Source organism: Fusibacter sp. A1 (genome assembly GCF_004125825.1).
Taxonomy (GTDB): Bacteria; Bacillota; Clostridia; order Peptostreptococcales; family Acidaminobacteraceae; genus QQWI01.
This window is the reverse complement of the sequence record NZ_QQWI01000002.1, coordinates 230,686-288,356: the sequence shown is the minus strand read 5'-3', so window position 1 is coordinate 288,356 and position 57,671 is coordinate 230,686. Positions and strand designations below refer to the sequence as shown.

At 42.3% G+C, this 57,671-nt stretch carries 51 protein-coding genes and 1 riboswitch (2 of these 52 only partly in view); of the genes, 7 read left to right on the top strand and 44 right to left on the bottom strand.

Going from position 1 to position 57,671, the window contains the following annotated elements; all coding sequences use genetic code 11:
• From DWB64_RS03350 to DWB64_RS03340, 3 genes are all read right to left on the bottom strand, one after another.
• Positions 1-312 carry the beginning of a glycosyltransferase gene (locus DWB64_RS03350; RefSeq protein ID WP_129486774.1) on the bottom strand. It extends 852 nt beyond the left edge of the window, so the window shows 312 of its 1,164 coding nt (coding positions 1-312); it begins with the start codon at positions 310-312; its stop codon lies off the left edge, out of view.
• Between the two features lie 188 nt (positions 313-500).
• Complete coding sequence (locus DWB64_RS03345; protein ID WP_129486773.1) at positions 501-3,047, bottom strand: ATP-binding protein; 2,547 nt, start codon at positions 3,045-3,047, stop codon at positions 501-503.
• Positions 3,037-4,215, bottom strand: a complete 1,179-nt coding sequence (locus DWB64_RS03340) for a metallophosphoesterase (protein WP_129486772.1) — start codon at positions 4,213-4,215, stop codon at positions 3,037-3,039. The genes DWB64_RS03345 and DWB64_RS03340 overlap by 11 nt, the downstream gene beginning before the upstream one ends.
• Before the next feature lie 148 nt (positions 4,216-4,363).
• Here DWB64_RS03340 and DWB64_RS03335 point away from each other — a divergent pair, with 148 nt between their 5' ends.
• A complete protein-coding gene (locus DWB64_RS03335; protein ID WP_129486771.1) occupies positions 4,364-6,133 on the top strand; it encodes a hypothetical protein in 1,770 nt (589 codons plus the stop codon).
• Between the two features lie 84 nt (positions 6,134-6,217).
• Here DWB64_RS03335 and DWB64_RS03330 read toward each other — a convergent pair whose 3' ends face one another.
• The 3 genes from DWB64_RS03330 to DWB64_RS03320 are packed head-to-tail and all read right to left on the bottom strand — an operon-like array spanning position 6,218 to position 13,150.
• Entirely contained in the window at positions 6,218-7,246 is a 1,029-nt protein-coding gene (locus DWB64_RS03330) for a flavodoxin family protein (protein WP_243118940.1), read from the bottom strand.
• Positions 7,224-8,279 carry a lactate dehydrogenase gene (locus DWB64_RS03325; RefSeq protein WP_129486770.1) on the bottom strand — a complete coding sequence of 352 codons (1,056 nt, stop codon included), beginning with the start codon at positions 8,277-8,279 and terminating at the stop codon, positions 7,224-7,226. The genes DWB64_RS03330 and DWB64_RS03325 overlap by 23 nt, the downstream gene beginning before the upstream one ends.
• Complete coding sequence (locus DWB64_RS03320) at positions 8,276-13,150, bottom strand: cytidyltransferase (protein ID WP_129486769.1); 4,875 nt, start codon at positions 13,148-13,150, stop codon at positions 8,276-8,278. Before DWB64_RS03320 ends, DWB64_RS03325 begins: the two co-directional genes overlap by 4 nt.
• 101 nt (positions 13,151-13,251) lie before the next feature.
• Here DWB64_RS03320 and DWB64_RS03315 point away from each other — a divergent pair, with 101 nt between their 5' ends.
• Positions 13,252-13,857, top strand: a complete 606-nt coding sequence (locus DWB64_RS03315; RefSeq protein ID WP_129486768.1) for a hypothetical protein — start codon at positions 13,252-13,254, stop codon at positions 13,855-13,857.
• 16 nt (positions 13,858-13,873) lie between these two features.
• Here the strand turns inward: DWB64_RS03315 and DWB64_RS03310 are convergent, their stop codons facing one another.
• From DWB64_RS03310 to DWB64_RS03280, 7 genes are all read right to left on the bottom strand, one after another.
• Positions 13,874-14,758 (bottom strand): diacylglycerol kinase family protein, encoded by an 885-nt coding sequence (locus DWB64_RS03310; protein WP_129486767.1) that lies wholly within the window; start codon positions 14,756-14,758, stop codon positions 13,874-13,876.
• Between the two features lie 168 nt (positions 14,759-14,926).
• Positions 14,927-16,507: a DUF342 domain-containing protein gene (locus DWB64_RS03305; protein WP_129486766.1), complete on the bottom strand. Its 1,581-nt coding sequence runs from the start codon at positions 16,505-16,507 to the stop codon at positions 14,927-14,929.
• A 178-nt stretch (positions 16,508-16,685) separates the two neighbouring features.
• Positions 16,686-17,354, bottom strand: a complete 669-nt coding sequence (gene deoC, locus DWB64_RS03300; RefSeq protein ID WP_129486765.1) for a deoxyribose-phosphate aldolase — start codon at positions 17,352-17,354, stop codon at positions 16,686-16,688.
• A 12-nt stretch (positions 17,355-17,366) separates the two neighbouring features.
• Positions 17,367-17,939, bottom strand: coding sequence for a phosphate propanoyltransferase (gene pduL, locus DWB64_RS03295; RefSeq protein WP_129486764.1), 573 nt, complete (start codon positions 17,937-17,939; stop codon positions 17,367-17,369).
• Positions 17,940-18,092: 153 nt separating this feature from the next.
• Positions 18,093-18,629: a hypoxanthine phosphoribosyltransferase gene (gene hpt, locus DWB64_RS03290; RefSeq protein WP_129486763.1), complete on the bottom strand. Its 537-nt coding sequence runs from the start codon at positions 18,627-18,629 to the stop codon at positions 18,093-18,095.
• Positions 18,595-18,933 (bottom strand): YkvA family protein, encoded by a 339-nt coding sequence (locus DWB64_RS03285; protein ID WP_129486762.1) that lies wholly within the window; start codon positions 18,931-18,933, stop codon positions 18,595-18,597. The genes hpt and DWB64_RS03285 overlap by 35 nt, the downstream gene beginning before the upstream one ends.
• Positions 18,934-18,944: 11 nt before the next feature.
• Positions 18,945-19,346 carry a hypothetical protein gene (locus DWB64_RS03280; RefSeq protein WP_129486761.1) on the bottom strand — a complete coding sequence of 134 codons (402 nt, stop codon included), beginning with the start codon at positions 19,344-19,346 and terminating at the stop codon, positions 18,945-18,947.
• A 146-nt stretch (positions 19,347-19,492) separates the two neighbouring features.
• Positions 19,493-19,638: riboswitch (Lysine riboswitch) on the top strand.
• A 75-nt stretch (positions 19,639-19,713) separates the two neighbouring features.
• On the opposite strand from DWB64_RS03280, the gene DWB64_RS03275 reads away from it, so the two are divergent.
• Positions 19,714-20,925 (top strand): aspartate kinase, encoded by a 1,212-nt coding sequence (locus tag DWB64_RS03275; RefSeq protein ID WP_129486760.1) that lies wholly within the window; start codon positions 19,714-19,716, stop codon positions 20,923-20,925.
• A 49-nt stretch (positions 20,926-20,974) separates the two neighbouring features.
• Here the strand turns inward: DWB64_RS03275 and DWB64_RS03270 are convergent, their stop codons facing one another.
• Both DWB64_RS03270 and DWB64_RS03265 read right to left on the bottom strand, forming a co-directional pair.
• A complete protein-coding gene (locus DWB64_RS03270) occupies positions 20,975-22,315 on the bottom strand; it encodes a glucose-6-phosphate isomerase (RefSeq protein ID WP_129486759.1) in 1,341 nt (446 codons plus the stop codon).
• Positions 22,316-22,419: 104 nt separating this feature from the next.
• Positions 22,420-24,399 carry a diguanylate cyclase domain-containing protein gene (locus DWB64_RS03265; protein ID WP_129486758.1) on the bottom strand — a complete coding sequence of 660 codons (1,980 nt, stop codon included), beginning with the start codon at positions 24,397-24,399 and terminating at the stop codon, positions 22,420-22,422.
• Positions 24,400-24,591: 192 nt separating this feature from the next.
• Between DWB64_RS03265 and DWB64_RS03260 the strand changes: the two genes are divergently transcribed.
• Positions 24,592-25,875 carry an HD domain-containing phosphohydrolase gene (locus DWB64_RS03260; RefSeq protein WP_129486757.1) on the top strand — a complete coding sequence of 428 codons (1,284 nt, stop codon included), beginning with the start codon at positions 24,592-24,594 and terminating at the stop codon, positions 25,873-25,875.
• Between the two features lie 21 nt (positions 25,876-25,896).
• Here DWB64_RS03260 and DWB64_RS03255 read toward each other — a convergent pair whose 3' ends face one another.
• Complete coding sequence (locus tag DWB64_RS03255; protein WP_129486756.1) at positions 25,897-26,976, bottom strand: Xaa-Pro peptidase family protein; 1,080 nt, start codon at positions 26,974-26,976, stop codon at positions 25,897-25,899.
• 124 nt (positions 26,977-27,100) lie between these two features.
• On the opposite strand from DWB64_RS03255, the gene DWB64_RS03250 reads away from it, so the two are divergent.
• Complete coding sequence (locus tag DWB64_RS03250) at positions 27,101-28,210, top strand: HD-GYP domain-containing protein (protein ID WP_129486755.1); 1,110 nt, start codon at positions 27,101-27,103, stop codon at positions 28,208-28,210.
• A gap of 93 nt (positions 28,211-28,303) precedes the next feature.
• Here the strand turns inward: DWB64_RS03250 and DWB64_RS03245 are convergent, their stop codons facing one another.
• The 8 genes from DWB64_RS03245 to DWB64_RS03210 form a co-directional block, all read right to left on the bottom strand.
• Positions 28,304-29,230, bottom strand: a complete 927-nt coding sequence (locus tag DWB64_RS03245; RefSeq protein WP_129486754.1) for a nucleoside hydrolase — start codon at positions 29,228-29,230, stop codon at positions 28,304-28,306.
• A 71-nt stretch (positions 29,231-29,301) separates the two neighbouring features.
• A complete protein-coding gene (locus DWB64_RS03240) occupies positions 29,302-30,255 on the bottom strand; it encodes a calcium/sodium antiporter (RefSeq protein WP_129486753.1) in 954 nt (317 codons plus the stop codon).
• Positions 30,256-30,339: 84 nt separating this feature from the next.
• The gene (locus DWB64_RS03235; protein ID WP_164980209.1) at positions 30,340-31,107 is read right to left on the bottom strand and encodes an HAD family hydrolase; all 768 of its coding nucleotides are present in this window, start codon (positions 31,105-31,107) and stop codon (positions 30,340-30,342) included.
• 1 nt (position 31,108) lies between these two features.
• Positions 31,109-33,541 (bottom strand): phosphoribosyltransferase, encoded by a 2,433-nt coding sequence (locus tag DWB64_RS03230; protein ID WP_129486751.1) that lies wholly within the window; start codon positions 33,539-33,541, stop codon positions 31,109-31,111.
• Positions 33,531-34,730 (bottom strand): HpcH/HpaI aldolase/citrate lyase family protein, encoded by a 1,200-nt coding sequence (locus DWB64_RS03225; protein WP_129486750.1) that lies wholly within the window; start codon positions 34,728-34,730, stop codon positions 33,531-33,533. Before DWB64_RS03225 ends, DWB64_RS03230 begins: the two co-directional genes overlap by 11 nt.
• Before the next feature lie 78 nt (positions 34,731-34,808).
• Positions 34,809-35,411: a TerD family protein gene (locus DWB64_RS03220; RefSeq protein WP_129486749.1), complete on the bottom strand. Its 603-nt coding sequence runs from the start codon at positions 35,409-35,411 to the stop codon at positions 34,809-34,811.
• A gap of 21 nt (positions 35,412-35,432) precedes the next feature.
• Positions 35,433-36,008 (bottom strand): TerD family protein, encoded by a 576-nt coding sequence (locus DWB64_RS03215; RefSeq protein WP_129486748.1) that lies wholly within the window; start codon positions 36,006-36,008, stop codon positions 35,433-35,435.
• Positions 36,009-36,028: 20 nt separating this feature from the next.
• Positions 36,029-36,607 (bottom strand): TerD family protein, encoded by a 579-nt coding sequence (locus DWB64_RS03210; protein ID WP_129486747.1) that lies wholly within the window; start codon positions 36,605-36,607, stop codon positions 36,029-36,031.
• Between the two features lie 340 nt (positions 36,608-36,947).
• On the opposite strand from DWB64_RS03210, the gene DWB64_RS03205 reads away from it, so the two are divergent.
• Complete coding sequence (locus DWB64_RS03205; RefSeq protein WP_129486746.1) at positions 36,948-39,425, top strand: YceG family protein; 2,478 nt, start codon at positions 36,948-36,950, stop codon at positions 39,423-39,425.
• 15 nt (positions 39,426-39,440) lie between these two features.
• A complete protein-coding gene (locus DWB64_RS03200; protein WP_129486745.1) occupies positions 39,441-40,520 on the top strand; it encodes a toxic anion resistance protein in 1,080 nt (359 codons plus the stop codon).
• A 44-nt stretch (positions 40,521-40,564) separates the two neighbouring features.
• Here DWB64_RS03200 and DWB64_RS03195 read toward each other — a convergent pair whose 3' ends face one another.
• The 20 genes from DWB64_RS03195 to DWB64_RS03105 all read right to left on the bottom strand — a co-directional run.
• Complete coding sequence (locus DWB64_RS03195; protein ID WP_129486744.1) at positions 40,565-41,422, bottom strand: hypothetical protein; 858 nt, start codon at positions 41,420-41,422, stop codon at positions 40,565-40,567.
• 239 nt (positions 41,423-41,661) lie between these two features.
• Positions 41,662-41,949, bottom strand: a complete 288-nt coding sequence (locus DWB64_RS03190) for a hypothetical protein (RefSeq protein ID WP_129486743.1) — start codon at positions 41,947-41,949, stop codon at positions 41,662-41,664.
• A 241-nt stretch (positions 41,950-42,190) separates the two neighbouring features.
• Positions 42,191-42,502, bottom strand: coding sequence for a transporter substrate-binding domain-containing protein (locus DWB64_RS03185; protein WP_129486742.1), 312 nt, complete (start codon positions 42,500-42,502; stop codon positions 42,191-42,193).
• A 144-nt stretch (positions 42,503-42,646) separates the two neighbouring features.
• The gene (locus DWB64_RS03180; RefSeq protein WP_129486741.1) at positions 42,647-43,981 is read right to left on the bottom strand and encodes an HD-GYP domain-containing protein; all 1,335 of its coding nucleotides are present in this window, start codon (positions 43,979-43,981) and stop codon (positions 42,647-42,649) included.
• A 189-nt stretch (positions 43,982-44,170) separates the two neighbouring features.
• Positions 44,171-44,464, bottom strand: coding sequence for a hypothetical protein (locus tag DWB64_RS03175; protein WP_129486740.1), 294 nt, complete (start codon positions 44,462-44,464; stop codon positions 44,171-44,173).
• 8 nt (positions 44,465-44,472) lie between these two features.
• Positions 44,473-45,342: a hemerythrin domain-containing protein gene (locus DWB64_RS03170; RefSeq protein ID WP_129486739.1), complete on the bottom strand. Its 870-nt coding sequence runs from the start codon at positions 45,340-45,342 to the stop codon at positions 44,473-44,475.
• A 361-nt stretch (positions 45,343-45,703) separates the two neighbouring features.
• Positions 45,704-46,321: a hypothetical protein gene (locus tag DWB64_RS03165; RefSeq protein ID WP_129486738.1), complete on the bottom strand. Its 618-nt coding sequence runs from the start codon at positions 46,319-46,321 to the stop codon at positions 45,704-45,706.
• A gap of 40 nt (positions 46,322-46,361) precedes the next feature.
• A complete protein-coding gene (locus tag DWB64_RS03160) occupies positions 46,362-47,354 on the bottom strand; it encodes a S66 peptidase family protein (RefSeq protein WP_129486737.1) in 993 nt (330 codons plus the stop codon).
• A gap of 64 nt (positions 47,355-47,418) precedes the next feature.
• Positions 47,419-48,363, bottom strand: a complete 945-nt coding sequence (locus tag DWB64_RS03155) for a GNAT family N-acetyltransferase (protein WP_129486736.1) — start codon at positions 48,361-48,363, stop codon at positions 47,419-47,421.
• A gap of 11 nt (positions 48,364-48,374) precedes the next feature.
• Entirely contained in the window at positions 48,375-48,905 is a 531-nt protein-coding gene (locus DWB64_RS03150) for an NUDIX domain-containing protein (RefSeq protein WP_129486735.1), read from the bottom strand.
• A 48-nt stretch (positions 48,906-48,953) separates the two neighbouring features.
• A complete protein-coding gene (locus DWB64_RS03145; RefSeq protein WP_129486734.1) occupies positions 48,954-49,238 on the bottom strand; it encodes a YciI family protein in 285 nt (94 codons plus the stop codon).
• Positions 49,239-49,286: 48 nt separating this feature from the next.
• Positions 49,287-50,096, bottom strand: coding sequence for an NAD(P)-dependent oxidoreductase (locus tag DWB64_RS03140; protein WP_129486733.1), 810 nt, complete (start codon positions 50,094-50,096; stop codon positions 49,287-49,289).
• A 49-nt stretch (positions 50,097-50,145) separates the two neighbouring features.
• A complete protein-coding gene (locus DWB64_RS03135; RefSeq protein WP_129486732.1) occupies positions 50,146-50,601 on the bottom strand; it encodes a hypothetical protein in 456 nt (151 codons plus the stop codon).
• A gap of 209 nt (positions 50,602-50,810) precedes the next feature.
• On the bottom strand, positions 50,811-52,034 hold the full coding sequence (locus tag DWB64_RS03130) for an aminopeptidase (RefSeq protein WP_129486731.1): 1,224 nt from the start codon (positions 52,032-52,034) through the stop codon (positions 50,811-50,813).
• A 280-nt stretch (positions 52,035-52,314) separates the two neighbouring features.
• A complete protein-coding gene (locus DWB64_RS03125) occupies positions 52,315-53,052 on the bottom strand; it encodes a LytTR family DNA-binding domain-containing protein (RefSeq protein WP_129486730.1) in 738 nt (245 codons plus the stop codon).
• An 8-nt stretch (positions 53,053-53,060) separates the two neighbouring features.
• Positions 53,061-54,386, bottom strand: coding sequence for a GHKL domain-containing protein (locus tag DWB64_RS03120; protein ID WP_129486729.1), 1,326 nt, complete (start codon positions 54,384-54,386; stop codon positions 53,061-53,063).
• A 39-nt stretch (positions 54,387-54,425) separates the two neighbouring features.
• Complete coding sequence (locus DWB64_RS19185) at positions 54,426-54,578, bottom strand: hypothetical protein (protein ID WP_164980208.1); 153 nt, start codon at positions 54,576-54,578, stop codon at positions 54,426-54,428.
• Positions 54,559-55,164: an accessory gene regulator B family protein gene (locus DWB64_RS03115; protein ID WP_129486728.1), complete on the bottom strand. Its 606-nt coding sequence runs from the start codon at positions 55,162-55,164 to the stop codon at positions 54,559-54,561. The genes DWB64_RS19185 and DWB64_RS03115 overlap by 20 nt, the downstream gene beginning before the upstream one ends.
• Before the next feature lie 225 nt (positions 55,165-55,389).
• Positions 55,390-57,132, bottom strand: a complete 1,743-nt coding sequence (locus tag DWB64_RS03110; RefSeq protein WP_129486727.1) for a methyl-accepting chemotaxis protein — start codon at positions 57,130-57,132, stop codon at positions 55,390-55,392.
• A 132-nt stretch (positions 57,133-57,264) separates the two neighbouring features.
• Positions 57,265-57,671 carry the 3' portion of a hypothetical protein gene (locus tag DWB64_RS03105; protein ID WP_129486726.1) on the bottom strand. The gene runs 151 nt beyond the window's last position, so 407 of the gene's 558 nt are visible here — the last part of the coding sequence; the start codon falls outside the window, past its right edge; its stop codon occupies positions 57,265-57,267.

Sequence of the window (57,671 nt, the reverse complement as noted above, 5' to 3'; positions counted from 1 at the left end):
TAGGTCGGGAACCGTATTTCTAATCACTTTCTTTAGTCGCAGTTCGGTCGCAATAAAAACGTTTCTTGCTATGATCCTATTAAAGTGTTTCTTATCGGCGGTTTTATAAATAACTCCATAAGTTTTGGGCAGTTTTGTAGCAAGTATCTTATAGCCATCTGCCACAATCATGTTCATGCCCCTGCTGGTAGTCTTGAACATATCTACGATATGTACGCTCATGCCCTTCTCTTCAAATTCCTTTTTCAGATTGTTCGCGGCTTGATTATGCCCAGCACCAGTTGAAGCAGTCACAATTAATACGTTCTTCACAGTTACACCTCATCTACTCAATACTCCATCGTATGCACAAATCACACATGCTTCTAATCCATCCTTTTAAAACCTTGCAGTTTCACTTTAGCATGTGAAGCTTAAGATGAGATTAGAATTCACTAAGAGTTTATGTTAATTACTTAAATATTGTACCATGAGATCTTTAAAATTCCAAAATCAAACGGCTACAGAGCAATCAAATCTAGCCTTTCATTTGAGAAGCAATGCTCTATCTGCCGAATCTGACTGGTCAGATAAATCACTTGCCGTGACTTGGCTATGCTTTTTAGCACCGTGAATGATTCTGTCAATCTGACCTGGTCGAAATGAACGAATGCATCATCAAGAACAAGTGGCATCTCTGAACCCGGATCGCATAATTCCAGCAGTGCAAGCTTAAGCGTCAGGACGACTTGGCCTATCGTCCCCGTGGAGAGACTGGTGATGTCGATCACATCGTACACTCCGTCTTTTACAGCATGCAAAACACCGTCGAGTGAGATGTTCAACCCCGTCACACTATTGTCGGTGATATGCCTTAACAGCTCGTTGGCTTTCTTGATAAAGGGAGGCTGATTCAGCTGGTTCAACTCCTTTTCCACAGTCCTTACAACTTCATGCAAGACCAGATGTTCATCATACTGTCGTTTTTTAACCTGTAGCTCTTGGCGCAACCCGTTGATTTCCTCATCGATATCCTCTGCAAGTTCAAGCGGAATCCCCGAGAGTCTTTCATTCAATCTGACGTGCTCTTCTCTCAATGTCATCATCTCTTCATTCAGCGCAAGTACGTCCTCTTCAATATCATTCAACTCCCTAAAATCGTCCAGTCGGTCCTGTGCCTTGATATGGTGCTTGGACAGCTCGAAAGCCTTGTCCTTTTCAAGAAGGTCCCTTCTTGTTTCAAAGGCGACCATACGCAGATGATCGATTTGCGATGGCACCACCGATCCATAAATGGATTGTAACTGGACCAGATGTGCCTCTCTTTTAGACTTGATCCGGCCCATTTCGATTTGCAGGTGTTTTAGCGTCTCCTCATTTGAATTGACCTGATGGGTGTGAATGTCCCTATCTTTCAGCTTAGAGGCGAACTGGTGGTACTCCCTCTCAAATTGGTCAGGCTCGGTGCAGCCAAGATAGCTGAAAAAACCAGGAATTTGATTTTTAAGCGGTTTAAATACCAATAGGTCTTCTTCTACGACACGCTTTGTGTTCTGATAGCTTTCAATCATGCCAATGACTGCTTCAATCTTTGAACTATCGTACATATCAAATCGGCCCCCTGAATCGACAAGGGTTTCAAAGTAGATGATGGAACTCAGTTCAGCTTGCAGTTTAGACAAGCTTCGGTCCAAGACCTCCAATTGGGTTTTCCCTTCTTTATGGCTTCTTCTAGTGTTCTCGAATAGCGATAGGATTTGCCAAGTTGCCAGGGCACCTCCCGCACCGCATAGAAGCATGCCGACCAGTCTGAAAAGGTCCTCGTTTCGGTTAAGAAGTACGAGTCCAAGACTCAGGAATAAAAGAAACCCTATCCATCCTTTAAGATCATGTTTTTTCACAGAGTGGATTTCACCCTGTAGCTCTTCTTTTTGCAGCGTCTGCGACCGATACCTCTCGAAGGCGGTCTTCAGTCGGGTAGCTGGTACGATTAGAATCTGAGTCGACGTGACCAGTTTACCAAGTTCCAGTCCAAGGTATTCCACATCCTTCACTTTTCTTTTATGGAGCATATAGTCCCTGGCAAGGCGTCCGAGGTCACCTGAATCCTTAAAATAGCCGCCCCATGACTCAAAAGCATGATCTGACGGGCTAAAGACAGGTTTTGACTCCCTCAAGCTGTCGAGAGTGCTTTGAGTCTCTTCAATTCTTAAAACGCATTGCTCGAGCTTTTCGTCAAGACTCTGTAGTTGACTCAACCAGAATCCACTTACCCTTGCTTCGTGATTTTGCGCTTGCGAGTATGCCCTCAACTTCTCCAGCTCATCTTTCAAAAGAAGGATCGGTCTTTTTAAGGCCGCTTCACGCCTTTCCTGTTCAAGCTCCGAAAGCTTCTTACCATTCAACCTAAGCCCATAAGCAACCTTGTCGAATGCATCGAGATCGCTTGCCAAGCTTATCGTTTGCTCGCTCAAGGATTTTCTTTTTATATACAATGCCTTTAATTCATTTTCCATCGCCGCAATCACTGATTTTGAGTGTCTGTGATTTGTGAAAAGTACTTTGGCCCCCTCAGTCAAGTCTTCCTTCAGGTTAGTGAATGATTTTAATCCATCAGGGAGCAAGGAATAGAGAAGAAGCTCCTTCCATCCGTCAGACGACTTGAGTTCATCTACCTGCTTGATATCCCGGTGGTCGATAATCCAGTATTGACCGTGTCTCAGCCTTGAATCGATACCCATTACTGGAATCGCCGAGTTTCTAAGTTGCTGTACACCTTGGTCGGTTGTCAGCTTTGCCACCGGCTTACCACTCAGCTGACGACTGACACTAAAGGCAATCTCGCCTGTGCACTGGGCATTTATTCGAATCGCACTGCCATTCCACGGCATCTGAGGGTGACTGCCGTTTGCCGGTTTAAAACCGTCCATAAGAGACTTGATCGCCTTAACAATCGTAGATTTTCCTGATTCATTGTTTCCATGGATGACCGTCAGATTCGTTGTGAATATGAGTGTCTTGTCCACGTGGCATCCGAAGTGGTCCAGATGTAGCTTTTCAAGTTTCATCACCGTCTCCTTTTTTCCAAAGCTCGTACAAGGAGGCCAATAAGGATTCCTTTGAGTCCGTGAGTTTTTCTATCATGGATTCCTTTGACGAAAGAAAATTGACGTTCAACCGGTCGTGTGCGATCTCTTCTATGACCCTTTCATAGCTCTTCTCGCAAAGCTCTGTAAACTCAGTAGGCAACTCAAAAGCTTGTAGGTTCTTTCGCTGCCTATGATTGAACTTGCACAAGACAGGATAACCGAAATACTGCTCTAAGGATTGCATGATTAGAGCCTCATAGGCAGATTCCCATATAAATCCGATATCCCCTTCAAAAATCACATGATACATGACGTCTGACAAAAGTTGCTGTTCCTCTATGGCATAGACCCTTAGCATATACTCTTCAAAAGAGGACGCCTTTACAGGCACAATGATCTCATAAAGCGCTACAGCTCCCAAGGGCACCTGCTCGATACCTACTCCGCCGGGGCCTATGTCGATGACAAGACCGCCCTTTAGACCGGTGTCTTGTAGCCTTGAAGGCGTCAGGCAACCTGAATAGGCGCATGCATCACTCACCTGCATCGACTCATGGATATGCCCGAGAGCCGTGTAGTCGTAGTTCAGACTTTCAATTTGCCTGATGCTCATCGGATAGTATGGGGCTTTCCCTTCTGGCAGCTTGCCGCTGACCACACCGTGAACTACACCTAGGTTGATACAGTTCTCGACCGCAAGTCCCATTTTACCGATAATAGGTTCATAAGGCTGTCTTACTTCATATCCTACACCATGAGCGCAGATTTGAACTCCCTTATGGGTGAATAGGCTTGATTCTGGATTAGCACTGTCAAATAGAACAAACTTATCATAGTCACCCAGCCCGCGAAAATGGTTCCGACCAATCCAATAATCATGGTTTCCGCTTGCATAGACGACGAATTTCGAGTCAGAGAGAATTTGCTCGAACATCTTGTTGATAAGAAAAATCCACCGATGCGCATTTTTCTCGTTGTCGAACAAATCGCCAGGAATGATCAGACCGTCGATTTCATGCTCACGCATGAACATAGGTATCTTATTGATGATTTCTGTAGCATTGGTCCTTATCCGAGTTTTATAAGTCGAAGGAAAACCGGTAAGGCTGGCACCTAAGTGCATATCGGAGATTTGTAATACTTTCATTATTCTATCAATAATCCTTTCAAAGTGTTTGTAACGTTTCACAGTTTTGTTATAATGGAATCAGCACTTGTACCGACACATTACAGAACGTACGTTCTGGTCATATTATACACTTTAAACCCGTACCTGTCGAACACATGGAGGCATTATGAAGCAAATAGATAAGTACAATCTTTTAGAACTGTTTCACAAAGACGATCAGCAGTCCGTATATATGGCGATCAACCGTGAAAAAGAAAGCGAAATCGCGCTTGTCAATGAAATCAAACGCAATCAGCTCATGCCTGACTTTATTTTTGAGGAACTGGTACGCAACCTGACAAATGTCTCATTTTACGAATTGGGTTCCGAGCTTGTTCTTGCGACCATTTACAATGAGGGTACCCCTCTCAAAACGTATCTGGACAATTATCAGCCTAACAACCAAACCCGCTTTAACATGATGTACGAGCTGCTGCTTAAATGTTCCGATTATGATTCTCTACCAGGTAATTATAAATCCATTCTTATCGACCCGCAACAGATGGTCTATAAAAACGATCACATCCTACTAAACGAGGTCATCCTACTTAAAGATCTCGAAAACGCATCGAACTATCATGACAAGTTAAGGAATCTCTTCTATCTTCTATTGGACGAGTTGGACTCACCAAAAGCGCATGCGATACTTGATTATGTGGATAGTGACGAGTTTACAGAAACAGCACTTATAAAAGACATTTTTAAAAAATACCGTAACCTTTACAATGACGCCGCTCAGGTACAAGAAAAGGACGAGCATCTCACAGCCTTCGTTCCTGTCGGCGTTGACCTTGATTCCGATGAAGAGGAATTAGAATCCTTCGAGGAGCCACTTGACTCTTTCGAAGAGGATCTTGATTCCTTTGAAGAACCTTTTGAATCCTACGAAGAGGATCAGGAAGCGTACGCAGGACAAGATGAGCCTGACGCTGATGATGAGGATGTCACAAGCACTGTCCTTCCTATCCCACCTACAGAGCTGGATGACTTTCTTGACGATGATTCGGCAGATTTCGATCGTGATGAGATCCGAGCTGAACCCGACTATTTTACAGAACATCGAAAAGCGCTTGCTGAACGTAGCTTGACCGAAGAAAAAAAAGAGAAGCGTAAGACACCTTGGTTGTTGCTTCTTCTGATTCCACTGATCTTCCTGATTTTCTGGTTCATCTTTTACACACCAGAGAAAGATCCAGGTATCGCGGTGGACTTCGAGGTCGTTCCATTCACGAACGGATGGATGTTCAACAACAAAACCTCGACTGCTGAAGACACCACGATCAAACGTTACTTATGGTCTGTCACCAAAGACGGCGTCATCATCGAAACTTTTGAAACCGAGCAAGCCATCTTCCAACCGACTGAAAACGGAGAGTACACCATCACCCTTGTCATTATCGATTCGAACGACCATATGAGTGAAAGCTTCAGTAAGACACTCATGTACGACGGGTTCAAAGAGTCAGATGCTGGAGAGGTTGAAGGCGGTGATGGCACTTCAGAAGAGGTTACGCCTATTCCAGAGGATACCAAAGCAGGTGATGTCTATCCCGATGAATCCACTTCGAAAACAGGAAAGGCAAGCGTGAGAATTACTGACCCTTCGGACAAGTTCTATCCTGTACTCAGCTTAAGCAACATCTTCGTTTCTTCAGGAGATGTCGCCAGTATGTGGATAAAGACCAGCGACAACAAGACTGTCGAGTTGAAACTCCTAGGGTATAAGGATGGTATGCTCATCACAGACTATACTTTTGCACATGAACCAAGTTTGGCCGATTTTGAACTGGTCACCTTCACTTTCGATTATTCAGGAGCGGATAAGGTCGTACTTGAAATCAAGTCGGACAACAAGTATGTCTGGGTCGACAGCCTTATTGTTGAAACGATCAAGTAATCCTTTAAGGATCATGCAAACGCTAAAAAACCGTTTACGGCTGAACTTCAGCCTGTAAACGGTTTTTCTTATTTGGTCGACTACTTATGCGTTTCTGATAATATTCATGGCGAAGTCCCTAGCCTTCGACTCTATCCCTTCCACTTCTAGGATGCTTCCCGGATCATTGGCTATCGCTGTAAGCATTGAATAAGGAGGGAGTTCAAACCCCTTGTTGATCGTAAGCGCTCCGATAAGCTGGCATGCGACAGAATCACTTCCAGAATTACCTGAAACGATTAATCCGTAGATTTGTTTCTCGAAAAAGCTGATTCTCCGATACAAGACAGTAAGTCGATTGATCAGTGCGCTATGCATCGCCGACACGGCATCATTGTAGTTTGGACATACCCATACGATGATATCAGCCCACTCTATGGCTGGAAGTATCTCATTTGTGACTTGGCCTCCATAAAAACAGCTATTTGCCTTTGAATAATGCATACAGGTGGTAAAGTCACACCCTTTGCAATCGACGATATTTCCGTTTTCAATATGCATGACCTTTCTTTCAAAAGCACTCAGATGTCTGTCAACCATCTCCCACAGCATCAGCGTGTTGCTTGTTTCCTGCTGAGACGCGTGAAGCACCAGAATCTTTTTACGGCCTGTCGTCTGTTTCTTATTCAAATGCTCATGCATTTCCTTAATCCGAAGTCTGCAGACTTCTTCGAGTGGAAGCGAATAGTTCTTCTGCCATGTCTTGAAGTTCTCAAACTGCCTGACAGACTCCACTAGGCAGTGTCCACAGAATGTCATCCCTTTTTGGTTCAAGAGAAAAATTAAATTTTGAGCATAACGTTTGGTAAAGTACTCGTTTTCGGAGGCGATGAGTATCGCACCCTGCATACCTGACAATCCAATCGATTCAAACGCCTCGAATACGGACCGGGTGATAAAAGGGTCATCCCCCATCCAATTCATGTCTGCCGCGAATACGATCAGATCGCCTTGTTCGAAATCGATCTCCTTTAAGGAATGGATGATGCGATAGTCTGAATAGCTGCATAAGGCTTCTATCATCAGCGTCAAGCTATCACTACTTGTCCTATTACAAATCAGGTAACGTGTCATAATCATTCTCCAACTGTAACAGCGTATTTTCTATCCATGTTCTCAGCATAGGATTGTCTTCATGCTCTTCAATCTCGACACCACGCTTGGTCCATCTGTTTTTAATTCCCAAGTACTGGCTTCCAAAAGGAATGGTCGAATGATGCCATCTTCCTTCTAAAAGGGATATGATTGAAAATGCGGCAGAGGAGATCGCAGGAGCGATATAGGGTTTATACCCCGTATCACGGACTGCAAGATTAGCCCGTATCGTCTTTTCCCTAAGCCTAAGAGAAGTTGCTTCGTTAAAATCATGATCTAGCGCGTTGACCACGATCAGATCTTTTCCATGAGGTCCGAACACGCGTCCTTTCTCTTCAAAGTAGTTCAGTTGCTCTTTGTCAGCATAGTATCTCGCACGAGCGTACATGACACCCAAGCCGAATCCCTTGACTTGAATCGGACAGAACGCACCTTCTGAAACCGCAACCGCTGTCTCTTTTGCAACTTGACACAAGAGGTCTACAGGGTCGGAGACCACACAGAACAGTCCTTTAAATCCGCTTTTGACAGCCTTTGTCATCACAGATCTAACGATCCCAGCATTAGCTTCAAATTGAGCCATTCGAACATCTGATACTGCGCTTCCCACCTCCGGCACCGCTTTAGAGGCAGTGAATATGAAGATGTCCGTGTTAAAAAGATCGGAGTCCGCCACCTTCACTACAGGAACCATCTTCCTCCCCAAATCGTATATCTGATTCAGTTCAAATTCATATCTCTTGATCCTGTTATCGTCCAGGTCGTAAATGCCAATTTCAGAAATAACGTCGGGGCTGATGGTGCGTAGTGCGATAGCAAGCGTTCCACCCACATCTCCCAAACCCAAAACGGTGACTCTGAAGGGAGCTTTAAAGCCGTCAAACCACTCCTTGGAGGCTAAGCTGTCAAAATATGCTTTTTTTTGACCCCTACGGTCGAAAATCGGTTCGACACCTGCTTCCCTATATGCTTTCTCAGTCATGATCAATCCATCATAAGTTTTTTCTCTCACTTCTTAACCTCCTGATTCTGATACTGTTTTACAATTCGGTTCATTAGTTCGATATCGTTTTTGATGAACTCAGTCGGTTTTGCATTCATGTGATATGCCACCTGGTTGCCTTTGTCAGGAAATCTCGGTGATAGCATCACTTCTGACAAGTTCGAGAGTGTAAGATTTCTTTCATGGCACCTTAGGTATTCCTTCTCTAGCGCCTCCATGATCTCATAGGCATTTTGCAGGCATACCATCGAGAAATTAGCGATTTTTTCTTGATTCACATCTTTGATATACCTAGGATAGACAAATGGCAGAATCAAGTTGATGGATGGTAACAGGTTGGAATCGGACAGTTTGCCGCGCCACAAGGTGTCACCACCCAAATAAGGATAGAGGATACTCTCGTTGAACCACAGTTTAAGTCTTGGGATAAAGTATGCCGATTCGACAGGTATGTCGTTCATTTCAAGCCAAGCCTTTCCACGTCCTGAAAGAATCGCAACCGTCAGCTGCTTTAGTTCCACATCATGGTCCTTAAGGTATTTCCATATAGCCTTAAACCTGTATCCTTTGTCCATCAGGTCATCGACAAGTATCACCGGTCTATTGTAGGATTTGATGGTTCTTGACTGAATATCCAGATCCAGATAATGCGGATAGGCCATCACTTTGTAATTAGTGACTTCCGGATTATAGTAACGCTCCGTGTGAAAGGCCTTGGTCACCGTATTGGGAAGCGTCCACCGTTTGAAGATATCGCCATAGGTCACACAGATCGAATCTCCGAGCTCCCTTGGATTTGTCGGGACTGTCGAAACTCCGTTGGAATCACATATCTTCTTGATCAGATGCTCGTAGATCATCATACGGTCAAAGGATAAGACAAGATTCCCGGGGTAGAAGTCGCACAGGGCTCTTTGCAACCTTTCCCTGGCGTTCACGATCGCTCGTGAAACACCTTTGGCATTCCTGTAAGGTGCTTTGATCATGGATTTCCCATCTAGACTTAAGGAGATAGGCGAACTCATGTTGACAACATGAACTTCGTTGTCGTCCTCGTCCACTACCGATTCGAATCCCTGTAGGGCAAGTAATTTTATGATATTGGGATCATTTGAGTTAAAGATATCCCTATAGATCGCATAACTGTAATCCTTTGCGATACAATAGGCTAAGGTCTCAGTAAGAATGACCTGTTCTGGATTTTTCATCGATGAATCGGGATCGACAAGCAGCGCGTCAACAACAACAATTCGTCCGACCGATTGGTCCCGTATGTAATCGCTTAAGGTTCCTGACTCAAATTCAAAGTAGATCATACTGCTACGCAACCAGTGGAACAGCGAGCAAGCGATAATCTTTTCTGATTGCTTCAGATCCCTGATAATGAGAAGTCTCGTCGCATTGGCATAGATCTTTGAATTAAGAAGATCCTTCGCATAGTCAAAATCGAGTCCAAAGGTCTGACAAACCTCTAGGAGCACATCATCCTGAACATCGTCTATGACCTTCACGCTTAGGGATCTGATGGTCATGGTGTCTTTAAACTGCGGTTCTCTCCTATAAAGACCCTTGTCATAGATATATTTTTGCACGAGTGACTCTGTCAAATCCGAAATATCCCTGTTTTGATCGACAAAGGTTCTGATTTGCGTCGAGCTGATGTTTTCAATGTCCCTATCAAGGCTCATCCTGATCACATCGCCTTTGATATTCTTGATTACTTCTTCAAGCCTGACTTCGTCCTTTACGTTACCCATGCCCTGGGCGCGTTCAAAAATAATATGCGAGAGCGTCAGCAGCACTTCCCTGACCTCTTCGTTCTTATAGGCCGAAGCGTGGGTTAGCACATCGGACCCCATCACGAGGTGGACATCCCTTGGCTCAAACACTTCCTTAAGCTCTAAAAGATCGACCGGATTACCGATATTCACGACAAAATTTCGTGGGAATGTGTAGATGTCAAGTTCGTCTGCAATCGACATTTTGGTAATGTTTCGTCTAATCATGTTGGGTTGGGTCCGTTTGGACCAGCTAAACTCATCTACAGCCAAATAGACTTCAAATCCAAGATTCCTTATTTTACATGCACTTGCCTTATGCGCCAGCGAGAAGGGATCGAAAGCACCTGGGAAGAATGCCACTTTATTTGGTGAGTTGATTTCAAGCACACCGAACTCATGCATGTAGTCTGAAATAAAACGATACATATGGTTTAGGGCCGATGCGTTACTCATAAACATGAGGTCGGTCTCATCTTCCACATTTGTGATGATTGTCAGTATTTTTTTTGCGACGATGCCATATAATCTGCTTTTCTCCTCAATCGTAAGAATTGTCGATCCGAACAAGGTGGAGCCGATCACGTTGAAGGCACTTTGCGAGACTTGCTGTTCATAATGCACAAGACCGTTGAACAAAACAGAAAAAAGTTTTTTGATCGACCTGTCATCGATGCCTCCTGTTTCGCGTGAACGCTTAAACTGATCCACAAGGCCTACACTGGCCGTATCCAATACCAGCGTGCAGGTCTGAGGATTGGCCACCTTCATCTTTTCGATGAAATCATTGATGATCTCATCATGCTCGACATCGCTAAGGCGGTTGAGCAGTTTCCCCAGATAGATAGGAATGAACTTTGTAAACTGGTAGCCTTCGATCTCAAGCGCACGCAGAAGCTCCACCACTATATCGTTTTTCTGCTCGATGCTGATCTTATCGAAGATTCTGACCAACGCGTTTCCGGCGCTCTGTCTGACCTCCTGATAGGCACTGACCTTCAATAGATTGGAAAAATGGAGTGCTGTATAGAATGCGTCGATCCGCCCCTGCTTGACAAGCTTTACAAGCATGTCGATCTGCAGCCTTTTCACGACAGATGGAGTTGCGGTTTTAAGATTGCTAAGATACAGATGGGCCGGGTCATCGTCAACACATGGCACATTGTCAACATTCGAACCTGTCAGCGTCGCCATGATCTCCGACTTCATAAATTCCAGCACCGCAGGATAGCTTGTGTCTGTCTGGTCGAAAAGTGCGTTATAGTTCATTTTGGCAATGATTGAAGGATTGATGAACCGAATGATCCTTCTTAAGGCGTCAAGCGCTTCAAGCCTGGTTTTTATGCTGTTTTGAAGCGCCATCTTGTAAATGAGCGTCATCACGTAAAGCTGCATCGAATCCTTGCATCTGTCAATTGGAAGATACTTGAGCACTTTTAATAGATAAGGATGGAGCTCCTCATCTTTTCTGTATTTTTCAAAATAATCAAGCACGACTTTGGTGTAGTTGATCACATTGCTCTTATCAGCATTTACCAGAAGTGATTCTACAAAATACCCGAGCGCGTTGCCTATCCAACCCCTATGTTTTGGTGTTGTGGCCACATCCGCCTCTAGAAACTTGGTAAAATACTCTCCAAGCAGGAGGATGCTTTCCTGTTTGAACAGGGAAAGATCTACATCCTCAGGAAGTTCTTTTCGGTGTTTCTCATCGTAGGATGCGATGATCTCACCCATCATCTCGGCACATTCCTGTCTTATATCTTCTTCAGGGTGTGTCAACCTTTCAAAGAGGAATCCCAGTACCGTACTTTTTTGCTTTTGAGTCAAGTACATGTAGTACTCGCTGAGCATAGAAAGATAACCTCTTAGCTTATAGAGGTCCTCCTCACTTCTCGCATGCTCTAAAATCGCATTCATGGACGCTTCGTCCCTAAATAGGTTCATCATGCCGATATTGTGCTCGATGGCGAGTTCCTTAAACCGTTTGGTGATGTCCGCCCCATACATGAGGGCATACATTTTTCTAGGTTTTATCTCTCCAAGATCCGTGGGCATCTTTCCAGCGATGTTAAGCTGTACCCCCAGGTCAAGCATATAGTATTCAAAATCCCTTAGCTTCGCATAAACCTTCTTATATCGCTTTTCCTTTGCCTCATCGACATTGTCAAGTTTGTTGAGGATGACTTTGAACGATTCCTTCAAAGAATAGAATTTCATGCTGAAAGGATGCGCCTCTTCAGGTGCCTTTACGCAAAAATCACTATAGATAAGCACTAGGGATTCCACGCTCAAATTCTCAAGCTCGAGATCCCACGTCGAATGGTTTACGGCGACGTTTCTGATATAGGGCATTTTCCTATTGTCAAACCATTCACCGGTATAGAAATAATGAAGATAGGCTACCCTTCTTCCTTCCTCTGGTTTACATCCGTATTTTCCTATGTCATGCCCTGCCGCTGCGCCCGAAACTCGCCCCAAGTCAATGGATATCCCGGCTGATTTCAGCTGTCTGGCGATTCGTAGCGCTAGATAGTGGACACCGCAAATATGATCGAGCGTCGTGTAGCCCATGATTTCATAATTGAGTTTCATCATTTCATAGATGGCGTTCTTCTCGAACAGATGGACAAATCGTCTGTACTCTTCTGGGGATTCCAGTTCATCTATCTCATGCCCGCTTAAGAGCTCAAAAGGATACGCACTCTGAAAAGAGCCGTCGTCCAATTTTTTTTGAAGTTCATTGACACATTTGAATAGGGCGATAAAAAGTTCACATGCTCCATCAAAGTCCAGGTCGAACTCAATTTGAACCGCTTCGGCAAAGTTCTTGTTTAAGGTATGACTGTAGATATAGAGCATCCAATCATCCGGTTTTTTCCCTTTGGAAAGACCGACCAAGAGCTCCTCGACGATTGACAAGAGTCTTTTCGCAGAAAAGTCCCTATCTTTCACCAGTGATGAGATCGCATCTTTGAAGGCTGTCTTGTGCAGATGATAGTCCACCAGTTCCTTATTCATATGATGCCGTCTGATAAATTCAATTTCACCGGCGATTGCCAATAAGTCATGATATAATACTTTAGCCTTTTCTTTATACATGAATGCTCCTTAATCTATATGACAATTTACAAATTTAGTCCTAAAACTTAATATTTTATCCATTTTGCCGATAACCTTATAAAGGATAGGGAGGTGATGGTATGAGTATGCTAAAATCGGTTACAAAGACTTCAAATTATCGATCTAATATTCATGGAAGGTATAAACTGAACGGAGAAGTGATAAAACCAGTTTCCGCACTCGAAAATTCAACAGTCAGCCATTACTCGCGCATCGATTTATTTCCTAAAAATCAGTATCACCGACTGAATTCGAGCCTCTTCAACACACTAGACAATGAGAGAGAGCAGGCAAACAAGTTACTTCATGAAAAAATTAAAGATCTCGAACGCTATATAAAAGATGTGATCAGCGCATATAACCACATTGTAGGAATCATCGTTGAAATCGAAGCTGAAGAGGAAAATCAGATCGATCACGAGATTCAAAACTTCCTGATCTTGAACCACCAAGCCTTTAGCGCTCTTGGAATCAACATTAGGCAGTCGCTGTACCTTGAATATGATACCATCATGCTGCGTTCGGCTATTCGTGCCTTAACACCGGAGGAGATCATTTTCAGACTGTTTTCAAACAAGGGCCTACTCGTCATGTTGTTCAGAGTAGTCGATCAGGTAGTCTACTCCTTGAGGAGCGAACCAGAATCCACTTTATATCCAGGTAGTGTTTTCGATGTGAAGGCCTAGTTTGATCTTCAGCAATTTAGTCATTTAAAGTTGCTAAACTTAAAGCTCCTTTTAAAACAGATATCTTATAAGGCAGCTTATCCCCTTTTTCACCGTCGATATCGACGGTGAGATTCTCTTTGCAATCCACTTCAAAGGATTTCACTTTAAAATAGATAACATTGTGATCCTCTATATGACGTCCTAGGAGCATTTCAAACAAAAGAATGAAACCTCCGATAAGTCCTGTCTTCTTGATGATGAACAAATCAATAAAGCCGTCAAAACATGACGCATGAGGGGCAAAATAGGATAGCCCGCCAAGATGGGTGCTGTTGATGGCAATAAACATATATGCATCCAATTCTACTGTGTGCTCGCCAATTGTGATTTTAAAGCGATTGGCTTTTTTCATGGACTTGATGGCATCGAAAACGGCTTCGATATAATACGCGAACTTACCAAAGAGCTTCTTGCGGTTTCGGTCTACCTTAAAACCGATGTCTGAGATGAATCCAGCTGCAATGACATTCGTAAAATAGGTTCCATTGGCTAGGCCGACATCCACATTGACAACTTTGAAGTCTGTCAGATAGTTGAAAATACCATTTTCCTTTGTAGGAAGTTTAAAATGGCTCGCTAAATCGTTTACTGTTCCTGCGGGTATGATGGCGAGTGTTGTCTTAATCTCGTTTTGCATCAAACCGTTTACCACTTCATGTACCGTCCCATCGCCGCCTACCGCTATTAGCAGATCGCACGTCGGAGCATGCTGTGCAATCCGTTTGGCATCTCCTTCTACAAGAGTTTCAAAAACGGTCACTTCATGATTACTATCGAGTAGGCGTTGAACGACCTTGATAACGTTTTTTTGAATGGTTGTAAGACCTGACTTAGGATTTATAATAAACACGTATTTCATAAAGTCCTCCTTGTCTTTCTATCTAGATTATAACCTAAGTACAAAAAAAAATCCCCAATTAATGGGGATTTATAATGCAACTGATAAATTAGACGACTGATCTTATTTTTCCTTCTCGGTTCTTTTGCAAGCTACACTTTTTAGATCCCCATACTGCTGATCCGCTGGCTACTCAAAGTGTAAACTGTTGTTTTCGACATAGAAGCTGCCAGAAAGTGAATCTTTGATTCTCTTTTGCAGGTTCTTAATCACAAGGCAGGTTTTTGGAAACGCGTTTTGATGAATTCTCACCTCGCCGTCTCCACGTGTCTTTAAAATCTCTTCGAGCATCTCAACATTGCTCTCAAGCCTCCTGGTCTCATCCATAAGGTGCTCATAGGTGATTACCATGCCCTTGTAGGTATTCAGTCCCTTTTCGTCCAGTCGTTCCATATTGCCTTCAAATATCTCAAGCTGTTTTTTGAGTCTGTTGCCTTTTACATGTAGTTCATTGTATTTGATCAGCGCCGCTTCGAGTTCATCCTTAACGCATCCTCTTTCAAACCCCGTCACGGATATGTCAGTTCTTCTTTCAGACCGGTTACCGATTGTTCCTGTGATGATCTGATGTTTGACTTCGACTTTTCCACCGATGATACGGCCTTGTTCGGGACTGACGATTAGTTTTTTTGCTTTCAGGTCGCTGTCCATCGCGTAAAAGCCTATGTTGATGATATTGTCAGCAGTCACTTTCGCTTCATTGACATACTTCAGATACACATTTTGTCCGGCAATGATTCTTGCGGTGTTTTTACCGTTGACGCCACCCTTGATAAAAATATTGCCTTGCTTTGATTGAATCACATTGATCGCACCGACGCCCATATCGCCGTTGATTGTGATGTCATTTTCAGCAACCACCGAGAAACCATCTTTGACTACGCCTGTGATCGTCACATAGCCGTCAAAATCTATATTCCCTGTCGTATAATCGACGTCTCCATCCACTTTAAGATGGTTGTCTACCATGATTTTTCCTTCAAGCATTTTTACCGCCCCATCTTTGAGCGCATATAAGGCAGACTTTCCGCCCTCGCTTGTTGTGCAGGCAACCGTCCTGTGGTCGTATTTTAATGTGATGTCTCTACCGACTTTTGCCGGAACTGGAAGGCCGAACACACTCGTTCCCGCCTTTCCGATCGTCGCGGGTGTTTTCTCACCCAGCCATTCCCCAACGTTCACATTATCAATCAGATTCAGTTCGTAGTGGTTGACGTTCCCGTTGCTGAGCATCAGGGGTTTCTTCTGTGAAAACCTGTAATAGCTTACCGTCGCGTCCTCACCCGGAACAGGCTCCACCCCTTTTGCAACCAGTATCCTTTTTCCTAGGTCGGGTACTGGTTTGAACACTTCTTTTACGATTCCGGTTGTGATTCCACGAGCTTTTACGGCTTCTACCATCTCGGTCATCAGCTGAGCGCTTTCACGGCCGCAGTCCTCGCTTGTCATGTTGAGCTTGATAAAGGCTTCAAGTTCGTCCCGTGTGATTTCAATTTCAATTTTATCCCTATATACGCCGATGATCAGTGGCTTAGCCACCTCACCTGTGATACATCGATTCAAGTTTCCGAAATTAGTCAGCTTCAGTCTAGGTAAAATTTCTGTGACCTCTGTGAAGGACTTTAAATCATAGCCCACTTTAACTACTGCAATAAAGACATTGATTCCATCCAAATACAATCTGAAATAATCATTCTGAAATAAGTCCATCCATTCACCTCAACATTAAGTCGTATTATGTCAATTATAACTTTTTTACAGCATAATTGTCGACATATTTGAAGTTTTCTGAATTTATTTGATATTTTTTATCTAAAATGGGTATTTATAAAGGCACAAAAAAAGAAAGCACATAAGTGCTTTCTTTACTCTATCTCTTCAATAAGGCTTAATACCCGTCACCGGTTGCTTCCTGATGAGTTGCGATTGCAACTGACGCACTCGCGCCAATTCTTGTCGCACCGGCATTTACCATCGCCATTGCGGTTTCAAAATCCCTAACTCCGCCAGAAGCCTTAACACCAATTTTAGGTCCCACAGTTTTTCTCATGAGCGCGATGTCATCAGCTGTAGCACCACCAGTACTAAATCCAGTAGACGTCTTGACGAATTCGGCTCCTGCTTCGACTGAAAGTTCGCAAGCTTTCACTTTTTCTTCGTCTGTCAACAAACAAGATTCAATAATGACTTTAAGTAGTGCTTTGCCGGCAGTTTCAGCTTTTACCGCTTTGATATCCTCAAGAACGACATCTAGCTCACCGTTCTTAAGTGCTGCGATGTTGATTACCATATCGATTTCATCAGCGCCAGCTTCAATCGCCTTCGCTGTTTCAAATGCTTTCACTTCTTTGACAGAAGCACCAAGTGGAAAACCGACAACCGCGCAAACCTTTACAATTGAACCCTCAAGTGCTTCTTTTACTACAGGAATGTAGTAAGGATTTACACATACTGAGAAGAACTCATGTGTTCTTGCCTCTTCACAAACTTTAAGTACTGCTTCTTTGCTTGATTCTGGTTTTAAGATCGTATGATCAATGTACCTATTGATGTTCACATTTTCACCTTCTTATATTATTTCTACTTCTACGCCGTTTTTAAGACCAGCTGCATTCGCCTCATCTACATCAACGTGAAACTCAAGTGCAAACTCTGGATGCACTCTAACAAGGACCTTATTGAAAACGATGCTTCTTTCGCCTTCTACTTGAACAGATACAACGTCCCTATCCTTAAGTCCAAAAGTTTCAGCCTCAGATGTGTGCATATGGATATGTCTTTCTGCAGCAATTACACCTTCAGAAAGTTCAACCTCACCTTTAGGACCAACCATTTTAATACCTGGGCTACCAGCTAAATCGCCTGAACCTCTTACCGGTGGTTTTACCCCTAAGGCAAAGCTATCTGTAATCGAAACTTCGATTTGACTTTGTTTTCTTGCAGGACCTAAGATCCTTACACCTTTAATAGTACCCCTTGGTCCTACTAAATCAACTTTTTCCTCACAAGCATATTGACCAGGTTGCTTCAGGTCTTTAAAGTTTGTCAACTCATGACCCTCACCAAACAATACGTCGATGTCAGCTTGTGACAAATGAATGTGACGATTTGAAATACCCACTGGAACTAGTTTCTTAGTCATTGTTTCCTCCTTAGGCACATAAGTAGTAATGCGCCTTTCATCCTTTTTTTATTAGAATGGGTAAGTCTATGACTTACTCATTGTATACAGCTTTAAGGTAATTTTCAATTAGTGACACTATCTAAAGTTTATCACTACTTCTTGTGCATCTTTCTATTCGTACACAGAAGGTTTCAAAACCGCCACAAAAGGAAGGTTTCTGTACTTCTCGGCATAATCGATTCCATAGCCTACGATAAACTCATCTGGCACTTCGACACCTTTGTAGTCGATCGGCAAATCTACCTTTCGTCTTGCAGGCTTATCAAGTAATGTGCATATTTTAATGGACTTGGGTTTTCTCGACCAAAGGTTCTCAGTCAGATACTTTAGAGTCAATCCTGTATCGATGATGTCTTCAACAATAAGAATATCGCGTCCTTCAATGCTCAGATCCAAGTCCTTGAGAATTTTTACCACTCCAGAACTCTCTGTAGCTAGTCCATAGCTTGAAACAGCCATGAAATCCACATCAAGAGGATGATCGATTTGTCTGATAAGGTCACTCATAAATACATTGGCGCCCTTTAAAATACCGATGACCATTAAATCCTTATCCCAGTAGTCTCTAGTGATATCCTCGCCGATACGTGCACATATCTTCTTAAGTTCATCCTCACCAATCAGTATCTCTTTTATGTCCTGTCTCATGCTCTCCTCCTGGTTTCACTTCTTCATAATCCGCTTTAATGGCATTTTCAACATCAAACGCCTCTTGAGTCTTAATTTTATCAAGGTAGTAAGTGTTAAGCAACTTACCTAAATAATAAATTAACGTAATGAATATGACTGAGTCGTCCAGCACGCCAAATGGAAAAATCGGTTCCGGCAGCACATCATATGGAAACACGATGTAAAAGACTCCTGCTGCGATGTAGATTTTTTCTAAAATAGGATAATCACTATCTTTAAGATACTTGAATAGATACTTGAAGTATTTAATATTTTTAAGCATGTCGGTCACCTTCAATCCATCAGATGTTTAAAGACCTTTCTCAATGTCTTTTTTTCACTCTCGTTCAAGTTCAACCTGTCATCCTTGCTGTTTGATGCAAATTCTCTGATCTTATCGCTTAAGGAATTCGGCATGCCCATGATTTCCATTACGATTTCCTTCATCTCTCCATAGGTTTCTACGGTCATGCAGTTGCACATTAGTTTTTCATATGGAAATTTGTCGATATGAATATTCAGTATCGCGACATCGCCGATCTGAAACGTGTCTTCACTGATGCATTTTATACCTACGTCGGTAAACCCGATCATAATGAGTTCGATTCCGTCCTTAACAGGAATCTGCTTCCCGTTTCTATAGTAAGAGAAACACTTGATTCTTTCATAATACGTGACTGTAGTCGTTTTGCCCATACTCCGTTACTCCTAATCTTCGTTAGAGTGCAATACCCTTCCTTCAGTTTAACATGAAAAGGCATAAGGTTCAAAATATATCAAAAAAACGTTTTGACCGAAGTAAAACTTATGTGTTACACTATCAAGAACAATCGAATACAAAATGCGAATCGAGAGGCTGCGGTTGACATGAGTATGCGAAAGCAGAAAGGGGAAACCGCCGAAATGAAATTCATTGGGGGTATACTGAACAAGTATATCACTGTCTACCTTAGTGTGCCCGCACTAAGGATGGCGCGCTCGCTCGCATTGGGCAAAGGGATACGCGTAAACGCAGGCTCACTTTGCCTGTGTTTTTTGTTGCTCAATTGACAAAGGAGGCAACATGCATACTAACTTGCACGTACTGAAATTCGGTGGCACCTCTGTAGCCACCACACTAAAAATGCAAACTATCGCAAAAAAACTGATGCTAAGGCATCGATCAGGTCAGCAACTGGTAATCGTAGTTTCTGCTATGGGAAAATCAACCGATCATCTCGTATCGCTTGCAGGTTCTCTGACTGCAAAACCCGACAAAAGAGACATGGACATGCTTCTTGCAACAGGTGAACAAGTTTCAATCGCGCTCTTGTCCATGGCCCTCAAGGCGCAAGGAATCGATGCGGTGTGTCTGACAGGTGCGCAGGCTGGCATAAAAACCGACGCAATCCACTCTAAAGCAAGAATTCAAAATATTGAATCCGACCGAATCCAGGCACACCTGGACAAAGGTTCAATCGTGGTGGTCGCAGGTTTTCAAGGTGTGACAGACCTCGGCGACATCACAACACTCGGACGAGGTGGATCAGATACCACTGCGGTTTCCCTGTCGGCGGCTTTAGGAGGGACCTGTGAGATCTACACCGATGTGGATGGGGTCTACAGTATCGATCCACGCCTTTACCCAGCTGCTAAAAAATTAGATGTGGTCAGTTATGACGAAATGCTTGAAATGGCCAGCACCGGCGCCGGCATCATGGAGACACGAGCGATTGAGGTAGGACATAAATACAATGTACCGCTGATCATCGGATTAAACACAATGGATATCCCGGGAACACTAGTAAAGGAGCTGGATGAGACTATGGAACAAAAGGCAGTCACAGGACTGACAGTTACAGACAATTGCTTGATGGCAACAGTCACGCGCATGCCGTATGACTATAAGCGCATCGCCAGACTTTTCGCGTCACTTGCTCAGGAGAACGTTCTAGTCGATATGATTTCTCAAACGGCTCCATACGACGGCTTTGTCACCTTATCCTTCACCACTTTGAAGGACGACGCTGAAATCGTCTCGCAGATCTTAAGGCAAAGCCTTATGGACAACGACGGCGCGACATTCAACTTTGACGATAACGTCGTCAAATTATCCGTTGTCGGTGTTGGCATGGTCAGCCAGACCGGAGTCGCATCCAAACTATTTGACATCTTCGCAGCACACGACATTCCCTTCTACCAAGTCACCACCAGCGAGATCAGCATCTCCTACACACTTCCAAAAGCGCTAAAACAACAAGCCGTCACCCACATAGCCAAAGCATTCGACCTATAAAAAAAGGGCTGTTCATCAATCAGCCCTTTTACTCTTTAATCTTTATCCCTTACTTCAATTTCTCTCTCAACTCTTCACCAAGCGCTTCAAAGCCAGGTTTACCGAGCAATCCGAACATGTTTTTCTTATATGCTTCCACGCCCGGTTGGTCAAATGGATTCACATCAAGCATATAACCGCTGATACCGCATGACTTCATAAAGAAGTAGTACATATATCCGATATGATATGCGTCAAGCTTCGCCATGTTGATGATGATATTCGGCACTCCACCTTCGACATGGGCAAGTAATGTTCCCTGCATCGCAAACTGATTGATGTCATAGACGGATTTTCCTGCAAGATAATTAAGTCCGTCAAGATCTTGCGCATCCTCTTCCACATAAACCGGCGTACTATCTTCAGCGATATTGATTACGGTTTCAAAAAGAATTCTTTCACCTTCTTGAACGTATTGGCCAAGTGAGTGAAGGTCTGTTGTGAAACTCATGGCATGAGGTAGAAGACCCTTGCCGTCTTTGCCTTCACTTTCGCCATATAACTGTTTCCACCACTCTGCGACAAAGGAGATGGCCGGCTCGTAATTTACAAGGATTTCAGACTTTTTACCATTCGCATAGAGTTCACTTCTTAACATCGCATATTGAAGAGCGATGTTCTGTTCCCAGTTTTCATTTTTTGTTTCTTCAAACGCTACCTGTGCGCCTTTTACAAGTGCCGCGATATCGATACCCGCACAAGCGATTGGCAACAGGCCTACAGGAGTGAATACTGAAAATCGTCCACCGACATCATCAGGAATTACATAGCTTTTCATTCCAGTCTGATTTGCAAGTGTTCTTAAGGCGCCTCGGCTCTTATCCGTAGTGGCTATAATACGTTTTGCGTAGTCCTCGCCGTATTTCTCTTCCATAAATGTCTTAATCATTCTAAATGCGACAGCAGGCTCTGTTGTCGTTCCAGATTTTGAAATCACATTCACAAATACCCGTTCATCCTTAATATGGTTCATTAAACCTTTTAGGTAGCTTGAACTCATCTGATGTCCTACAAAGTAGATTCTAAGACCTTTACCTTCCTTGATCGCTATTTCCGACTGGAAGGGTTCAGTTAACGCTTCAATCACGCTCTTGGCCCCTAGATAAGATCCGCCGATACCTACTACCAACAAGACGTCCGCTTCTTTTCTTATATGGTCTGCGGTTTCTTTAAGTTCAGTGACGATCTCTTCAGTCAAAAGCTCAGGATAATCGACCCAACCTAGAAAGTCATTGCCCTTACCTGTCTTGTTATGTAACTTTTTCAGTGCTTCGATAGCATCTTTCGATAATGCCTCTAGTTTTTCAGCTTCTACAGATGCATATTGCCTATTGATTTGTATGGCTTTCATTAGTCACCTCTCCAATTTTGCAGTTCGATTACATTTTATTTTTAACACGTATGTTATAGGCTAACACAAAAAGACTGTAAAAGCAGTCTTTTCACGGCCTTTTGTCAGATACGCTGAATAATTTTGTTACCTTGCCCTTCTTCCAGTTTAATACCGCCAATAACCATCTGCTCCAGGGATTTTACCACACACTTGTCAAATTGTGTTCCCGCATGCCTAAGCAGTTCTTCAACCGCTTCTTTTGGGCTTCTTTTCTTGCGATAACTTCTAGACCTGATCATTGCGTCGTATGCTTCTAAAACCGCAATGATACGTGCGCAAAGGGGAATCTGTTCCCCCTTGAGACCCACAGGATAACCAGACCCGTCATACCATTCATGATGGTATCTGACGGTATTCAAAAGATGGTCGTCGACATGATATTTCGAAAGTATCCGGTAGCCTATTTCGGTGTGCTTTTTCATCAGCTCATATTCGGACTCTTCGAACTTACCCTTCTTGACCAATATTGAATGCGGAAGACCTATTTGACCGAGGTCGTGGAGCGTCACAGCCAGGTTGAGCCGTTCTAGTAAGATAGGGTCCATTCCTAAAGAAATTCCAAGAGGGTATGCGAGTTTTCTCAAGCGTTCAGATTTTTCTCTTGAGCTTTTTGGCAATTTGTCGATAGCGACACTCAGATTTTCATTCAGCTTTGACCTGGAGGATTGCAGGCAGCAGGCTTTTTGAGCATACATGGCATCATCTGCAAGTTGAATCAATTGCTCGACGCTTAAGCTTTCATCATGTATCGTAGCTGCTCCAAGGGCTATCGACGGCTTCAGCATGGACTTCTGAGAATCCTTCGTTTGTGATTCTATGCTTTTTATAATCCGATCCGCTACAACTTCATCTCCATGGGGAATTAGAACAAGAAACTCATCGCCCCCATATCTTGCGATGATGTCGGTCTCTCTACATGCGTTTTTTAAAATTTTAGCCATGTCAATCAGCAGCTGATCTCCTGAATCATGTCCTAATAGATCGTTAACATCCTTAAGCCCGTTCATATCTCCGACAATGATCGAAAAAGGATATGCGCCGGCACGGTTTAACTGGCCAAGTTTCTCGTCAAAGTAGGCCCTGTTGAAAAGACCTGTCAGTTTGTCGTGGTAGGTCAAATAGGTCAGTTGCCTCTCTTTGACTTTCTTTTGTGTGATATCGTGTCCGATACCCTCGAACTCCACTATTTCTCCTTCGTGTAGAATCGGATTGAGTTTGATATTCAAGGTCAGCAGTTTTCCGCTGGCATGGATCACATCCAGTTCAAACTCTTTGTCTAAGTTACGCTGAGCGAAATCAAGCATATCGATGGCCTGATTTCTCTTTTGCTGAGCGGGCGACAACAAGCTCGAAATCTTTCGATTAAGCAATCGCGCCCTACTCTCGCCAAGAATCTCGACACATTTTCGATTGGCGGATACGATGCTGCCGTTTTTATCGAAGGTGAACATCATGACACCAGCATTTTCGTATAGTCGCTGGTAACGGATCTTGCTTTGTTCCAGTTTAAGTTCAAGCAGCTTACGCTCAGTTATATCAAAGAGAACTCCTTTTTCGGCCAAGAGGTTTCCATAAGAATCTCTTTCAATCACAAGCCGTTCCTCTACCCATCTGGACTGACCGCTTGAGGTTTTTATCCGATAGATATGTCTAAACTCGTTTAAACCAAGCTGACGGGCGGTATCCACATTGCTTTTGGCAATCCCACGATCTTCAGGGTGGATGAACTCCCAGTAGTCTTTGAATTTTCCTGTATAGAAATCCTCGGGCATATAGCCGAATTGGCTGATGTTCTCAGTGACATATTTTGTCGGTGAATCCGGTGTCAGGGTCCATTCAAACACAACCACATTGGCATTGTGTAACACATCATAGATAAAGCTTGATGTCAGCTCGCCGCTCAGATTGGATTCGTCCTGGTCGTTGATCACCTCGATCAACCTACCGCACGCCTTAATAACATCCGTATTACCGCATGTTTTCAGAGTATTCTCCAGTTCGTTCAACTGAGAAATAAGTTGTTTTCGTATTCTCTCGTCCATCTCGCACCACCAACTAGCAGGTTTCAAAAAACCACATTATTCCAGAAGTAAACATTCACCTAGTTAATTCCCATTTAGATAACCGAATAAACTTTTTTTGTAAATTATTTTTCCAATTAGCAATATATTATGTAAAAGTGCATGATTCATGTGAATTTGGATATGAATATGTCGTAAGCAAAGGAGGAATTCATGAAGTTAAACATATCGCGCAATGATTTGGTTTTCGCGTTTTCAGAAGCGCTGGATTTATTGGATAAGAGGCTTTACCACCACCATATGACCGTCGCCTATATTTCATTTATGCTCGCAGAGAGGCTCGCTCTAAATCCCAAAGACATCAATACCTTGATTCTGTCCGCCCTATTACATGATATCGGCATTTTCAAGTCAGAAGATAAATTGAATCTTACCTATTACGAGTTTGAAGATACAGAAAAACATGCGCGCACCGGCTATCTGCTGATCAACATGTATCCGAGCTTTAACGATATCGCAGAAATCGTATTGCACCACCATACCCCCTTTAACAACGGTGTCAACAAGGCGCCTCTGCTTTCCCAAATTCTATTTCTTGACGATCGGATCGCAGTGCTGATCGATTCAAAACGACCGCTCCTGCTCCAGCGCAAGAAAATCACGGACAGAATCGTTGCCGACAGCGGAAGCAGATTCGCACCGATTTTGGTCAATATCTTTAGGGATGTGAGCAAAATCGAGGCCTTCTGGCTGAACATGGATTACGACCGCACGAAAGAACACGTTAAAAGGTCACTAAAGCACGATTATAGGATCCATAGCATCGATGAACTTTTTCATATCGGCAAGTTATTCATCTCGGCCATCGATTACAGAAGCCGCTTCACGGCAGCTCATTCGATCGGGGTATCCAAGGTAGCTCGAAAGCTTGCTGAACTGGCGGGTGTTCCACTTGAAGAACAGGAGCTCATCGAAGTATCGGGCTACTTCCATGATATCGGTAAAGTAGCAGTCGGCAAAGAAATACTTGATAAGCCGGGAAAACTGACAGTAGATGAATACAGCCTTATCAAGGCCCATACCTTCTACACTTATGAAATACTCAAAAATGTGGATGGGTTTGATTTGATTGCCAAGATCGCTTCCTTTCATCATGAACGGCTTGACGGATCGGGCTACCCCTACCATCTAAAAGAAAACCAGCTGATCGACTATGCACGTCTTGTGGCTGTTGCAGACCTCTTTACCGCACTCACTGAAGAAAGGCCTTACAGGACCCACCTGACCGAGGAGAAGATCATCGATATCCTGATCGATATGGTGGTGCAGGGATACATCGATAATCGATATGTCGATCTTTCAATTAGGCACTTCAAAGAGTTGAAAGAAGAAAATTTGAGCTATCAGCGTCTTGCATATAATGATTTCGAACAGTTTGAAGAGAACATCTCCATTTCTAACTTTCTTCAGTTCAGCAAAAAAGACACGTCCGAGTAAATCGGTGGACGTGTCTTTTTTCTATCCTTTAGGATGTATGATCGATAAGTCCTTTGGATACCTGTTAAGTACCTCATGACCGTCTTCTGTGACTAACACAAGATCCTCTATGCGAATACCGAATTCATTTTTTATGTACACTCCCGGTTCGACTGAAAAAATCATACCTGGCTCACACACCGCATCGCTAGATGCGCTCACATCAGGAAACTCATGAACTTCAATACCAATTCCATGACCGGTCCTATGGACAAAGTACTCTCCAAAGCCAGCTTTTTCTATCACGCTTCTTGCCGCATGGTCGATGGCTGATAGTCTGACACCGGGCTTAACCAGCGAAAGAGCCGCTTCATTTCCAGCTAGCACAGCCTCATAAGCCTTCGCATATTTGTCGCTTACCTCGCCGTAATAAAAGCTTCTAGTCATATCCGAGCAATAGCCCTTGTATACGCAGCCCATATCGATAATGATCGAACCTTGCTGAAGTTCGGTTTCATCTGAATGATGATGTGGTTCGGCTGCTCCTTTTCCGAAGCAAACGATCGGTTCGAATGAATTTCCACCGGCTCCAACAGATGAGAATATTTCAGGAATACGTCTTTTAAGTTCTACTTCAGTCAAGTTGCCCGATTCTAGCAAGGTTCTCACCTTCTCCATGGCGCGGTCATTAAGAAGCGACGCCTCCTTCATCAAGACAACTTCCTCGCTATCCTTGTTCAGCCTTGCCTTGTCGACGGCAGCTGAACCGTTTACAAAGGACACATCTGGACAAAGTTCCATCAGCCCCAGTAAAAATCGAGCCGGCCAATCCTTATCGATTCCTACTGATCCGCTAGTGTCGATAAGTTCAGCCACCCACTCGAGCGGTTTCTCATCGTCGCTAAAATACTTCACTTCAAAAGGCGTTTGAGATACTTCAAACATCGTAGGAAGTACCAGCGTTATTTTTTTGCTTATTGTCACAACAAGTGTCATCAGCCGTTCACCTGGATGAATCGTCTCTCCGGTCAGATAAAAAATGGCATCCGGTGAAGAGATGATAAGCGAAGACAAATCATTTTTTTTCATGTTTTCGATGACTTTCATTATTCTGCTATTCAAATTGATTTCTCCTTTTTAAAAATCAGACCTCTCTGCAGACCTATTCGCCCGCATCTTGTTTTCACATCACAACTTTTATGCTACTATAATATAATAGCATATTCATAAAAATATTGGAGTAATTATGAGACGTATACCTTTAACAAACGCTAAAACTGGAGAGATAATCGCGCAAGCAATCTACGATGACCAAGGCAGGATTCTGCTTAAGGCCGGTATCACGCTAACCGAGCGATTGATTAAAAAAATCGAATCACAGCAAATCCTATCGATTTACATAACCGATCACAAAGACGATATCGAGACACTTACAGATATCATCAGTCCTCAGCTCCGTTATGAGGCAATCAACAAGGTGAAAAGCGTCTATGACGAGTTTGTTTCTGAAGAAACAGAACGAAATATCAAATCAGGCAAAGTGAGTATGTTTAAAGAAAATGTACATATCACAAATCTCAATAAAATGGTTGAAGATATCCTGACTGAGGTTTTTTCGAACAAGAACGCGCTTGTTGAAATGGTCGACATAAAAAAAATGGATAACTACCTCTATGAGCACGCCGTTAATACGGCAGTTCTAAGTTTACTCATCGGACTTGAAATCCATCTGAATGAAAATGATTTGAGAAGATTGATTGTCGCAGCCCTGTTGATGGATGTCGGCAATAATCTCATCGATCAGACCCCCCTACAAAAAAAGGGTGAAATAGACAATCAGGAGCGCCATACCATTGAGACCCATGTTCGCAAAGGATTTGACTTTGTCAGAAACTACAGTGATATTCCTGTGAACACCAGAAATCTTATCTTGCAGCATCACGAGAGAATTGATGGATCTGGCTACCCCAATGGACTTAAAGGCGACGAGATTAATATGCTGGCAAAAATAATCGCCATAGCGGATACCTATGACGCATTAACAAGCGATCGGCCCTTCAGACCTGCTTATCACCCCAACGAAGCACTTGAGAAAATCATGGGCGATGCAGGAAAGCTTTTCGACTTCTCGCTTGTCAACGTATTCGCCAAACGCGTGCTTGCCTACCCGGTGGGTACCTATGTAAAGCTTTCAAATGGAGATATCGGAGAAATCATCGCAAGTAACAGGGACATTCCCCTAAGACCTGTGGTCGAAATTCTGAAAAGTGCGAATCCCGATCATCCACTGACAATCGACCTAAAATCAGAGTTAAGTGTTGTGATTGAACATGTTGTTTATCATATCGATGAGTAGTGGTTTTACGACCACTTGAGCGCCCCTAGTGGTTACAGCCTCTGCTGCCACTAGTAGGGCGCTTTTTTATTGCCACAACTGACTATCCATCACCTACTCATGGCATTTCACACGATCAAGCGACCGAATCATATATTCAAGTGCCTTATCGCTGTCCACTTCGACTGCGACAAGCGCATTCGGTTGTTTTTTGAAATCGCAGACGGTCTGCCCATGTGTGATGCCGTCATTGATCACCACTTGCACAAAAGCTTCTCTAAAGACACAGAAATCACTGTGATTGACCATGGTCACCGCAAGCGGGTCATGCATCGCGCAACCGTCCAGACGGTCCAGATCCCAATATAGTTTTCGATAAGACTCAGTAAGCGCCATCACAAAACTGGCTGTTTTTTCATCTTCGATCGTCATGATGCGATTCGCGCTCATCAGAGTCTTTTTCGTGACATCCAGACCGATCAATTTGAGCTTTTTGAATCCCGCATCGAGTACAATCTGTAAGGCGACAGGGTCGCCGTAAGCATTGAATTCAGCAACCGGAGTCACATTTCCAGGTACGGTATAGGCACCCGACATGAGTATGACCTCTTGTAGTTTTGTAACGATATCCGGGGCAAGTTTTATCGCGAGTGCCAAATTGGTGATTGGGGCTGTTCCCACAAAGGTAATCCTATTTGGATTTGCTCTGATCAGTTCTATGATCTTTAGTACACCGTGTACATCACAAAGCTCATAGCGCTTGTCGCGTAGCATTCCATTAAGACCGTCGATACCATGTACTTCATGGGCGCGTACATCTCTTTCTAGAACATTCTCTTGACATCCTGCGAACACAAGCTGCCTCGGGTTTTTGCCCAACATGTCAAGCACCCTATATGAATTGATATAAGCAGTCTCCAACGAGACATTCCCCGCAACGGTCGTTACTGCCATCAGCTCAAGATTCTTATCACCCACAGCGACCATAATTCCCACTGCGTCATCGACACCTGTGTCTACATCTAAAATTATTTTTTTCATCGTTTCATCCCCTCAATCAAATAAACGCCATTTAGGACTTAATACCCCAAATGACGTCTATACTACCACGATTAGCCGATCGTGCGAACTACCAAGTAAACCATATATGCCACATATCCAGAAACCATGAAGACTCCCTCACCACGAGATAGTCTCTTGCCTGTGTACATCAGCGGTACTGAGACAACCATCGCTGCAAGCAAGATGAACAGGTCGATATAGTTTTCAGCTGCGATTTGAATTGGATTGATCGTCGCAGAAACACCAAGTACAAGAAGAATGTTGAAGATGTTCGATCCTACGATGTTACCCACTGCGATATCATTTTCACCCTTTTTAGCCGCCACAACAGAAGTGATCAGTTCAGGTAAAGAAGTTCCTATGGCAACCACAGTCAGACCGATGAGTGTTTCAGACAATCCGAGCGCATCGGCAATTCCAACTGCACCCTTTACCGTCAGGTCCGCACCGAAGACGATTGCAACCAATCCGCCAACAGTCAGTAAGATACTCTTTGGAAAAGGCATCAACTCAATTTCTTCAAGCTCATGTTTCTCTTTGCCTAAAATAATGATTTCAATCATGGAATAGAAATAGATTGCAAAGAAAATAAGCAGCAACCATCCGTCCACTTTTGTTATGATACTCTCACTACCGTCGATCAACTGATCCATCGACATCAGCATCATAGCGACTGTTGCGATAATTACAAATGGCATTTCTTTAAACACAGTTTGAAGTGTTACCCTAATCGGCTTGATCGCCGCTGACAAACCAAGTACAAATAACGTATTGACGATATTTGACCCGATTACATTACCAAATACAAGACCATTCGATTTTGCTAGTGCCGCATCGATACTTACAGCAAGTTCAGGAGCGCTTGTACCAAATGCCACAAGTGTTAAACCGATTACAATCGAAGGTATTCTAAACTTCTTTGCAATCGAAGCAGAACCGTCAACAAAATAATCGGCACCCTTTACAAGTAATATAAATCCAATCACCAATAATAAAATATCCATAATTACCTCTCTTTTTCATAGTAAGTCTTCTGTTATTATAACGTTCCCATAGGTAAGTTACAATCAAAGTTAAATGACAAAACTTTAATTTTTCCTGGATAAATAGCGATATGCTTCTGTTAGTGTCTCAAGTCCGCTTTCAAGTCCTTCCCCGTCACAGTTGTAGTCACCGGAAAAATCCACATGACCTGGCGTGATAAACCAATCGGATACCTCTCGCATACCAAAGTCTAGCCTTGAGTCACCGGATGTCACCGTTTTTTTTGCATCCAACTTCTCTAGCAAATAGCTAAGGGCGGATGCTTTTGTAAGAAACTTAGGCATGACGTAGACTTTACTCCCATGCTGGTAGATCGACCACTTGGTTGATGAAAAGACCTTGGCTAAGCAAATCTCGACCTGCTTTGCAAGTTTCTTGTCTTTTAGGATCACATAAAGGAATAATTGCTCTACAGTTCTGATGCGGATGCCGTCATACTCATCAACGGCGTTCTCCACAGTTTTTTTGACTTCACTGAGCGACCTTACCCCTTCCATTTTTTTGGCGATTGCCCGGTCCCACTTCTCGTCGGGTTCTCCATCTATCAGCACCACTCCACCGTTGCAGCAGATGGCATATTGCGGCTCAACCTCAAATGCTATCCGGTCGTACTGCTCTCGTGTTCGCGTGGTGACAGGTACAAACTCAAATTCATCTTGAATGCTCAATAGAAGTCTCTCAGCCTCTTCAAGCATGTATGACCGGCCACCGTCGCCGTACCTCTCTATACATTTCAGTTCCTCTTCGACATTTGGAATCCAACGTTTTGAAAAAATCAGCGTCTGGTCCAGATCGCTAGCGAATACTTTCAATTTATTCTCCTTTGAGCGATTTGACAATACCGCAACAGTTGTATGCTTTTAGCGGATAGGTTTCCACAGCAATTCCCTTTTCTCTGGCGAGTTGGATGATATGATCGATTCCCCTCGCCTTTTCATTGATTAGAATCTTCCATGGAATCCTCCTTAGGAGCACCCTGGTTGTCTCACCTACACCTGGTTTTACGAAATGAACGTTATCAATGCCGAAATCATCCATGATCCGGTTCACATCCTCCACGCCAAGCCAAGAAGGCTCACAAGGATCGATCACAAACTCCTGTCGGTCAAGCTCGAGTCCTGTATCCTGGTAATGTGAAGCGATTTGTTCTATGAACTCATTCGACAAATCCTCCTCCATCAGCTCTCTATAAAACTTCACCCCATGAAAATCGTCTAGTCCTATCAAATCGCTCCTATGAATGGTTCTGCTCAATAGTCCTGATACGGTCGAGTTTAGGCAGGCGTTGGGAATCAAGAAATCATCCCTTGTCCCATAAAGCCTTACGCAGTGCGCAGGATCCGCAATCACCGCCAGCTCTTTGCATAGAAGCTTCTGTGCTCCAAATCGGCTTTCGAAACTGTCGATCGCATCAACCAACTCATTGGTTATCGCACCTTTTCCAGTCCATCCATCGATAAACTGAAGTGTTTTTCCAGGATGTTTATTCAAAATGTAATGGATGGCATTTTCATCGATGCCTTTTCCTCTAATGATGGATACGCTGTAATGGTCGACCTTTTTATGGACCACCTGTTCAAGATAGCGCTTGATCAGCACTCCCGCAGGCGTTCCGGCCCTTGCCAGCGATACAAGTACAAAGTCCTTGTCATGGTAACTTGCGATTCTTTCTGAAACGGCTCCCACGGCAGCTGCCAGTTTTTTTGCGTTGCTATCCATCGCGTGGTGATAAAGGTCCAAATACTCTTTAGAAGGCTTATACTCGATCGGCAACATCTCCGAATAATGCACTCCGGACTGTATCGCCTGTTCTCTAACCTGATTGTCCTGCTCCCTGATCTGTCCGTCAATTTCCTTCAGTAAGAAAACGACGTCATCCGCCGGGTAGCTTCCTATTTTATCGGGATCGGCTATTTTTTTACGCCCCTCCTCAATCAGATAGACAAAGGCATGATCGCACTTATCACAAATATATTCATAAAGCTCTTTAAGGGCATGCTTATCCGAAGCTTTCTCAGCAACGATCAGCACGGTATCATAAGCATTCTTTTTCATGTTGTAAAGATAGTTGACAACCTCTTTTTGATAAGTGCTCTTAAGAGCTACCGCCTCATTGATGGGATAGTCTACATCGTCAAAATACAGGATCGGACTCCTTGTCGTCGATCTAAAGGAAAGCTGTCCCTTTAACTCAGATGCGATGAGAAGGGGAACATACATGTTCTCTTCAAGACCAAGCACAAGTGTTTTCCCCACGACATTCGGCTGGATCACTTTGGCAAACTCCGCAGCCTGACGGCTCAAATACTTGTTGTGGTCACCCGTAAGTCCGAACCTACCCGTATAGGATCCGTATCCGGCATCCGCTATGCTGTGATCTAGCTTCTTCCCATAAGAAGGCATCAGCAAAGGACGGTAATCAGGCAGTTGCTTTTTCTGATTGTCTTTCGTCGAAGGATACGCAGGAGTCACAGGCAGAACCATCTGACTCATATCAAAATTCTCAACGCGGTCCAGTGTGCCTTCCAGCAGGCTGAAGACCTCTATTTCGACGCCTTCTTCGATCATGAAGGTCTCAAACTTCTTTCTGCTTTGCTCGCTGCGCCAATCTAGAATCGTCAGCACGGTGAACTTTCTGTTACCTGCCTTCGCCTTAATCGATCTTATGATATTCAGTAGTGTGTTACCCGTTGAAATCTCATCATCCACTAAGATGACATTCCCATAGCTGTTCAGTCTTTTGTCTTCATCTTCATAAAGATAATGCGTTGTAGCATGGGAATGCTCTTCTTCAAATTTCAGTGAGCTTTCGACGGTTTGATAGTTTTCTCTTGTTGTATGGTAATAAACGCCGGCGTCTTCAAATGCGCTGAAGACAGAATGTCCAAGTGCCGTAGCGGTTTCTGCAAAACCTAATACGGCTACGTTTTCATCCAGCTTGTATCCTCTTTCAAATGTAAACGAATGTGACTGAGTTCCTTTTACAGCTTCGATGACCTTATGGCGGTCGTAAGCCAGGTTCTCGTTTTTAGACTCGAAATAACGAAGCGCCAGCAACCTTCCAGCAGCAAGAGCCGTCTTCGGATCGACATCCAAATGCTTACCTAAAACTTTCGACACGAATAAGAATCGTCTCTTGGGATTGTTTCTTGTAGCCAAAGTGAATAGCTGCGACGGTTCAATTCCGAAGGGATTATTTAAAATACCGATCTTTAGTTCATAATGCTCATGCACTCTATTTTTCACTGCTTTCGACCTCTTCTTGCGGTAAAAGTGACAAATAATCAAAACCCTTATTCAGCACACCGTAGATTTCTGCTTTCATCAACAACTTCCTCGCCCAATTGATATGGGGCTTTATCTCATTCATCTTATTGCTATACTCGCTCCTTATCACTCCACCGCTCTGAGCTTCACCCATAATGGAGAGTGCATCGCTGTATTCCTCATGGGTGACGACATGTATGGCGTTGACAATGGTCAGATGCGAAGGGTGTATCACCGTTTTACCTACTATTCCATTCTCCTTATCTTCGATGAGCTCCTTGATGAGCGCATCGAAATTGGCGGATAGCATTTTCTTTCTTCTAAGTTCTCCGAGTTTACCGAACCTTTCTGTGAAGGGAGTGGCCCGCAGCTGAGGTTTTAAAAACCTCATGTTCACATCAAAATACTCCCAAACGCTGCCCGATACCACGTATTCGCTTGAACTTCTCGAAAATACGTTGAGAATTTCTGTGATGCAGTCCCTGACGGTATGGATTTGATAGATGGTGAAGTCCTTGCTCCTTCTGATTCCAAAATTCGAGCAAAAATCTGTCGCCCCAATTCTCACATTCAGCACATGGTCTTTGACAAAGTCCAAATCGGATTTTATCTTTAGGAGAGCTTCAGTTCGTCTCTCCACATAGATTATCTCTTCCGATTCCAGAATCGGCATGAAGTACTTTGGTGATACAGTTTTATTTTTAAACTTCAAAAAAGCCTGAATGAACTCTTCTGAGTTGTTTTGATCAAATTTGGGAAACACAAAGCCTAAAAAAACGTCTTCGAACTCACAAAGCCTGTCCGTCAGTTTCTCAAGGTGGCTTGCGTTTCGTACGCGTATGAAAATAAAAGGTAGCTGCGCCTTGTCGATCAGACCCGACATCATCGCTTTTTTAAGCTCAGAAAGCCCAGCGATCAGCGCTTGTTCTGCGAGTTCAACTTCATGGTCTTTTATCGCATCCTCAAGGCAGATTACCATACTGCCAAGTCCGCTGATTTTCTTGTTGACGATAATCGAGTGGAAATCTATCGTCGTAGGTGGCATGTAAAGCGTGCCGCCTAAGCCATACCTCAGCTCTTGAACAGGAGAATCAATAGTTATCGGAACTGGGGCCTTGAAAAAAATACGATTGATTTTTTCAGTGGAAAGATAATTGAAATACTTCATTTGATACTCCTTAACAAACTGAAGCAGTCCATTTGGACTGCTTCATACCATGTATGGATACACTTGTTAACTACACGATTACGTGTACTGTTTAATTAATTCTGATAGCGAATTATGGTTGGTTCCCTGACCGATCGCACCAAACTTCCAGTCCGCGGCGTCACGATAGATTTCACCTACCACAAGTGATGTCTTGCCAGCGTAGTCCTCACTCAATCGATACTTGCACATTTCATTTGAGTTGTTCATGTCGACGATTCTAATAAACGCGTTTTGAATCATTCCAAAATCTTGTTTACGAGTCGCACAGTCATAAATATTGACTACGAAGACAATTTTATCGATTTCGGTTGGAACATTCGCTAAATCCAATAGGATTTGCTCATCATCACCATCGCCGTCACCAGTCAGATTATCCCCCTGATGGACCACGCTTCGGTTATCATTTTTGAGATTACCGTAGTAGATCAGATTGGACTTGCCTTTCATTTTTCCGCTTTTATCAAGTAGGATCGCAGAAGCGTCACAGTCGATGTTCGCACCGCCACCGCCGAACAGGCTGCCTAGAAGCCCAGCTTTTTTTTGAACAGGATCCCAACCAAGCCCTACCATAAGTTTTGATAGGTTGGGTTTTCCTTTGGAAAGATCTATTTTTTGCCCTTTAGTTAAATTTATACTCATTATTCACACCTATCCTTAGCCTTATACGTCTAGTCCGTAGTTTTTGCAAAGCGCATCAAGTCCGCCTTGGAATCCGCTACCGATCGCATTGAATTTCCACTCGTTGTTATGTCTGTAGATCTCACAAACCACCATCGCCGTCTCGATAGAGTACTCCTCTGTCAAATCGTAACGAACGATTTCTTCGTTTGTCTCCTCGTTAAAGACACGAACAAACGCGTTGGAAACCTGTCCGAAGTTCTGTGCCCTTGCGATTGCATCATGAATCGTAACCGTGATGGCGATCGTATTGATAGAAGCAGGGATCTTTGAAAATTCAAGTTTGATCTGCTCGTCGTCACCCTCACCCTCGCCAGTACGGTTGTCACCAGTATGGGTGACGCCACCTGAAGGATGGGCCAGGTTGTTATAAAATAAGAAATCATAATCATTTTGAGCCTTGCCGTTCGCATCAAGAAGGAATGCTGACGCATCTAGGTCAAAATCAGATGCTCCATCGTATTTATTCGTATCCCAGCCGAGACCGATCACTGCCTTATTCAGATTGTTTCCTTTTGTTAAATCGATTTTTTGCCCTTTAACCAGTGAAATTGCCATATGCGCCTCCTAAATTCAGTCTATACGTTGATCCCAAAGTTTTGACAAAGCGATGCGAGACCACCTTCGAAGCCTGCTCCGATCGCCGCGAATTTCCATTCGCCGTTATGCTTATACAGCTCAGCGACAACAACCGCTGTTTCGATACTGTAATCTTCACTTAGGTCGTATCGGATCAGCTCTTCGTTTGTAGCTTCATTTACGATTCTGATGAAAGCGTTTGAAATCTGACCGAAGTTCTGTCCTCTTGCCTCCGCATCGTGAATGGTCACTGTGAAAGAAATCTTTTCATATTCTGCCGGAACTTTTGAAAGTGTGACAACCAGTTGCTCGTCGTCTCCTTCACCTTCTCCAGTCAGGTTGTCGCCTAAATGCTTCACAGCTTGTGATGGATGGACCAGATTGTTGAAGAAGATGAAGTCGGAATCCGCCACTACCTTTCCTTGAGCGTTTGTCAAGAAAGCCGCTGAGTCCAAATCAAAATCCTGAGCGCCGTCATATTTGTTGGTATCCCAACCCAATCCGACCACTACCTTGTCCATGCCTGGATTGCCTTTTGTCAAATCTACCTTTTGTCCTTTAGTTAAATTTACAGCCATAATATTCTCCGATTGATCTCAACCAATCAGAAACACCTCCTATTCATCATTTGTGCAGTTAGTATGTATGTTTCTAAATCGTCATCACCATTACAATTATAACATAACCGAATCCACTGAATCACGGATGAGGAATAATCTGTAATGTTAATAACATAAATTAACAACGGTATTAGCAATTTCTTGTATCATTGTATCCAGTAAACATTAACAAACTGTGAATAAACTATGTAAAATTTAAACAATTCCCCCTCCATATTTTGATGTAGGCGCAATTAGTATGCTATAATAATTCCAATGAATACTACGATGAAGCGACAATACTAACGAGAGGTTAGCTATGAAACTTACAAGGAATGGGACCGTTCAACCCTTTGTCACAAGAAACGTTTTCGCAGACCTTTTCTTGCCCTATAAAAGACGACCGGGTTTTACAGCCACCAATCAGATACCAGTGATCAGTGCCTTTTATAACGGCGTCAATAAAACCGAAGAGGAAGAAGTTCGAAATTTCAATCAGGCGATCGCCAAATGTGTACAGCAACATGCGGTTTGCCTTGTCATTCAGGATCAGATGCCCTCAGCGGCCCAACCGGCGCTTATCAATCATGTGAAGGCTGTTTTTTCGTCACTGACAGAGCCAGAAAACGACTTGGTGCAGCTTGCCGACCGTTTGCTTCCAGAAGCTCCGGATCATGTGAAAAGTTCGTTCGTGTCTGTGCTTTCCATCTATCGGGATGAGGATACGAACTTCAATAAAAGTCGCCTGTTGAACTTGGTGATCAAAATCATCTTCTGGTATGAAACCTATATCAAATCAAGCAAGTTCGACAGCGAGCGCCTGGATGAACATCCTTTAAATCCAAAATTGATCTATTACGGCCAGATAAGCACTCATGCCACCTACTTCTTTATTTTTTTAAGATTCCTTGGCTTCGATCAATTGTTTGCCTCGTTTAAAAAGCAGGACAAGGGTCAGTTTTCAGGCTTTTTCAGCCAGGAACTTCAGTGGATAGATAATCAAAACAGTCTTGAACTTAAGGTCAATCCACCTTTTTCAGGTGCTAACTCCAGACATCAGCCCGGATCCCCAAGTTCGACCACCGCTCCTAAAACCACAGGGGCATCGGATAAACCCTTTACTAGACCATCTGTACCCCTTAAGTCCGCGCCTAAACGTCCAGTACCCAAAGCACCTATTTCTTCTAAGGTGATCATCACGCATAAGCGTATGTCAGGAACTCTTGACAACCTGAAAGAACCTCTTAGAAATAGAGCGGGATATGTCGGTGAGCCTTCGCCGATCATTCCTTCTTATTTTGTAAGGTACATAGGAACCGACGTAAACGAAAGCATGTATAACAATCGACTTTATCATCTTGATAAGTTCTTCTCCGATAAGGTTGGATTATATAAACTGATCACCTCATCTATCCCCATAGGCAACTATCAGGAGATCACAGCGATCACCAAAGATATCTGGCCGGTATACGAGACGATGGACCTCACAAAACTTGAGAGTTTTGTTGAAATGCTCAAAGGCTGCGGCGTCTTTGGATTCATCAAACACGACTTTGTAAAAGAACACGCATACCAGGCGTTAAGGGATACCCTTATCGTAGCGATTGACGGCAATGAAAGTATGCCCACCGCTAAATTTAAGAATGTCTGCATCAAGCTTATCGGTTGGATGTCCGACTTTGTTCCCCAACTCTTTTCTGCGCTCGGCTATGAGAATCAATACAATCCAAAAGTGATCTTCTATGGTGATATCAAACCTCATGAAGCCTTATTTCTCATCGTGCTAAACAAATTGGGTGTGGATATTCTCTATGTGAATACTTTCGAAGACGACATCTTCAGCTATATCGATCCAAACGAAACCTTCACTGAACTTGTGGTACTTGATAAAGTGGTCAAGGACAGGCCTTTCCCTAAAGCCCTGATGATCGTCCAGCAGCAGACCACCGCCTATCAGGCATCAGAGGAAATCGCTAGAGTGATCTATGACGATCAGGGAGGAATCTACAAGCCGTGGCAGTTTGAACACTACAACACGGTGCCGAACACTCTGAAGACGACCTATGAGGAAATGTTGATTCTTTGGCATCAGGCTTCAAGAATCCGAACAGGTTTCAACGTTGTCGGTGAAAATGTATATATTCCAAATCTCTTTGTAAAGATCAGCGGTGTCGACGAAAACATGTCCGATTACAGCAACACGGTCAACACGCTTACAAAAGGCGCGCATACCATCTTTTATAAACGACTGCCTTTCACTGGCGTCGATTTCAGCAGACAGGCGCTATCTGAGGTCGCTGTCGCATTCACCGATAAGAACGAACTGACCTTTGAAAAACTGACAAAGCTGAGGTCTTATCGCTTCAGCCACCTGAACAGCCATCTTCAGCATAAGCTTTATGATAAAATGAAATTGCTGCTCACCTCGGATCTTCTGCTAAACAGACGTGAGGATATGTTTTCATTCAAGGTGGTGGCCAGCATATTGAACTTGGACTCCGCCTTGATCGAAAAAATCCAAACCTTCGACTATCCTGCGGATATTCCTAAAGTAGTCATCTATGACAGAGACGAGACGGTATTTTCAGAGAGTGACGCAATCACCACTGTATTTCTGTATTTGATGGGATTTGACATTTGTATCTTAACTCCAACCGGCTATGATAATTTTGAAATGCATATCAATAAGGAGTATGTCTCCTTATTCAAACTGCATACAAAAGCATTCAATCTGGACCTAAGTCAAATCGCTAAGAATAATAAATCAAAAAACTTTTTCTCAAATTTATTTAAATGATTTTAGGAGGTCGTTATGACAACAGAACCGAAGTACGAGATCGACATCGTAAAAACCGAAACCGAAGTGCAAAATCACCTTATGTCCTCACCGGAAGTGCTCGCACTGACCAAGCACATTGACGCTCGCGATCCGAATACCATTTTGAAATTCGGATACGAGACAGCTAATGAGATTTCAAAATTCTCAGATCAGATTCTGGACACCATGAGAATGACAAAAGTCGAAGACTCAGGATCACTTCTCATCCAGCTTAACAAGATCATGGACAAGTTCGACATCGATGACTTTGAAGAGGAAAAACCCAACTTTTTCGAAAAAATCTTCAACAAATCAAAAAACATGATCGATGCCCTCTTTGCCAAATACAACACGATGGGCACTGAAGTGGACAAAGTCTACCAACAGCTCAAGAGCTATGAAAATGAGATCAACCAGTCAAACGGCATGCTCGAAGAAATGTTCAACAAGAACATGGAGTACTTTGAAATGCTCACTAAATACGCACTTGCCGGTAAAATGTTTTTAGACGAGTTTAACAACAAAGTCATTCCAGAACTTGAAGCGAAGGCCCAAACATCAGGTCAGCAACTCGATACCATCCAGTACAATAACGCGCTTCAGGTAGCAGAAATGATGGACCAACGATTATATGACCTTGAGCTTGCCAAAACGGTTTCACTACAAACCATGCCTCAAATCAAACTGATTCAAAAGGGCAACTACAACTTGGTCAGAAAAATCAATTCCGCCTTCATCATCACCTTGCCTATCTTCAAACAGTGCTTGACCCAGGCAATCACACTTAAGCGTCAAGCCGCCCAAGCAGAAGCGATGCAGGCGCTTGACGACAAGACGAACGAACTGCTTTTAAGAAACGCACAGAATACCGCTTCACAATCGGTAAAAACAGCTCACCTGGCATCCAAGTCGTCTATCGACATAGAAACGCTAGAGAAATCATGGCAGGTGATCAAAGAGGGTATCGAAGAAACTAAACGAATCCAAGCGGAAGCAAAAGAAGCAAGAGTCGCCGGTACAGAAAGACTGCATGCGATTCAAGATGAATTCAAGTCAAAAAGCAGATTGTCATAAAAATAAAGGCTACAGAATTTGATTCTGTAGCCTTTGATTTGTTTTTAAGCCAGTATGTCGTCCAGTCTTGCTTTGACTTCTGTTTCAATCTCGCCGCTGTCCTTATCATACCTTGAGTACTTACCGATTACAGCATTAAAGAGATAGTGCGTGGTGAAAACGTCATACTTTTGAAGTATCGCATATGCCCCGTTAAGCATCAGTCTTTGCGTTCTGCTGTCTTCAGCATTGTAGTCTTCAAACATCGCAGCTTGTGTCTCGGCGCAGTCGATATGAAGCATATTGAAGTAGAACCTGAACTCAGGATTGTTGTATTTTTTATTGATCAGCTCTTTTGTCACCTCGATACCATTCGCATGGCTGTAGCTTAAGATCGCCAACAGCTCATATTTTAGACGTCTCATGTTACCTTCAAACGGCTCGTATTCTATTTCAAAACTAACATCGACCTTATCTTCTTTTTTAACTTTCACGATACCGTCATACTTTTGGTTTTTCATCAAGAAATCTTTTCCTAAAAGATGCATCAGGTAATTATAGATCGCATCCGGTGAAAATCCTTTGTCGATCATCATCAGTCCGATACCGATCATGACAACGTGTGAGTAGTACACATCCGATTTATCGAAATTTCTTGCGTAGTTCTCCACTATTTTTCTGAGAATCTCAAATTTAGTACCATTGACCACGAGCATCGAAAATAGGTTATAGGTTTTATTGATCGTGTAATTTCTAGACCGATCCATATGAAGCAAGCCTACTTGACCTGCAAAATGTGCCTCTTGATAGATCAGTCCGATAAAATTGACCAATCTGAACTTTTCTGGAACGGATAGCTTTGCGATTCTTGATAAGTCAAAATCAACTTCAAATTCTCCTAGCAGTGCATATTTGTTTTCCATGTGTTCCTCCTAAGTAAAGTTTCTGATTATTGCTAATAGTATACCATTTCGACGTGCATTTGAAATCACCTTCATTTAGTTTTTCAATTCTTATTTATACTTCCGTCCCTATTTCTGTTTATATCCATCTTTTCATACACTTAAGCAAGCTAATTTCCATCCTCTGTATTTACGGGTAGTAAACAACATGAAAAAAGATACCCGTCACCGAGTATCTTGCAATTCGAGCTATTACAAGTTCAACTGCATATCGGAAGCTGTTCGAACTCCATATTGAAGCAGGTGTCCACTAGCTTACCTGTTGATTTTTCGACCATCACGGCGGATGCTTCATAGAGCGACCTTTTATTCTCTACCAGGTCGAATACCGCTTCAATATGACGTTTATAATCGTCAATCGTTCCAACGTTTTCAAACACAGGATTGTGTTCATATGCTGACTTGATCACACCCGCAGCCTCTTCCACAATCGCTCTGACTAGCAGTGGTTTTTTCGGATCAGAAATTTTGACAAATGCCTCAGTCACAAGTTTTAGCAAGTCTCCATATCGGTCAAAGGGCGTGACAACGAACAGATCACTAAATGCACGTGTCCCATTTCGTGAATCCGCACTAGAAAACCCCGTCATTTCTAACGAGGTTGATTTTGTTCGCTATTCTAGTTATCAGTTCATTTTGATATCATATTTTTGTATAATCAAATCATATTCGCCGCTATCCTTTATCACCTTTAATCCGCTATTGAAGGCTTCGATTATCTCTTTGCTTCTAGCATTTGAAATCGCCCTTTCTTTTGATGAAAAGCAGCTCGTTCACAGCATATGGATCACTAAATAGGAGTGTTTCTGCCCTTTCATTTGTAAACCAGGCATCAGGTAGAATGTCGTATTCACTGTTGTTTACTACAATTTCAGCCCTTGCCCATGGTAACAGATCAAGCTTGAACTCGTACCCCGAAACTTTATAAGCGGCTGTTATTATTTCTATCGACAGACCATAACCGGGCTGATCAAAATCTACATATGGTGGGTATAGATCGCATGCTCCCGTGATGATTTTGCTGTCTCTTTGACCTATCACATCCCATGAAGAATAACGATAAGACTATGATTAGAACCGCACAAAGTAAGTTGTTTTTTCTCAGCATTTCTATCTAAGACTCCGCTCTTTTTAGTTTTTTATCGGTAATACCTTGCATACCGCTATCACTCAGTCATAAACTGCTTAAATTCGTTCAAATCGTTTTACAGTACCATATTCGGTTTCAAAATATTTTTCAGATGTCTCTTTAAATTCCTGTTCATGCGCGATAAAGGCGTCCACCACCTGAGGGTCAAAGTGCGTTCCGCGTCCTTCAATAATAATCCGACGTGAGATTTCGTGAGAAAACGATTTTTTATACGGCCTCACACTTCTAAGTGCGTCATACACATCCGCAAGCGCCATCATACGTGCTGAGATTGGAATAGCATCACCGATTAAACCGTCAGGATAGCCCTCGCCGTTCCATCTTTCATGATGATGCATCGTGATCTGCTTTGCGATCGTCAGAAATGATGCAAAATCGATCTTTGATTCTGCTGAAGCAAGGGTTTCTGCTCCAATGATACAGTGACTTTTCATTTCTTCAAATTCATTATCTGTCAACTTTCCATTTTTAAGAAGTACGTAATCCCTAATCCCCACTTTTCCAATATCGTGAAGAGGTGCAGATCTCACTAGGTCATCTATATAGCTATCTGTTATGTATCCCTTATATTCATTCAGCTTTTTAAGGTGATTGGCAAGGACTCCAACATAGACCGAGGTCCTCTTTAAATGATAGCCCGTTTCGTGATCACGAGCCTCCGCTAAAGAAGCTACCGCAAATAGTGTTACTTCTTTTGTCTTATCCAACTGATGGTTGATGTTCCTAAGTTTATTGAACGCATTATAAAATATGGAGAAAAGCAAGATGTACAAAATAGTTCCAAATACGATTACCGTCACATAGAGGAATAACTTCATCTTTCTTATATTCGCTGCTAAAGAATCATATCGTTCATAAAGCTCAATCACTCCTATGATTTGTCCATCAACTATCGCAGGTATATAAATTTCTAGTATTTTACCAGCTTCAATTTCTGAACTGTTTTCTGCGGAGTTCGCTTTTTCCACAGAATAGTTGGTTTCTCCTGCCAGGGCCTTATTAAACTCGATGTTATCACTAAACCGCTTACCGATGATGTTCTTATCATCACTCCACAGGATTTTACCGGTTTTGCTCCATACCTTCACACGAAACACATCACCCATACTGTAAAAATTGGTAAGATAATCAGGATTGTCCTCTACCTTGTCATACAATCGCTCATCCATAAATACCTTAACAAGCTCTTCATTGTCTTTGATAATCACGTTTAGCATATCCGGATAAAGCTGAGTATGGCTAGTGATTAAATTATCCATCGCATGGTTTGAAATAACACCTGTGACAGCTGAGGCAAGAGTCAGAATAACTATTAGTATCAAACTTGAGTAATGTTTTATGATATTGGATTTATAGCGATATTTAGACATAAGTTTGTCCGTCCTTTGTCCTATCCATACCCTACCGAAGTTGATTTACTTACCGGTTTTACATAAAATGTATTCAAATAAACGCAGTACCGCTCCAATATAGCCCTAAAAGTCGTACGATCTCCTTGTTTCCGCTGGCGTCTACCAAGCGGTTGATGCAAAAAAAAGAGCATTTCAGCTCTATTTCAATTAACCAATCTGAGGGATAAACCCATCCAAATCCCCACTGTTGACTACAAGTGCAATAACGCCTAGCCCTACGATACTTGCAGCTATATCCTTCCAATCAAAAGACGCGCCAAGAAAAACCGCATGGACCGTTTCGGATAGTACAAGCGCTGAACCTAAATTCGGCCCGATATGGCTAAAGTCAAGTAATCTATCAGGAACTACACCTGTGCCTCTTATGTATATCACACCACACCATATCATCATACCTGCAAATGCAAAGTATTCACCATTTTTGAGTTCATCGTATTCCACATTTCGTCTTAAGCATCCCCTTGTTTGGCTTCAATGTTAATTTTCTCTCCCTCTCGTGTGAGAAACTCACCGATTTTCTTATCTTCCACAAGTATGTGATGAAGAATCCAATCTTTAACAAACAGATTGATCTTAATCAGGTCATAATCCGTGATTTTTCTGTTCTTATTTGAGGATATGATATCATCAACCCTATCTCTAAATAGACGATGGTAAAGAACATGTTCATCATGTTGATCAAAAAGAATTTTCTTCTGAATCGCTTCCTCATTTGCGAAGTGCATCATGACATAGCCCTCAAGAAAAGTAGTCAATTCATGATAATACTCATGACCTTGTCCATTTTTCATCAGCTCGTATAGTTTTCCGAAACTGTCGATTATTTCTTTATGTTCCTTATCTATTTCCTTAATGCCTATCTTGTAATCCTCTGCCCACTGAAGGTTTGCCTCAACGGCTTCTTTGGCACCATCGAAATAAGTGGATGACTCTATGTCACTCTTTTGAATATCACGCCCAATCAGACCGTTGACCTTATCGAATATCTGACCGGCACTAAAAGGTTTTGTTACAAAATCAGTACATCCAGCCTTAATCGCCTGAGATAATATGCCTATATCGGATTGACCGCTCAGAAGGATAATTGGAATACCCATTGTACTTTTATTCGTTTTAAGCTCCTTTACCAGTTCAATGACGTCCAAATCATAATTATCCAAATCCAGAATAATTAGTTCCGATTGCTTAAACATAAAATCAACACGTTTAACGATAATCGAATCATGCATCTCTAGATTCATATAACCATAATCATTAAGAATTTTTTTCAATTTTAACCTAATGAAATCGGTGGACTCAATAATCGTGATTTTCTTCATTTACTTCTCCTTACGTTAGTTTATGCTAGTGAAATAAGCTATAGTCCAATCAGTCCATCCAGTTCAAAAAATTATCAAAATTACGACAAGAAAAACACTCGCATTCTCCTGTCCGCCTGATGATTTGTCGAGCATGGCTATGCGGTCGACCAACTTGGGATTAAGGTGCGATGATTCTGTACCTATCGCCATAATGCTTCATAAAATCTGCCCAGGTTTCAGCCCTTCCCCATCTTCCATGGGGGGAATAAGCTGGTAGGGCACACTGTTTTTGTGTATAAATGGAATAAGTCGATGTGTTTCAATTTCGCTACATTACGATATATCTTAATCGTACCCATAAACCTACTCCTTCAATTATTTAACAGGTACAAAATGCACTTACTTGCTCTGCTAAAGTAGCGATTGCCTCAAGGTCTTTATCCATCGCACCCGTCTTCAGAGTATGATTGGCGTCCTCTACCACCATTACGCTTGCTGCAGAACCCTTAATTCGATTTTTACTCTCCATACTCAGCAAGCTGTCCTTGTCGCCATAGACGATCATCATATCGCTGCTTATATCCGCGGGTAGGGTTCTATCGATCGGAGTCAGATAGATTCTTTTTACTTTATCGGTACCTAAACACTTGACAACATCGTCCATAAAACCTGTTCCTATGCTCTTTCCAATAACGATTAATTCTTTATACACCTTAGCATCAACCTTTGATACAACCTCTAAAACCTCGTCCCTAAGTACTGTCAGTTCATGTTCAAACGACATGTCTTCTTGGCTGAGTTGAAATCCGTAATTGACCCTCAGTAAATCAAAATCAAGTTTCATGACCACATCAGAAAGATAATAGAATATGGGCTTATGTACCGAATAGCCATATCCCGGCAACATGACCACGAGCGTATCGCTGCCACTGCAAAAATAATCATGTTTCAGATCACGCTTCCATTTTGACTGGGTGATCACCTCTAAATTTCCCATCTGATTCCACTCCTTTTTCAAAATCATGTCTTTATAACCATTACTCGATTTCCACTTGATCAAGTATGACTTTCTTATTGGTAGCATCAAGGGTGACATTCGCGCCAATTGGCAAGGTCAGCATTGGATGTGTATGACTGCAGTCAAACTCAGCGAGTAGTGGTACTCTTGTATCACCCAACACCTCTACTAGAATTTCATAGGGTTTTCTACTTGTTCCTTGATCTTTAAACAGTTCATGCTTTCCATAAATTATGCCAGCAACCTTATCAAAAACACCATTTAGTTTCAAAAGTGAAAAACTTCTTTCAACTGTCGCAGCGTCTTTTAAGGAGTCCTCGATAAATAGAATATCTCCCACGCGAATTTCGGGCATGTACTCGCTGCCCCAAATCCCCATTATCGTATTCAAATTGCCACCTATAAGTCTTCCACTTACACAACCTTCATATACAGTGACAAGCTCATTACGAGTCCCTACCTTTGAACGGTCCTGCAGTTTCCAATCGATGAACTCCTCAGTCCAAACTGGCGGTGTCGGATACACATAGGGAAGTGCTGGTCCTTCGACACAGATTTGCGAAAAGTAATGATAGGTTTCATCGACAAAAGGCGGAAACTCGCCGAAAGATGCCACACAGGCCGGTCCATAAAATGGCGTTACTCCTGTCTTTTCATAAATAGCCAAGAGAATCGCAGTTACATCAGAATAGCCGACAATTATTTTAGGATCCGCCTTAAAGGCCTCATAATCGATATAGGGGAGAATTGAATTGGAGTTCATCCCGCCAATCGATGACATGATACATCTCACCTCTTTGTTTCTGATCAGTTCGTTTAACTCGTCTGCACGTTCCTTTATGGTTCCAGAACGGTAAAAGTCGTTCTTTCCGGTCAAACTTCCTTCTACAATACTAAATCCTTTGCTTTCAAGAAATGCTTTCGCCCGCTGGTACCTTTCGGGTACGAAGGCGGTTATGGCTGCCGAGGGCGAAAAAACACCAATTGCATCACCTTTTTTCAAACGTTTCATCCTTACCTCTTTTCTGTTTCAGTTGTGAATCAACAAGAAAATTCTAACAAAGTTCATCTTTTTATTAATGCAATTCGATACACTTTGATAAGTATACATCTATCATATTCCGATGACTCTTCACAAGTTCCACAGGTAGATTATCAAAATCAAAAAAAACCAGCTCCTTGGTTTCCTTCCCATCTACGCTTAATGGCTCGCCGTTGTAGTTGATGTGAAAACCTGCGGTGATAAAATAGGCCTTGTGACCGTTCGGCAAGTGCATGTAGCAGTCTTTTCCAGAGGTTGTTCCAATGAGTGTCGGCTGGTCTGTCAGGGTCAGGCCTGTTTCTTCATAGGCTTCTCTTAGGCATGCGGCTTCAAGTGTTTCGCCAAGTTCGACTATTCCTCCGATAAGCCCCCACTTTAGAGGGTATTCCCCTCTTTTTTGAAGAAGGATCTGATGCTTGTGATTGGTGATGAGTACGTTGACGCCCGTCAAGTTGACTGCGGCATTGCCTACTCTAGCTCTAAGGTAAGCGATATAATCGTTTAAATGAAGTTCGTACACGCTTTGCATGTTATCGAATCTCATCAGTTCATGCTTTTTATGAAAGTTCAACTTCTCAAGTAATCTGATTGAAGGATAATTCGCACTTTGGGTCTGCGCAACTATTACGTCCAGTCGCAGTTGTTCTTTTGCATACTCGATGATCGGCACGACTGCCTCGTAGGCATATCCCTTACCCCAGTGCTTATCCGAAAACACATAGCTTAATTCGGTATAGTGCGCTTCATGGTAGTCTGTCAGGCTTACGATACCGATAAATACGTCCGAATCAATTAGCCTAATTGACCAGATACCGCTTTTATCAAGCATCTCGTGATAGGCTTCACTTGCTGCTATGTCTTCTCTTATTCCACCTAAGTATTTTCTTGCTTCATTTGTGTTCAATGCTTCAACCGCTTCTAGTATATCCTCTTGCTTAAAAGCTTTCAAACTTAGCCGTGGTGTTGTGAATTGTTTCATGTCATCTCCAGTTAATCATGATCCGATGATCTACTTGCATCTATCAAATCAAACAACTTCTCTTTTATAGGATTGAACCGCTCGATAATCGGTGGCGCGATAATTTGCTTTTCTACCATTTCATTTAAGCTCTCTAAATCAATCCACTTCGCATCTATCGTTTCGTGTTCTTGCAGTTGTATCTCATGTATAGGCACATCTTTACATAAAGCATAAGTGTCTACAAATGCAGCTTCTTCTACAAAGGTTCCTAGATAGGTCAAGTCCTCAGCTGTCACCCTTATGCCCGTTTCTTCGTGCAGTTCACGTATCGCCGCCTGAAGGCTTGTTTCACCAGCCTGAGAAGATCCGCTAGTGTTTTCCCAGTATCCAGGATAGTATTCCTTAACATGATCCCGTAGTGTTACAAGAACCTCGGCATTACTGTTAAAGGTCCAGATATCAACAACCACATGATACTCTCCCTTAGGTTTAGACGCGGCACGAAGCATGGTACGACCAAGCGGTTCTCTTTTTTCATTGTATAAATCCCAGTATTCCATGGTTTCACCTTTCTTAGTTATCGTCTGAATGAAAATCAAGTCTCTTCTTTAACCTAAAAAGTTATTTGACTTATCTGCGACCTCTAGTGTTCTTACTGAATAACTTCGATATCCTTCTGAAACAAAAGGATCTTTTTTTGCCAACATATGAGCTTCCTCTAAACTGTTGCAGTTCAAGATAATCATCCCACCGCGATAATCCTCAAACGGCCCACAAATAATCAGCATCCCCTCAGAATCGAACCCTTTAAGATGACTGACATGGCGTGCAATCACATCTCGATTCAGTTGCTTTTCTGTATCTTCTAACAAGATGACATAAGTTTTTTTCAATTTGTCTCCTCCTAAATCATTCTATGCGTCTCAGTTTATTGATAGTCCCTAAGTGAGTGCCTGTGTTTTCACATCACTTATACTCGATTTAAGTATTTTTTTTCGAAGAACACAACTAAGCGTACGATACTCAGCATCAGGTCGATAATCCGCTGTGATGAATTCATCGCTGATCTCTAGCAGCTTGGCAAGGTGCTTAGTAAATATGTAATGACTTACCGGACGTTCACCCGCAATGTTGATCGTTCCAGTAACCTCATGATCGGCAAGTTCTACAATAGCTGTGGCTAGATCTTCAACATGAACAAAGCTTGTGTAAAGGTTGGCCGTTCTTGTGTATAACTGCCCGGACAGCGCTTGTTCATTCAAAAGCTCCATTCTGACATCCTTCTTACCAAAGTAATCAAAGCCATAGATACTTCCCGGTCTGATGATGATATGATTGTGATGACCTTTTACGATGGCCTCCCCTAAAATCTTTCCGTTGACATAGTCGGCGAGGTACTCGTCTTTCTTTCTCACAATAGGTTTATCTTCTTCTGTCTGGTCTTTTCCACTTGAAAGAGTAGTAGAAATATAAACCAGTCGTGTCTCTGGCAACAAGAGTTCAATAAGTCTCCTTAATCCATTATCTGAGATTTCAGTCTCAAGATTCGCATCCATCACGCACCATACGACAACATCAGGCTTAAACTTCATGATTTCAATTAGATTCTCAGTATTCAAAACATCGAGTGTCTCAAATTCAGAGTCATGTGAACGATAGCAAGTCCCCAAACAACTATTAGCCTCTCGCTTCAACCCATGGTATACATACCTTCCCAAATAACCACTTGCCCCTATTACTAGGCATCTCATAAAATACTCTCTTTCTGTATAATTGCAAGATCCAAATCACAATAAATCGCTAGTATACAACTGTAAAATCGCCGGTACTTGAATCGAACATATAGGAATCAACATTACCATCAACTTCATTTTCAACCTTCACAAAATAGGCACCCTTTACAAAAATATGCTCTCTATCTGATGCTGAATACCCAATGATTTCTACTGAATAATTGTTTTCATCGTATATCTCTGTCATCTTTTTCATGACATCAACTGGAGAGATTTGAGGCAATATCAAACTATACGCAAGCAGAGTCACTACTGCAACTACAATCGCTATTGGATTCCGATATTTATTTGCCCAATCATATCTAAACTTCTTGTTCCCAATGATGAAAAGCAAAGCCACCATTGGAATGTTGAAAAAGCTCATTTCCACTATTTTTTTATAGACTAGAATATTAAAGAACAGTACGATTAAAACCATTAAAAAAGACCAGATTGCAACATGATTTCTTTTGACATGATTCATTTATCTATTCTCCTTTGTAGGCAGTTAAATACGCCTAAATATACTAAAGTATCAAGTAAGATTCCATCATTAACATTTTACCATTTTGAAACAGTATTGCCAGTCCTGCTCTCAATAATTTGAGTAATCTTTGCAATAAGCAACTCAAAACTAAAAAGGACAGAAAGTGTACACCCTCTGCCCCATTACTCTGTTCATACTTGCTTACATCAGTTCAGTACAATCCTAGCCTCCTTCAAGATTTCGATTATTTCACCGTCCTTGTCTACACCATGAATGCTCAAGTCTGCTGTGGTGAAGGTGAAGTTGGCTTTAACCTTTGACTGATTGATTCCATGAGCATTTAATTGCTCTTCGCTCATTTGTTTTCCATTTTTTGTGGATTCCAGCGATGCCTGACCCAAGGCAAAGTGAGATCCTGTATTCTCGTCATACAGCGTGTTATGGAACAGGAAATTCTGATTCGACAAGGGTGTATCATTTGGTAGGATGGCGACTTCACCTAAAAATCTCGCTCCTTCATCGGTATTCACTAGCGCCGATAGCAAATCGTTACCCTGCTTGGCTTTTGCTTCGATCACTTGACCGTTTTTGAAGATCAGATAAAAATCATCGATTATGCCACCATTATAAATCAGTGGCTTAGTCGCGACAACTTTTCCATTCACGCCATGTTTATCAGGCGCAGTATAAACCTCTTCTGATGGAATATTGGCTATGAACCTTCTTCCCTGAACTGTTTCAGACTGTGTGCTTTTCCATATATGGTCAACAGGCAGTTCAACCTTGATATCCGTTCCTATCGAGTTTTTTATATGAAGTCGTTTGAACTGTATTTCATTTAACTTTGCAGCAGTCTCATTCAAGTTGTCTATGTGTTCATCCCACTTCGCTAAAAAATCATCCTCTTCAACACGTACCGACTTAAGAATGACATCCCATAACCGATTGATCGGCTCAACTTCATTTGGGAACACCTTGTTGGCCCATGACAAGGTAGGCATTGAAGCAATGCACCAAGTCACTTTATTGTTCATCAGGCTTGTTCTATAATTACTAAGCTTAGGAAAAGCCACCGCTCCTAACCTGTTCATTCTTGACCTATCGATATCCTCAAACAATCCAGGAGTATTCGCGTCAAGAATGATAAAAGCCGCGTCTTCTAAAAGGTAATGGTCATTCAAAGAAGTTCTCCAATCCTCGTAAGTATCAAACACCTCATCAGACGCCTTCTCAAATTTCATCTTAAAGATCTGCTCATCCTGGTAATCAATGATTACTTCCCTAGCCCCCGCATCATACCCCGCTTCTGCGACGATTCTAGCAAAATCAAAACACTCCACAGGACTAGAAACCACCAGATACTGCCCCACCTTAAGATTCACACCTTTTCTCACAAGCAAATCCGCATAATTTCTTTTCAATTTCTCCATTACCAAAACTCCTTAATAAACTTAAACCCAGCCCGCTGCAAGCGTCTACAACTTGTCTCAGTGACCTCCAAAGTATTACTCCACGATTATTTCGGTAGGTAAATACGCTTAGTATAATCAAAATTCAATAAATTGATATGGTAAAGTCTTGCAACAAAAAATCTCCGTGTGGTTTTCAAAACAACCTAAAAGATCTTCTTAGTAATCTAGATCAATTATACCAAAATCCATCTTCAAAATCTGAGGATACAAAAAAAGAAAGCCAAACAACAGCTTTCTCTTATGCTTTCATCGCATCCGTCAGTAATTTCATTCCTCTAGTGGATATAAAACAACTTTGTCCGTTCACAAACTTGGCAACCCTATTTGTCTTATCAACCTCTTCAAGCTTATCTAAATTCACAATATATGATCGGTGACATCTAATAAATCTGTCGTCCAGCTTATCCTTAATGTCGTTCATATTCGAGTAAAACTCGATACTCCGGTCATTGGCATGTAACAGCACCTTATGTGCAGTGGCTGATGTTTCAAAAAATACGATATCCTCATAAGCCATATGAACAGTCTTCTCTTTGTTTTTTACATAAAAGCTTTTCAACACATCCGTAGCAGCTGTGGAATATTTCTCATTGATATTGATCAGACACTCTTTAATTCTGGCACTGATCTTATCTCTTTCATCTTTCACAATATAGTCCAGCGCCTCTACCTTGTAAGTGAATGTCAAAAGGCTCATTTCAGCATGCGTCGTGATGTAGATGATAAAGCCTCTGGGATCATGCTTTCGGATTATTTCTCCGAGTTGTATGCCATTGATATCGGCTTGCAAATCAACATCTAGAAAGTAGATTCCAGTTTCGTTCTTATTCGCGATGTTTTCAATAAGCTCATGTGGATCTCCCGTTCGAATTGCGATTTGCATGTCAAGTTCTTCAATAGAGATCGCATTATGAACTGTTTGTGCTATTTGACGTCGTTGTTTAGGGTCATCTTCACAAATATATATATTTAGCATATGTCCTCCTAAGCTAGATCGGATGGTTCAAATACCTCAAGTACCTGCTTGAACTCACCGTTCTCATATACCATATCATTTGTTATATAATCATATTGATTCAGTACTTTACGTGCACTTGCCAAACCGATTCCACTAGACTTTTCCTTAGTAGAGAATCCCTTTTCCCGCAATTTGAAAAGAGGTGGCATTTCTTTTACCGTGTTTGATATTACTACAAAGGTCTTTGAATCTCTTTTGATGACCCCCACCTTCAATCTAGGGTCATCGCTCAGCATTGTGGCTTCTATGGCGTTATCCAGCCATATTCCTATTACACGGCAAAGATCGATAATGTCCATATTGATTGTCACAGGCTCTACAATATCCAAATATACGTTCACGCCTAATTCTTGTGCATATAGACACTTGGATGAGATGATGCCTTTTAGTTCAATCTGCATCAGATAGCTCAATTGCCCAAGTTTGATATCGTCTTGTTCAAACTTTCGACCAAGCGGCATGATCTTTTGATCGAAGAAGATCTTCAAGTCGATTAGGTTATCCGTCTCCAAATATCCTGTCATCGATGCGATCATATTCACATAATCATGCTTGAACTTACGCATATCATCATAGAGCATTTCAAGCTCAGATGTGTAACGGGTAAGTTGATCCATCTCCGTTTTTTTTGCACTTAACCTGATGTCCTTTAACTTGTACTGCATAAACATCATGACGACGACAATCACGGAAATCAATAAGGACAGCATTGCGATACTCAGTGCGAATACGCCACCAACCGATTTGTCTTCATAGGTGAAAGTAAGCCAATAGAATGACAGAAACACGAGTATCATCACCGAAACGATACTAATCATAAATCCTTTGCTTTCAACGACTTCCCGATACTTTTTCCATAAGTACTCCAGTTGCTTTAGTCCATAAGCCATCAATAGCATAAATAGGAACAAAAACGCGCTCAAGGTGATATAGACATAAAGGCTGCTTCTAACAACTTCTCTTGTCATCGATTCCAGTCCGAAAAGGGTGCTTGTGACAATGCTTGATAAGTTGTCACCCAAAATTGCAAGTACCATGGTGATAAGCACAATACTGATCACCTTTACTTTGGAGTTTCCTTCATTGGCAAAGTAGTAGACCAGAACCAATAGGATGATAACCCCAGTAATCGGTTCTAGTGATGGCTTTAAGCCGATTATAATTCCTAATATTACCGCAAGAGTGCCGATAAGTAAGATATCCTTATGTCTTAAGAATCTTTCTGATATCAAATAGCGGCAAACAATGGTGAATAGAAGTGGTGTCAATAAAATTTGTATAAAAAAAGTCAATGGTATAACCCCCTATCAAGGAAATTATACCACAATGGATTACTCTTCTGTTAAATAAAGTATCTCTTTTGGCATTTCAATTTCATCTATTCCTAAGAAAAAACATTGGCCGGAAGTCTCGGAATAATCCAAAGTCATTTTTAACATGCCGTTTGTCATTTTTTCCATCAGTTCATTTCTCAAATTCTTCATAATTTCTCCTTTTTTCATTCATTAAATAGTAGGTGATAGGACAATTTAGTACAGCTTGCGTCAATAGGCCTGACAATAAATACACTTTGATTGAAACACTAGGTATGCAGATAATCAGGGTGCCTATAAACAAGGTACGTTTTGTAGCTTTCAGTCGAAGTCCGGCTCTTGCAGTTGCACCAATTAATGGACGTTTCACAGTGTCAGACGGTGCAAAGATGTAAAAGTATAATGGCATCAATACGGTGATACTATGCAGTAGTATGATATTTGGATTACTGTTTCTCCAAAGCATCGGCAGTAGGACTAGTCCTAAAAAGCTCATCAACAGGCACTGCATCGAGCTCTTGGCATGCAATCCGTATGCTGACGACTTGATCAGATTAAAGCTTATCATCGCAAGCAGCATTCCGGGCAACACGCCTAGCATGCCGGCGATCAAAGCGATTACAACCGTCTTTGAAAAAGCCAGATAAAACATCTCTACTCCATATTTCACCCTAACCTTTTCAATCTCACTAAGCTGCCTATGAGATACCAGATAATCATTCATTGATTCACAACATACATTTTTTAACGAAACCATTGTTCGACCTCCTTTCTAACAATAAGGTACCAAATCAAGAGCTCATCTGTTCAATTATTTCATAAACGCGTCTTTTCTTGTCTTTAGCGTAATGTTTCTGACGGAATAATAGTGATTAGGCTAGATCCATACTTATGACGCTTCCGCTGTCAAATATTGTCATTCCACGAAAACGTAAAAAATACACCTCATCCATTAAAGCGATGAGGTGTATTTCAGTTATGATTAAGCGATATAGGTTTTTTCGATTTCTATTAAGGCGCCTTCATTCACCATTTCCGAAAGGGCTGCGTCGAATAGTTCTTTCAAGTGTTTTTTCTTATCTGATATAGGGAATCCCATATAGGTTGGATCCGCTCCACGATCAACTTCAATATAACTTTCTTTGACAACATTCTTCCCAAGCTTGTGTTGAGACAAGTAATAATCTCCGCCGTGCTCGTTCATGATGACAACATCAACTTGACCTCGTTCGAGTTTTTCAAATAAGATGGCATCGTTCGCACTGGCTTCCTTTTTTAGACGACTATCCTTGTCGAAAGCATCAAAGTAGGTATAACCGGCAAGCACGCCGATCTTCTTACCTCTTAAGTCAACATAACTGTTTATCTTTATCGCTTTATCAGACTGTGTGTAGAAAGCATATCTGTTTTCTGCTCGATAGGAGTTCGAAAATGCGATGAACTGTTCCCGTTCTTTGGTTTTAGAGAGTGTAGGTAGAATATCAGAAACCCCACTCCTTATCATATTGATCGAAGTCTCCCAAGGAACGATCTTAAAGTCAACTTCATAACCTTTAGGTTCATAAATACGCTTGAGTAGATCCACATCGATTCCACTCACCTTACTGCTCTTCTTATCATGTATGATATAAGGTTCATATGCGGACGTCGCTACAACAATTCGTTTGTCCCTTGTGTCTGATATGCTATCCAGTTTTTTTGCAAACTCAAATTGCATGGTCTCAAGGCTAGTCAATGAGCCCGATAGACTTTCCACCGCCCCTGCCTGAGCAGAAATCGATGAGTTGATCTCGCTTGCTCCCTTTGCCACATCTTCAATTGCGTCATTAAGGTCGTTTACCATGTTCATTGCTTCACTAAACGAAGTCGCGGCAGAACTCGTACGCTCGAACAGTTCAGCGTTTGTCTCAACAAGCGTTGAAGTAGTCGTTTCAATTGTTCTTAAGTTTATAACCGCATTTTGCAGTTGATTGGACTGGGTTTCAATCCCATCAGAAGTCACTTCCATACTGCCTTTGACACTGTCTGATATCCTATTGATCTCTTTTAATAGGTGTGTGATATCAGTAACCACCAGCGAGGTTTCCTCAGCCAACTTTCTGATTTCCTCGGCAACTACAGAAAATCCTCTGCCAGCCTCACCTGCCCTAGCAGCTTCGATAGAGGCGTTGAGTGCGAGCAGGTTTGTTTGCCCCGATATTCGCGCAATACTTGAAATAAGTTCATCGGCCTTTTCTGTTTGCTGATTCAGATTGGATAAACTCCCGGTCGCAGCAAGCACGAACCCTTTTAAGTCTTCAAAAGCTGAAACCGTATTTATGATGCTGTGCTGATTGTCAGCAACCGTATGGTAAGCTGTCGAGCTCATCTCTTTTGAACTGAGCGATTGCTCCTTTAAGATGTCCATAAGCGCTTGTACTTCCTGAAAAAAATGCGTGAGCGCTGTCATTGTCGCTGACTGTTCCTGCGCATTGGCGGACATGTTGCTTACTTCATTGACCACTTGACTCATTTCTATAGTCATTGCTTCTATCGAGTAAGTAAAGCCACTGATAAGGTCTATGTTCTTATCCGATAAGTGATGTAACTCTTCAACTACGTTCGAAATAATCTTGTTCTTTTCCGATGGTAATCCAACACGTTGTGCTTTTTTTTGAATCTTAAAACGGTAAACTAAATGATATAAAACGCCTACTACGATCACTGCCGCCAATAAATAGTTCATCTAAACTCTCCTTATCACCCATGTTTACATAAGTATACCATTTTTCAGAATATTAAGTCGATGATTAAAATATTTATATGGCTAGGTCCCGCTTCATCCATTTCAACCGCTTTAAAGCCAATTTCATTGTGCTTATCGCCTGCTTTTAGCCCCTTTGAAGATGCCTGACCAGACGCGGGCGATAACAAGAGCCGCTATGACGACCAGCGTAATGTTGATCACCATCATTTTAGTCGCAGTAAAATAACCTGCAAGTACTCCCATCAGCTGCGACTGTCTAGGAAACATCCATATAGACACATCAATCATGACATTCTCACCAAAGTCACATAACAGAGCGATAAACGGAATAAGCGCTAAATACCGAACCTTATCGGTGGTGAAGACTTTTTTTATCAGTAGCTGCAGGGTCATGGCCATGCATAAATAGAACACCGACATGAACAGATAATCAATTATATGTAGCTGCAAGTATCCGGTCCTGCCTGCTTCACCTTGTAGCTCAAGACTATTATGAAACACCTCGCTTGTATAGCTTG

Excerpts from the sequence above, each read along its gene's own strand:
- DWB64_RS03345 (WP_129486773.1), bottom strand. The coding sequence starts at position 3,047 with ATGAAACTTGAAAAGCTACATCTGGACCACTTCGGATGCCACGTGGAC.
- DWB64_RS03340 (WP_129486772.1), bottom strand. The coding sequence starts at position 4,215 with ATGAAAGTATTACAAATCTCCGATATGCACTTAGGTGCCAGCCTTACC.
- DWB64_RS03335 (WP_129486771.1), top strand. The coding sequence starts at position 4,364 with ATGAAGCAAATAGATAAGTACAATCTTTTAGAACTGTTTCACAAAGAC.
- DWB64_RS03330 (WP_243118940.1), bottom strand. The coding sequence starts at position 7,246 with ATGACACGTTACCTGATTTGTAATAGGACAAGTAGTGATAGCTTGACG.
- DWB64_RS03320 (WP_129486769.1), bottom strand. The coding sequence starts at position 13,150 with ATGTATAAAGAAAAGGCTAAAGTATTATATCATGACTTATTGGCAATC.
- DWB64_RS03315 (WP_129486768.1), top strand. The coding sequence starts at position 13,252 with ATGAGTATGCTAAAATCGGTTACAAAGACTTCAAATTATCGATCTAAT.
- DWB64_RS03310 (WP_129486767.1), bottom strand. The coding sequence starts at position 14,758 with ATGAAATACGTGTTTATTATAAATCCTAAGTCAGGTCTTACAACCATT.
- DWB64_RS03305 (WP_129486766.1), bottom strand. The coding sequence starts at position 16,507 with ATGGACTTATTTCAGAATGATTATTTCAGATTGTATTTGGATGGAATC.
- pduL (WP_129486764.1), bottom strand. The coding sequence starts at position 17,939 with ATGACTAAGAAACTAGTTCCAGTGGGTATTTCAAATCGTCACATTCAT.
- hpt (WP_129486763.1), bottom strand. The coding sequence starts at position 18,629 with ATGAGACAGGACATAAAAGAGATACTGATTGGTGAGGATGAACTTAAG.
- DWB64_RS03285 (WP_129486762.1), bottom strand. The coding sequence starts at position 18,933 with ATGCTTAAAAATATTAAATACTTCAAGTATCTATTCAAGTATCTTAAA.
- DWB64_RS03280 (WP_129486761.1), bottom strand. The coding sequence starts at position 19,346 with ATGGGCAAAACGACTACAGTCACGTATTATGAAAGAATCAAGTGTTTC.
- DWB64_RS03275 (WP_129486760.1), top strand. The coding sequence starts at position 19,714 with ATGCATACTAACTTGCACGTACTGAAATTCGGTGGCACCTCTGTAGCC.
- DWB64_RS03270 (WP_129486759.1), bottom strand. The coding sequence starts at position 22,315 with ATGAAAGCCATACAAATCAATAGGCAATATGCATCTGTAGAAGCTGAA.
- DWB64_RS03265 (WP_129486758.1), bottom strand. The coding sequence starts at position 24,399 with ATGGACGAGAGAATACGAAAACAACTTATTTCTCAGTTGAACGAACTG.
- DWB64_RS03260 (WP_129486757.1), top strand. The coding sequence starts at position 24,592 with ATGAAGTTAAACATATCGCGCAATGATTTGGTTTTCGCGTTTTCAGAA.
- DWB64_RS03250 (WP_129486755.1), top strand. The coding sequence starts at position 27,101 with ATGAGACGTATACCTTTAACAAACGCTAAAACTGGAGAGATAATCGCG.
- DWB64_RS03245 (WP_129486754.1), bottom strand. The coding sequence starts at position 29,230 with ATGAAAAAAATAATTTTAGATGTAGACACAGGTGTCGATGACGCAGTG.
- DWB64_RS03240 (WP_129486753.1), bottom strand. The coding sequence starts at position 30,255 with ATGGATATTTTATTATTGGTGATTGGATTTATATTACTTGTAAAGGGT.
- DWB64_RS03225 (WP_129486750.1), bottom strand. The coding sequence starts at position 34,730 with ATGAAGTATTTCAATTATCTTTCCACTGAAAAAATCAATCGTATTTTT.
- DWB64_RS03220 (WP_129486749.1), bottom strand. The coding sequence starts at position 35,411 with ATGAGTATAAATTTAACTAAAGGGCAAAAAATAGATCTTTCCAAAGGA.
- DWB64_RS03215 (WP_129486748.1), bottom strand. The coding sequence starts at position 36,008 with ATGGCAATTTCACTGGTTAAAGGGCAAAAAATCGATTTAACAAAAGGA.
- DWB64_RS03210 (WP_129486747.1), bottom strand. The coding sequence starts at position 36,607 with ATGGCTGTAAATTTAACTAAAGGACAAAAGGTAGATTTGACAAAAGGC.
- DWB64_RS03205 (WP_129486746.1), top strand. The coding sequence starts at position 36,948 with ATGAAACTTACAAGGAATGGGACCGTTCAACCCTTTGTCACAAGAAAC.
- DWB64_RS03200 (WP_129486745.1), top strand. The coding sequence starts at position 39,441 with ATGACAACAGAACCGAAGTACGAGATCGACATCGTAAAAACCGAAACC.
- DWB64_RS03195 (WP_129486744.1), bottom strand. The coding sequence starts at position 41,422 with ATGGAAAACAAATATGCACTGCTAGGAGAATTTGAAGTTGATTTTGAC.
- DWB64_RS03180 (WP_129486741.1), bottom strand. The coding sequence starts at position 43,981 with ATGTCTAAATATCGCTATAAATCCAATATCATAAAACATTACTCAAGT.
- DWB64_RS03170 (WP_129486739.1), bottom strand. The coding sequence starts at position 45,342 with ATGAAGAAAATCACGATTATTGAGTCCACCGATTTCATTAGGTTAAAA.
- DWB64_RS03165 (WP_129486738.1), bottom strand. The coding sequence starts at position 46,321 with ATGGGAAATTTAGAGGTGATCACCCAGTCAAAATGGAAGCGTGATCTG.
- DWB64_RS03160 (WP_129486737.1), bottom strand. The coding sequence starts at position 47,354 with ATGAAACGTTTGAAAAAAGGTGATGCAATTGGTGTTTTTTCGCCCTCG.
- DWB64_RS03155 (WP_129486736.1), bottom strand. The coding sequence starts at position 48,363 with ATGAAACAATTCACAACACCACGGCTAAGTTTGAAAGCTTTTAAGCAA.
- DWB64_RS03150 (WP_129486735.1), bottom strand. The coding sequence starts at position 48,905 with ATGGAATACTGGGATTTATACAATGAAAAAAGAGAACCGCTTGGTCGT.
- DWB64_RS03140 (WP_129486733.1), bottom strand. The coding sequence starts at position 50,096 with ATGAGATGCCTAGTAATAGGGGCAAGTGGTTATTTGGGAAGGTATGTA.
- DWB64_RS03135 (WP_129486732.1), bottom strand. The coding sequence starts at position 50,601 with ATGAATCATGTCAAAAGAAATCATGTTGCAATCTGGTCTTTTTTAATG.
- DWB64_RS03130 (WP_129486731.1), bottom strand. The coding sequence starts at position 52,034 with ATGGAGAAATTGAAAAGAAATTATGCGGATTTGCTTGTGAGAAAAGGT.
- DWB64_RS03125 (WP_129486730.1), bottom strand. The coding sequence starts at position 53,052 with ATGCTAAATATATATATTTGTGAAGATGACCCTAAACAACGACGTCAA.
- DWB64_RS19185 (WP_164980208.1), bottom strand. The coding sequence starts at position 54,578 with ATGAAGAATTTGAGAAATGAACTGATGGAAAAAATGACAAACGGCATG.
- DWB64_RS03115 (WP_129486728.1), bottom strand. The coding sequence starts at position 55,164 with ATGGTTTCGTTAAAAAATGTATGTTGTGAATCAATGAATGATTATCTG.
- DWB64_RS03110 (WP_129486727.1), bottom strand. The coding sequence starts at position 57,132 with ATGAACTATTTATTGGCGGCAGTGATCGTAGTAGGCGTTTTATATCAT.